General features: G+C 72.3%; 51 protein-coding genes and 5 pseudogenes (1 of these 56 cut by a window edge). 26 read left to right on the forward strand and 30 right to left on the reverse strand.

Translation table 11 applies throughout. From position 1 onward, the window contains the following. The first annotated feature begins 69 nt into the window (after window positions 1-69). On the forward strand, window positions 70-1,767 hold the full coding sequence (locus tag ACFYXA_RS10115) for a purine-cytosine permease family protein (protein WP_389030446.1): 1,698 nt from the start codon (window positions 70-72) through the stop codon (window positions 1,765-1,767). A gap of 232 nt (window positions 1,768-1,999) precedes the next feature. Continuing rightward, complete coding sequence (locus ACFYXA_RS10120; protein ID WP_389030449.1) at window positions 2,000-2,395, forward strand: hypothetical protein; 396 nt, start codon at window positions 2,000-2,002, stop codon at window positions 2,393-2,395. Between the two features lie 159 nt (window positions 2,396-2,554). Here ACFYXA_RS10120 and ACFYXA_RS10125 read toward each other — a convergent pair whose 3' ends face one another. The 4 genes from ACFYXA_RS10125 to ACFYXA_RS10140 all read right to left on the reverse strand — a co-directional run bounded on the left by ACFYXA_RS10125 (window position 2,555) and on the right by ACFYXA_RS10140 (window position 6,372). Further along, on the reverse strand, window positions 2,555-3,676 hold the full coding sequence (locus ACFYXA_RS10125; RefSeq protein ID WP_389030452.1) for a PP2C family protein-serine/threonine phosphatase: 1,122 nt from the start codon (window positions 3,674-3,676) through the stop codon (window positions 2,555-2,557). 80 nt (window positions 3,677-3,756) lie between these two features. Further along, complete coding sequence (locus ACFYXA_RS10130; RefSeq protein WP_352247344.1) at window positions 3,757-3,966, reverse strand: hypothetical protein; 210 nt, start codon at window positions 3,964-3,966, stop codon at window positions 3,757-3,759. 725 nt (window positions 3,967-4,691) lie between these two features. Continuing rightward, the gene (locus ACFYXA_RS10135; protein ID WP_389030456.1) at window positions 4,692-5,105 is read right to left on the reverse strand and encodes a peptidoglycan-binding protein; all 414 of its coding nucleotides are present in this window, start codon (window positions 5,103-5,105) and stop codon (window positions 4,692-4,694) included. Between the two features lie 1,150 nt (window positions 5,106-6,255). Next, the gene (locus tag ACFYXA_RS10140; protein ID WP_389030459.1) at window positions 6,256-6,372 is read right to left on the reverse strand and encodes a GMC oxidoreductase; all 117 of its coding nucleotides are present in this window, start codon (window positions 6,370-6,372) and stop codon (window positions 6,256-6,258) included. Window positions 6,373-6,409: 37 nt separating this feature from the next. Between ACFYXA_RS10140 and ACFYXA_RS10145 the strand changes: the two genes are divergently transcribed. Beyond that, a complete protein-coding gene (locus tag ACFYXA_RS10145) occupies window positions 6,410-6,604 on the forward strand; it encodes a hypothetical protein (RefSeq protein WP_389030462.1) in 195 nt (64 codons plus the stop codon). A gap of 293 nt (window positions 6,605-6,897) precedes the next feature. Further along, window positions 6,898-7,434: pseudogene (locus ACFYXA_RS10150) on the forward strand (transposase family protein); the annotation flags it as partial. Between the two features lie 66 nt (window positions 7,435-7,500). Here ACFYXA_RS10150 and ACFYXA_RS10155 read toward each other — a convergent pair. Further along, window positions 7,501-8,499 carry a zinc-binding dehydrogenase gene (locus ACFYXA_RS10155; RefSeq protein WP_352247342.1) on the reverse strand — a complete coding sequence of 333 codons (999 nt, stop codon included), beginning with the start codon at window positions 8,497-8,499 and terminating at the stop codon, window positions 7,501-7,503. Between the two features lie 108 nt (window positions 8,500-8,607). Between ACFYXA_RS10155 and ACFYXA_RS10160 the strand changes: the two genes are divergently transcribed. Further along, window positions 8,608-9,186: a CGNR zinc finger domain-containing protein gene (locus ACFYXA_RS10160; RefSeq protein WP_389030465.1), complete on the forward strand. Its 579-nt coding sequence runs from the start codon at window positions 8,608-8,610 to the stop codon at window positions 9,184-9,186. On the opposite strand, the pseudogene ACFYXA_RS10165 reads toward ACFYXA_RS10160, so the two are convergent. Next, window positions 9,146-9,472, reverse strand: a pseudogene (locus tag ACFYXA_RS10165) (transposase); the annotation flags it as partial. The gene ACFYXA_RS10160 and the pseudogene ACFYXA_RS10165 sit on opposite strands and share 41 nt — an antisense overlap. Window positions 9,473-9,635: 163 nt before the next feature. On the opposite strand from ACFYXA_RS10165, the gene ACFYXA_RS10170 reads away from it, so the two are divergent. After that, window positions 9,636-10,040, forward strand: a complete 405-nt coding sequence (locus ACFYXA_RS10170; protein ID WP_389030468.1) for a type II toxin-antitoxin system PemK/MazF family toxin — start codon at window positions 9,636-9,638, stop codon at window positions 10,038-10,040. A 497-nt stretch (window positions 10,041-10,537) separates the two neighbouring features. Here the strand turns inward: ACFYXA_RS10170 and ACFYXA_RS10175 are convergent. Beyond that, window positions 10,538-11,017, reverse strand: a pseudogene (locus tag ACFYXA_RS10175) (restriction endonuclease); the annotation flags it as partial. A gap of 459 nt (window positions 11,018-11,476) precedes the next feature. Between ACFYXA_RS10175 and ACFYXA_RS10180 the strand changes: the two are divergent. Then, entirely contained in the window at window positions 11,477-12,868 is a 1,392-nt protein-coding gene (locus ACFYXA_RS10180) for an MFS transporter (RefSeq protein WP_389030471.1), read from the forward strand. 67 nt (window positions 12,869-12,935) lie between these two features. Here ACFYXA_RS10180 and ACFYXA_RS10185 read toward each other — a convergent pair whose 3' ends face one another. The 6 genes from ACFYXA_RS10185 to ACFYXA_RS10210 all read right to left on the reverse strand — a co-directional run bounded on the left by ACFYXA_RS10185 (window position 12,936) and on the right by ACFYXA_RS10210 (window position 19,537). Beyond that, the gene (locus ACFYXA_RS10185) at window positions 12,936-14,948 is read right to left on the reverse strand and encodes a helix-turn-helix domain-containing protein (RefSeq protein WP_389030474.1); all 2,013 of its coding nucleotides are present in this window, start codon (window positions 14,946-14,948) and stop codon (window positions 12,936-12,938) included. A gap of 77 nt (window positions 14,949-15,025) precedes the next feature. Continuing rightward, complete coding sequence (locus ACFYXA_RS10190; protein WP_389030477.1) at window positions 15,026-15,826, reverse strand: 3-hydroxybutyrate dehydrogenase; 801 nt, start codon at window positions 15,824-15,826, stop codon at window positions 15,026-15,028. Window positions 15,827-15,880: 54 nt separating this feature from the next. Further along, window positions 15,881-16,360 carry an NUDIX domain-containing protein gene (locus ACFYXA_RS10195; RefSeq protein ID WP_351089023.1) on the reverse strand — a complete coding sequence of 160 codons (480 nt, stop codon included), beginning with the start codon at window positions 16,358-16,360 and terminating at the stop codon, window positions 15,881-15,883. 67 nt (window positions 16,361-16,427) lie between these two features. After that, on the reverse strand, window positions 16,428-18,035 hold the full coding sequence (lnt, locus tag ACFYXA_RS10200) for an apolipoprotein N-acyltransferase (RefSeq protein ID WP_389030481.1): 1,608 nt from the start codon (window positions 18,033-18,035) through the stop codon (window positions 16,428-16,430). Between the two features lie 70 nt (window positions 18,036-18,105). Further along, a complete protein-coding gene (locus ACFYXA_RS10205) occupies window positions 18,106-18,654 on the reverse strand; it encodes a hypothetical protein (protein WP_389030484.1) in 549 nt (182 codons plus the stop codon). 97 nt (window positions 18,655-18,751) lie between these two features. Further along, window positions 18,752-19,537, reverse strand: a complete 786-nt coding sequence (locus tag ACFYXA_RS10210) for a glutamate racemase (protein ID WP_389030487.1) — start codon at window positions 19,535-19,537, stop codon at window positions 18,752-18,754. Between the two features lie 16 nt (window positions 19,538-19,553). Here ACFYXA_RS10210 and ACFYXA_RS10215 point away from each other — a divergent pair, with 16 nt between their 5' ends. Beyond that, on the forward strand, window positions 19,554-20,771 hold the full coding sequence (locus ACFYXA_RS10215; RefSeq protein WP_389030490.1) for a glycosyltransferase: 1,218 nt from the start codon (window positions 19,554-19,556) through the stop codon (window positions 20,769-20,771). A gap of 19 nt (window positions 20,772-20,790) precedes the next feature. On the opposite strand, the gene ACFYXA_RS10220 is transcribed toward ACFYXA_RS10215, so the two are convergent. After that, window positions 20,791-22,122 (reverse strand): TerD family protein, encoded by a 1,332-nt coding sequence (locus ACFYXA_RS10220; RefSeq protein WP_352247435.1) that lies wholly within the window; start codon window positions 22,120-22,122, stop codon window positions 20,791-20,793. A gap of 306 nt (window positions 22,123-22,428) precedes the next feature. Between ACFYXA_RS10220 and ACFYXA_RS10225 the strand changes: the two genes are divergently transcribed. The 4 genes from ACFYXA_RS10225 to ACFYXA_RS10240 all read left to right on the forward strand — a co-directional run bounded on the left by ACFYXA_RS10225 (window position 22,429) and on the right by ACFYXA_RS10240 (window position 27,168). Then, a complete protein-coding gene (locus tag ACFYXA_RS10225) occupies window positions 22,429-22,866 on the forward strand; it encodes a DUF6643 family protein (protein ID WP_352247331.1) in 438 nt (145 codons plus the stop codon). Between the two features lie 95 nt (window positions 22,867-22,961). Continuing rightward, window positions 22,962-23,786 carry an MOSC domain-containing protein gene (locus ACFYXA_RS10230; RefSeq protein WP_389030493.1) on the forward strand — a complete coding sequence of 275 codons (825 nt, stop codon included), beginning with the start codon at window positions 22,962-22,964 and terminating at the stop codon, window positions 23,784-23,786. A 178-nt stretch (window positions 23,787-23,964) separates the two neighbouring features. Beyond that, window positions 23,965-24,570, forward strand: a complete 606-nt coding sequence (locus ACFYXA_RS10235; RefSeq protein WP_389030496.1) for a hypothetical protein — start codon at window positions 23,965-23,967, stop codon at window positions 24,568-24,570. A 156-nt stretch (window positions 24,571-24,726) separates the two neighbouring features. Beyond that, complete coding sequence (locus ACFYXA_RS10240) at window positions 24,727-27,168, forward strand: right-handed parallel beta-helix repeat-containing protein (RefSeq protein ID WP_389031676.1); 2,442 nt, start codon at window positions 24,727-24,729, stop codon at window positions 27,166-27,168. Window positions 27,169-27,196: 28 nt separating this feature from the next. Here the strand turns inward: ACFYXA_RS10240 and ACFYXA_RS10245 are convergent, their stop codons facing one another. Further along, the gene (locus ACFYXA_RS10245) at window positions 27,197-29,566 is read right to left on the reverse strand and encodes a hypothetical protein (RefSeq protein WP_389030499.1); all 2,370 of its coding nucleotides are present in this window, start codon (window positions 29,564-29,566) and stop codon (window positions 27,197-27,199) included. 299 nt (window positions 29,567-29,865) lie between these two features. Here ACFYXA_RS10245 and ACFYXA_RS10250 point away from each other — a divergent pair, with 299 nt between their 5' ends. Continuing rightward, complete coding sequence (locus ACFYXA_RS10250) at window positions 29,866-30,696, forward strand: DeoR/GlpR family DNA-binding transcription regulator (protein ID WP_130440475.1); 831 nt, start codon at window positions 29,866-29,868, stop codon at window positions 30,694-30,696. A gap of 53 nt (window positions 30,697-30,749) precedes the next feature. Continuing rightward, window positions 30,750-31,226, forward strand: coding sequence for an SRPBCC family protein (locus ACFYXA_RS10255; protein WP_389030503.1), 477 nt, complete (start codon window positions 30,750-30,752; stop codon window positions 31,224-31,226). A 60-nt stretch (window positions 31,227-31,286) separates the two neighbouring features. Here ACFYXA_RS10255 and ACFYXA_RS10260 read toward each other — a convergent pair whose 3' ends face one another. Beyond that, window positions 31,287-32,411, reverse strand: coding sequence for a PLP-dependent cysteine synthase family protein (locus tag ACFYXA_RS10260; protein ID WP_352246978.1), 1,125 nt, complete (start codon window positions 32,409-32,411; stop codon window positions 31,287-31,289). 345 nt (window positions 32,412-32,756) lie between these two features. Here ACFYXA_RS10260 and ACFYXA_RS10265 point away from each other — a divergent pair, with 345 nt between their 5' ends. Further along, window positions 32,757-33,080, forward strand: coding sequence for a hypothetical protein (locus ACFYXA_RS10265; RefSeq protein ID WP_389030507.1), 324 nt, complete (start codon window positions 32,757-32,759; stop codon window positions 33,078-33,080). A gap of 206 nt (window positions 33,081-33,286) precedes the next feature. Then, entirely contained in the window at window positions 33,287-33,808 is a 522-nt protein-coding gene (locus ACFYXA_RS10270; protein WP_389030510.1) for an ATP-binding protein, read from the forward strand. Between the two features lie 328 nt (window positions 33,809-34,136). Here ACFYXA_RS10270 and ACFYXA_RS10275 read toward each other — a convergent pair. The 3 genes and pseudogenes from ACFYXA_RS10275 to ACFYXA_RS10285 all read right to left on the reverse strand — a co-directional run. Then, a pseudogene (locus ACFYXA_RS10275) lies at window positions 34,137-34,359 on the reverse strand (hypothetical protein); the annotation flags it as partial. A gap of 9 nt (window positions 34,360-34,368) precedes the next feature. Further along, window positions 34,369-35,643, reverse strand: a complete 1,275-nt coding sequence (locus ACFYXA_RS10280) for an ROK family protein (RefSeq protein ID WP_389030513.1) — start codon at window positions 35,641-35,643, stop codon at window positions 34,369-34,371. 28 nt (window positions 35,644-35,671) lie between these two features. Continuing rightward, window positions 35,672-36,334: an alpha-ketoglutarate-dependent dioxygenase AlkB family protein gene (locus ACFYXA_RS10285; protein ID WP_389030516.1), complete on the reverse strand. Its 663-nt coding sequence runs from the start codon at window positions 36,332-36,334 to the stop codon at window positions 35,672-35,674. 129 nt (window positions 36,335-36,463) lie between these two features. On the opposite strand from ACFYXA_RS10285, the gene ACFYXA_RS10290 reads away from it, so the two are divergent. After that, entirely contained in the window at window positions 36,464-37,645 is a 1,182-nt protein-coding gene (locus ACFYXA_RS10290; RefSeq protein WP_389030519.1) for a methyltransferase, read from the forward strand. 157 nt (window positions 37,646-37,802) lie between these two features. On the opposite strand, the pseudogene ACFYXA_RS10295 reads toward ACFYXA_RS10290, so the two are convergent. Then, window positions 37,803-37,994, reverse strand: a pseudogene (locus tag ACFYXA_RS10295) (transposase); the annotation flags it as partial. 33 nt (window positions 37,995-38,027) lie between these two features. Continuing rightward, window positions 38,028-38,417 carry a RidA family protein gene (locus tag ACFYXA_RS10300; protein WP_352246983.1) on the reverse strand — a complete coding sequence of 130 codons (390 nt, stop codon included), beginning with the start codon at window positions 38,415-38,417 and terminating at the stop codon, window positions 38,028-38,030. Window positions 38,418-38,489: 72 nt separating this feature from the next. On the opposite strand from ACFYXA_RS10300, the gene ACFYXA_RS10305 reads away from it, so the two are divergent. Continuing rightward, window positions 38,490-39,398, forward strand: coding sequence for a LysR family transcriptional regulator (locus ACFYXA_RS10305; protein ID WP_352246984.1), 909 nt, complete (start codon window positions 38,490-38,492; stop codon window positions 39,396-39,398). Between the two features lie 339 nt (window positions 39,399-39,737). Here the strand turns inward: ACFYXA_RS10305 and ACFYXA_RS10310 are convergent, their stop codons facing one another. Continuing rightward, on the reverse strand, window positions 39,738-40,556 hold the full coding sequence (locus tag ACFYXA_RS10310; RefSeq protein WP_389030524.1) for an SAM-dependent methyltransferase: 819 nt from the start codon (window positions 40,554-40,556) through the stop codon (window positions 39,738-39,740). 143 nt (window positions 40,557-40,699) lie between these two features. Then, window positions 40,700-41,098, reverse strand: coding sequence for a MarR family winged helix-turn-helix transcriptional regulator (locus tag ACFYXA_RS10315; RefSeq protein WP_389030527.1), 399 nt, complete (start codon window positions 41,096-41,098; stop codon window positions 40,700-40,702). 86 nt (window positions 41,099-41,184) lie between these two features. On the opposite strand from ACFYXA_RS10315, the gene ACFYXA_RS10320 reads away from it, so the two are divergent. Next, the gene (locus tag ACFYXA_RS10320; RefSeq protein WP_389030530.1) at window positions 41,185-42,699 is read left to right on the forward strand and encodes an MFS transporter; all 1,515 of its coding nucleotides are present in this window, start codon (window positions 41,185-41,187) and stop codon (window positions 42,697-42,699) included. A 69-nt stretch (window positions 42,700-42,768) separates the two neighbouring features. Then, a complete protein-coding gene (locus ACFYXA_RS10325) occupies window positions 42,769-43,071 on the forward strand; it encodes a DUF6332 family protein (RefSeq protein ID WP_389030533.1) in 303 nt (100 codons plus the stop codon). 102 nt (window positions 43,072-43,173) lie between these two features. Here the strand turns inward: ACFYXA_RS10325 and ACFYXA_RS10330 are convergent, their stop codons facing one another. Beyond that, window positions 43,174-43,866, reverse strand: a complete 693-nt coding sequence (locus ACFYXA_RS10330; RefSeq protein WP_389030536.1) for a TetR/AcrR family transcriptional regulator — start codon at window positions 43,864-43,866, stop codon at window positions 43,174-43,176. Between the two features lie 182 nt (window positions 43,867-44,048). Here ACFYXA_RS10330 and ACFYXA_RS10335 point away from each other — a divergent pair, with 182 nt between their 5' ends. Then, complete coding sequence (locus tag ACFYXA_RS10335) at window positions 44,049-44,504, forward strand: nitroreductase/quinone reductase family protein (protein WP_389030539.1); 456 nt, start codon at window positions 44,049-44,051, stop codon at window positions 44,502-44,504. Window positions 44,505-44,547: 43 nt separating this feature from the next. Here ACFYXA_RS10335 and ACFYXA_RS10340 read toward each other — a convergent pair whose 3' ends face one another. Then, on the reverse strand, window positions 44,548-45,837 hold the full coding sequence (locus tag ACFYXA_RS10340; protein WP_389030542.1) for a geranylgeranyl reductase family protein: 1,290 nt from the start codon (window positions 45,835-45,837) through the stop codon (window positions 44,548-44,550). Window positions 45,838-45,971: 134 nt separating this feature from the next. Between ACFYXA_RS10340 and ACFYXA_RS10345 the strand changes: the two genes are divergently transcribed. Then, window positions 45,972-47,327, forward strand: a complete 1,356-nt coding sequence (locus ACFYXA_RS10345) for a dipeptidase (RefSeq protein WP_351088983.1) — start codon at window positions 45,972-45,974, stop codon at window positions 47,325-47,327. 65 nt (window positions 47,328-47,392) lie between these two features. Further along, window positions 47,393-48,109, forward strand: coding sequence for an MBL fold metallo-hydrolase (locus ACFYXA_RS10350; protein ID WP_389030547.1), 717 nt, complete (start codon window positions 47,393-47,395; stop codon window positions 48,107-48,109). A 40-nt stretch (window positions 48,110-48,149) separates the two neighbouring features. On the opposite strand, the gene ACFYXA_RS10355 is transcribed toward ACFYXA_RS10350, so the two are convergent. From ACFYXA_RS10355 to ACFYXA_RS10365, 3 genes are all read right to left on the reverse strand, one after another. Further along, entirely contained in the window at window positions 48,150-49,193 is a 1,044-nt protein-coding gene (locus tag ACFYXA_RS10355; protein WP_352246993.1) for an NUDIX domain-containing protein, read from the reverse strand. A gap of 141 nt (window positions 49,194-49,334) precedes the next feature. Then, the gene (locus ACFYXA_RS10360; RefSeq protein WP_352246994.1) at window positions 49,335-49,523 is read right to left on the reverse strand and encodes a hypothetical protein; all 189 of its coding nucleotides are present in this window, start codon (window positions 49,521-49,523) and stop codon (window positions 49,335-49,337) included. Window positions 49,524-49,608: 85 nt separating this feature from the next. Next, complete coding sequence (locus ACFYXA_RS10365; protein ID WP_389030552.1) at window positions 49,609-50,559, reverse strand: ROK family protein; 951 nt, start codon at window positions 50,557-50,559, stop codon at window positions 49,609-49,611. A gap of 152 nt (window positions 50,560-50,711) precedes the next feature. Between ACFYXA_RS10365 and ACFYXA_RS10370 the strand changes: the two genes are divergently transcribed. Both ACFYXA_RS10370 and ACFYXA_RS10375 read left to right on the forward strand, forming a co-directional pair. Next, window positions 50,712-51,788, forward strand: a complete 1,077-nt coding sequence (locus ACFYXA_RS10370) for a LacI family DNA-binding transcriptional regulator (RefSeq protein ID WP_389030555.1) — start codon at window positions 50,712-50,714, stop codon at window positions 51,786-51,788. A 127-nt stretch (window positions 51,789-51,915) separates the two neighbouring features. Continuing rightward, window positions 51,916-52,305, forward strand: coding sequence for a VOC family protein (locus tag ACFYXA_RS10375; RefSeq protein ID WP_352246998.1), 390 nt, complete (start codon window positions 51,916-51,918; stop codon window positions 52,303-52,305). A 76-nt stretch (window positions 52,306-52,381) separates the two neighbouring features. Here ACFYXA_RS10375 and ACFYXA_RS10380 read toward each other — a convergent pair whose 3' ends face one another. Beyond that, window positions 52,382-53,680 (reverse strand): DUF6986 family protein, encoded by a 1,299-nt coding sequence (locus ACFYXA_RS10380; RefSeq protein ID WP_389030559.1) that lies wholly within the window; start codon window positions 53,678-53,680, stop codon window positions 52,382-52,384. A 173-nt stretch (window positions 53,681-53,853) separates the two neighbouring features. Between ACFYXA_RS10380 and ACFYXA_RS10385 the strand changes: the two genes are divergently transcribed. Next, window positions 53,854-54,795, forward strand: a complete 942-nt coding sequence (locus ACFYXA_RS10385; RefSeq protein WP_389030562.1) for an endonuclease/exonuclease/phosphatase family protein — start codon at window positions 53,854-53,856, stop codon at window positions 54,793-54,795. 99 nt (window positions 54,796-54,894) lie between these two features. Here the strand turns inward: ACFYXA_RS10385 and ACFYXA_RS10390 are convergent, their stop codons facing one another. Further along, window positions 54,895-55,084, reverse strand: the 3' end of a protein-coding gene (locus tag ACFYXA_RS10390; RefSeq protein WP_351088966.1) for an electron transfer flavoprotein subunit alpha/FixB family protein. It continues 773 nt past the right edge of the window; the window shows 190 of its 963 coding nt (coding positions 774-963); its start codon lies beyond the right edge, outside the window — the gene reads right to left on this strand; it ends in the stop codon at window positions 54,895-54,897.

The raw sequence follows: 55,084 nt of genomic DNA on the forward strand, positions 1-55,084 counted from the left end.
GGCGTGACTCTTCCGTGAAATCACCCGGGGTCGCCCGGGTCGTCCCCAGTACTGGGAAGAGGGAATGTCGTGACGGAGATCGTCGACAAGGAAGCACCGCCGACGAGTACAGGCGGACGGACGTACAACAACTGGGCGCAGAACGACACGTTGGAGGACTACTCGCTGCGCTACGCGCCGAAGTCCTTCCGCCGCTGGACCCCCTACGTGGTGGCCACCACGGCACTCGGCGGCATCGCCTACCTCGCCGACTTCGCCATCGGCGGCTCGATCGCCATCTCCAACGGCTTCTCCAGCGCCATGGTCGCGATCCTGGCCGCGGCGGTGGTCATCTTCCTGACCGGCATCCCGATCTCGTACTACTCGGCGAAGTACTCCATCGACATGGACCTGCTGACCCGGGGCGCCGGCTTCGGCTACCTCGGATCCACGCTCACCTCCGTCATCTACGCCAGTTTCACCTTCATCTTCTTCGCCCTCGAAGGCTCGATCATGGCCCAGGCCCTGGAGCTGGGCCTGCACATCCCGCTCGCCGTCGGCTATCTCATCTGCTCGCTGGTCATCCTGCCACTGGTCATCTACGGCATGACGGCCCTGTCTAAGATGCAGGTGTGGACGCAGCCAATCTGGCTGGTGCTGATGGTCGCGCCGTTCGTGTCCATCGCCATCCAGGAGCCGGACAAGTTCTCGCAGTTCACGCACTTCGCCGGCGACTCCCCCACCGGCTCCGGCATCAGCATGCTCGGCGTCGGCGCGGGCGCCGGCGTGGCCCTGTCACTGATCGCCCAGATCGGCGAGCAGGTCGACTACCTGCGCTTCATGCCCGACAAGACACCCGAGAACAGCAAGAAGTGGTGGGGCGCCGTCCTCTCGGCCGGCCCGGGCTGGGTGGTGCTCGGCGCGGCCAAGCAGATCGGCGGGGCCTTCCTCGCCTTCTACATCGCCGGCAGCGTCGGCCTGTCCAAGGCCAACGAGCCCATCCAGCAGTACGTTCACGGCTTCAAGACCTTCGCCGCACCCGTCGCCCTGGGCCTGGCCACGTTCTTCGTGATCCTCTCCCAGATAAAGATCAACTCGACGAACGCGTACTCCGGTTCGCTGTCCTGGTCGAACTTCTTCTCCCGCCTCACCCACCGCCACCCCGGCCGCGTCGTCTACATCTTCCTCAACGTCGGCATCGCACTGGCCCTGATGGAGGGCGGCGTCTTCGGCTTCCTCAACACCGTCCTCGGCTTCTACTCCAACGTCGCCATCGCCTGGATCGGCGCGGTCGTCGCCGACCTCGTCATCAACAAGCCGATGAAGCTCAGCCCCTCGTACATCGAGTTCAAGCGCGCCCACCTGTACAACTTCAACCCGGTCGGCTTCGGCTCGATGCTCATCGCCTCCGCCGTCTCCATCGCCGCCTACTTCCAGGCCTTCGGCGCCTACGGCAAGGCGTACTCCCCCTTCATCGCCCTGTTCCTCGCAATGGTCCTCTCACCGCTGTTCGCGGTGATCACCAAGGGCAAGTACTACATCGCCCGCGTCGACGACCTCGAGGAGCCACTGCTCGGGGCGGACGGCCTGCCCTCCGCGGCCATGCTGACCTGCGCCGTGTGCACGACCGACTTCGAACGGCCGGACATGGCTAACTGCCACTTCCACGCCGGGGCGATCTGCTCCCTGTGCTGCAGCCTGGAGAAGGACTGCCACGACTCCTGCAAGAGCGGCTCCGGCACTGGACCGGTCGCCCTCGCCATGCCCACCGTGCGGTCCGTGAACTGACTTACCATCACCTTCCCGTGTCCCGTTTGGCTCCGGCTCGCGTTATTGATGTGGGCCGGAGCCGACATCGTCAGTCGGTCAGGTCTGCTCGTTGGCTGGTGCTGGACAGGCAGGACACGAACGACGCCGTCGCTGCCGGCGGACTGCCGCAGCTGCTGGTTCTCGGCCTCCACGACGTGCACCACCCGCACCAGTTGCTGAAAGTCTGCAGGCAGTTGGTCGTGCTCGGCGCGTGCATCCGGACCAGGGCGTAGAGCAGGTCTTCAGCCCGGTGTGCTCGTGGGTGAGTTTGTTGCGCTTGAGGTCGGCTTCCTGGTCGAGTGACTTGATGGTCAGCTGGCCGTCGGAGCGCAGCGGCGTCCCCACCAGGAGCCGGATCATCGCGTCGGCGACCGCCTCGATCTCGCGGCATCGCTGGGCCGCTGCGGCGGCGGCCATTGCGAGCGTGTTCTACGACTTTCATCTGGAGTGCGGCACAGGGCCGTTGGTCAATCCGTTCCCTTTGGTGGCCCAGCGGGGGCGGCAGCGTGCTCATGCACATCGCCATCCGCTGGAGCCGTGGCGAAACGAACGGATGGGCTTCGCGAAACCGGGCTCGCACCGGGACCGGGCGATGGTCGCCTTGTAGGTCTCGACCGGGGTGCGGGGCGCTGAGCTGCTGGAGGTGCGCCGGCAGGACGTCGACTTCGGGCAGCAGCTGGTCATCACTGCCGGGGCTGACGGGTCTGAGCCGGGTCAACGATGAGCGGGTCTGGTGATCACGCAGCCGACGCGTATGGCCGGGAAGTCAGACGGCCGAGCGGCGGACGGCCACTGCGGCCGCGTCGTCGTCGAGGTGGCCGCAGACGTGGGCCAGCAGGTCGTCCTGGAGATGGCGCAGGAGGTCCTCCGGGTCGTCCTTGGTCCACTCCGTCAGCCGTTCGGCGAGGGGGTAGAAGACCCCGTCGGCATCGCGGGCCTCGATGACGCCGTCGGTGTAGAGCAGCAGGAGGTCACCGACCTCGAACGGGAAGGTCTGGACGTCGTAGGCGGCGATGCCGAAGGCCCCGCCGAACCCGATCGGGAGGTGGCTCACCTCGGCGGTGAGCGGGATGAGGTGATGGTCGCGCAGGAGGAGCGGCGGTGGGTGGCCGCAGGTGATGAGGTGGACGACCGGTTCGTGGTCGGGGATGTCGAGCAGGGTGGCGGTGGCGAAGTCCTCGTTGGTGTCGTGCTCCGCCGGTGGACGCCACTGGCTGGTGTCCCAGCGGAACGCGGCGTCCAGGTGGACGGCGAGACGGGGGAGGGTGGCCTGCCGGTGGGCGGCCGCGCGGAAGGCGCCGAGGAGCAGGGCCGCGTTGTTGATCGCGGCGAGGCCGTTGCCGCGTACGTCGCCGAGGAGGAGGCGGGTGCTGTGGTGGTCGGTCCGGGCTGCCGCGTACAGATCGCCGCCCAGCTCGGCCTCCTGCTCGGCGGGGAGGTAGAGGCCGGCGATCCGCAGCGGGCCGGCGTGTGTGGGCAGCGGTTGCAGAAGCACGCTCTGTGCCGCCTCGGCGACCGACCGGACGCGGTCCAGCTGTTGCTCGCGCCGGTCCCGCACCACGCAGACGGTGGCGCAGACTATGGAGACGATGACCAGAGCGGCGATCTGGGCCTGGATGTTGGCCGTGACCAGGACGCCTCTGAGCACGCCGATCAGCGCCTGAGCAGCCACGGCGAGAGCGCCCATCAGTGCCGTCAGACGGGCGCCGGCGAACGCCACCGTGATCGCGGGTGCCGCCACCAGCAGGGGGCCGAGGTGGATGTCCGGCGGGGACAGCACGTCCACCACACAGACCGTGACGATCAGCAGCAGCGGGATCACGGCCAGCGCGGGTGAGTGACCCGGCTGCCAGGAACTCGGCACGTCCGGCCGTGCGCGAAGGGCCATGCCCCAAGCGTCCCACCTGCCTCCGCATGGCGAGAGGTGCGGCTGCAGAAGTCGTGTCTGTGTGAGAGGGAAGCCGCTCATCAGGAGCCGTCCGTATCGGGCTGCCGCTCCACCTGCACCAGATTGGAGTGGGCCAGGAACTCTCCCTGGACGAGCCCCGACTCACGGGGAGGTAGGCGTCGGTCACTTCCCGCGTTCGCGCCGATCGTGTCCGTGATGCGGGCCGTGGTCGTCTCGTTCGGTCTGCCGGTCAGGGCGAAGGTCGCCACGATCAGGATCATCGACGGCATGTCGTCCTTGCGACGTCGTATCCGGCCCGTCGGGCGTGCTCCCGCAGCCAACGGGCAAAGGCGCTGTCTTGTGCTGAGCGGGGGCGGGCCGGATGGTCAGCCGGGGAGAGGGATGGTCAGACCTTCCACCGGACCGGAGAGGGCCGACTTGATCTTGCGGGTGAAGTCGTCGACCAGGACCTCGCTCTCGCCGCGCTCGACGCCGTCCAGAACGGTGCGGGCGAGGTCGGCGGCGGAGATCTTCGGGACGGGGAGAGCCGCAGAGGATCGTCACGGATCCCGGCCCCAACACCTTCCCCCGGGCGTCTGAAGGGCGTCAGCGATCACAGCGCGCAGCGCGTGCTCGAGGTGGGTCGCCGGACAGCCCGTCAGGGCCAAGACGCCGCGGGATCACAGGGCGGCGAGCCGTGCCGCGGGCGAGGTCTTCCTGAACGGCTTTGGCGGCCGGCGCGCGCGTGGTCCAGCCAGACACCCGGGAGCGCACCTTGACGGGGACGGGAGCCTCAGAGATCGTTCCCATTCCGAACCTCGTGTGTGACTTTTACGTTCCCCACCGGGCCGGGGACCAAGTACCTCGCGTCCTCCGCGCCGACGCGGGGGTATTCCGTCGGATGGGTCTCCGTGCCGCACAGGCCGTGGTCATCGCGCCGACGCAGAACTGCTCCATGAGGTGACTTCCAGCAGCCCGTGCAGTCGTCGCAGCGTCTGGCATGTGACTGGGGCGCCTATTTCGTCCGCAGCATGAGGGCGTGTCGAGTGTTGTCCCCGTAGACGCCGGTCTCGTCTCCAGATATGCCGTAGGCATTCTGGAATCGGGCCACTGCCTGACGGACCTCCGTGTCGTAACGGCCGTTGATGGCCCCGCCGTCATAGATGTGAGGGATCTGGAGCAGACGTACCTGCAACTCGTAAACACCGTGGCCGGTGTCGCCTGGGCGCAGCAACCCGGTGCCCGGGATCTCGGGAAGCGAGGCGTTGCCGGGAGCCGGCCGGGTCGGTTGCCCGGTCGGTGGGGACGGGGCTGCAGGTGCCGGATTCTCAGGCAATGGCCGGTCCGGCTGCTCCAAGGACGCAGGCGGCTTCGCCGGTGCGGAGCCGCCGTTGCCGAGCAGCGAAGAGGCAAGGACCAATCCGCTCACGGCGCCCAGCCCGAAGACTCCGGCGAGCCGGCTGTGTCGCCGGTCGGTGAAGCGGCGATGTCCTTGGCTTCCCCTGGTCTCAGGGGGGCGGGCCGGTTCTGGCCGCAGCGGCGTCCGGGAGGGCGGGGCAACGAGGCGGTTCGGCTGCGCGGCCTGCGATTGGTGGGGGGAGTCCTGAGTTGAGTCGGTCCATCGGCGCGCACGATCCTGCAGAGCGACTGGGGGCGGCGGGAAAGCTGCCGACAGTTCGGCCGGTGCCGGGCCCCCGCCGCGCGCAGTGGGTGGCTGTCCTGCCTCCCGTGGCGCGGCGGCCCCTGGGGGCGTGACCGCCTCCTGCGGCACACCGCGTGACCACAGCGGCTCGACCACGGCGTTCCCGACGCCTGGCCGGTCCCAAGCGGGTTGGGGCGGGTCGGCAGACGGTGGGAGGCCTTCCGGACGGACCGGAACCAGCTCAGGCCGGGATCCCAGGCCCTGCGTCCCCGGCTGCGTCGGTGGCAGGGACGGGGCGGGACGGGTAGGGCTGCCGTATCCGGCTGTTGCGCTGGGGTGGTCCAAGGACGGTAACGGGCTTCCGAACCCTTGCTGCTCCTCCGTCGCGTAGAGATCGGCGCGAGCGGCATCCAGGGCGTTCAGAACTGCCTGAAATGAATCCTGGATCTCTTGCGCGGGCTCGCGCCCCCAGTTGAGGGCCCGTGGCGGTTCGGCCTCGTCGAATCCCATCGGTAGTCCTCCTCGACCAACCAGGTCCGGGGTGGGGCGCCACCACGGCCCGCGTAGCGCTCCGTGGAATGCGTGCCGGCCACTCCAGTGATCTGCTGAACTGGCCTGTCGCGCGGGAGATCGGGTCGATGTCGTCAGTTGGTGAGCCGGACCGCAGACGTGTGCCTACGGTTTCCTTGTCAAGCGATACGCACTCGGCGTGGGGTTGTCTCAATCCTTTGGCGGGCGACAGCCGCATCTCTCGGCTTCGAGGCGTCCGAGCCGCCAGGACCTGGGCCGGCTTGACGAAAGAGAGGAAGTCGTCGGCCATGGCCGCAGATTGCGACCGCTCGCCCACGGCACCCCTGCCGCACCGACCGTTTTTTGAGGCGCCTTGTCCGGGCGGTCGGGCCGGCCCAGCGAGCCCTGCTCCTGTCCTGTTTGGAGATCAAAGACCGCGGATCATGTCCGCGCCCTTCTCCGCGATCATGATCGTCGGGGCGTTGGTGTCGCCCCGCACCACGGTGGGCATCACCGAGGCGTCCACCACTCGCAGGCCGCTCACGCCGTGCACCCTGAGCCGGGAGTCCACGACGGGACCGATGGAGCAACTGCTCGCCGGGGGGGTAAAGAGTCTGCAACTCGCGCCGGGCGAAGTCGAGCAGGCCGGCGTCGTCCGTGGAGCGCGGCACGCGGAAGTGGGCACGCCGATGCTTGGCCAGGCGGGGCTGAGCGGCGATGTCGAGCAACATCCGCAGTGCCCGGATCGGGTCGACGACCATCGTGCAGGGAGCTGACGGCCTGCACCAGGGCGCGGGGGTCCAGACCCCGCAGCACCGTAAGGCCGCAGTCCCCCATTGGTGAGACGGGCCAGGCGCGCGCAGCAGCGGTGGTCGCGTCCAAGAACCAAGAAGCCAGTGGCTCGGGCCCGTTCGGCGTCGAGGGGAAGTGTTCTCGGCAGGCTGGGCCACTCGGTCGGCTCCTGCCCCAAGTGCGGGGAGGTCCCTGCCGGTGCCAGCTGTCCGGCCTCACTATCCCGTCCGGAGCATCCCCGCGGGCGCGGGGTCGGCGATCCCCCCGCGGCTCAGCCACCGCGGTCATCGGTCTGCTCGCCGAGCAGGCGCCGGGCCTGCTCGGGACGCTGCGCGCGCACGACCCGGACTTCGTCCTCTCGGACGGCACGCTCGCAGAGTGCGACCGCGTTGGCCACGGCAGGGCCACTACTCCTCGAAACACAAGCGGCACGGGGTAAGCGTGCAGGTCGTCACGGATCCGGCCGGCGAGATTCTGTGGCTGTCGCCGGCATGGCCTGGCCGGACCCGCGATCTGACGGCCGCCCGCATCCACCAGATCCTCCGGATCTGCGCGCGCCAAGGCGTCCGGATCCTCGCCGACACGGCCTACATCGGTGCGGGCGACTGGGTCACCACCGCCAACGCCGCCCGCCCAACGGTGAACTCACCTCACGGAGCGGATCGAGAACCGGGCCCCGTCCGCGGCCCGGGCACCCGTCGAACGAGGCATCGCACGGCTGAAGTCCTGGGTCATCTTCCGCAGATCCCGCATCAGCCCCAACCGCATGAGCGTCGTCATCAAGGCCGTCCTCACCCTGGAGAGGCAACGCTGAAAACGCTCAGTGGCGTTCGTCGACGGGCCATCTGTCCGCCTTACTCGACAATCTCTACGCCTGAGGTCAGGCCTCCCCTACGGCGAGGACGATCTTGCCGCGGTTGTCCCGCCGTTCCAGCCGCTCGTGGGCGGCCCGGGCCTCCTCGAGGGGCAGCACCGTCTCGACCGGCACCCGGTACGTCCTGTCCGCGACGCGCTCGGCCAGTTCCCGCAGGTCGGCTCGCGGGTCGTAGCCGTGGATCTGCAGGTTGGTGAGCTGGAAGCCGAGGATCGAGGCGTTCTTCGGGTAGAAGTCGCGGGTGTCGACGGTGCTGGGCTCCAGCGCGACATTGGCCAGCGCCACCACCCGGCCGCCGTGCGCCACCTCGCGCAGGCTGCGGGCGAAGGCACTGCCGCCCACGGCGTCCAGGACGACGTCCGCGCCGCGCCCGCCGGTGATCCGCAGCACTTCCTCGACCTCGGCGTCACCGGGGTACGCGGAGGTGTCGACGGTGGCGTACGCGCCGAACTCCCCGGCCCACGCCGCCTTCTCCGGCGAGCCGGCGAGCGCGACGACCCGGGCGCCGGCCTCGGCGGCGATCTGCACGGCCGCACTGCCCACCCCGCTCGCGGCGGCCTTCACCACGACCGTGTCCCCCTTGCCCGCCCCGGCGAGGTGCCGCAGGCAGTACCAGGCCGACAGCCATGCGATCGGCAGCGCGGCCGCGGTCGTCAGGTCCACCCCGTCGGGCAAGGCCACCACCTGCCCGACGGGCACGGCGGCCAACTCGGCGTAGAAGCCGGGAGCGGCGCCCGCGTCGAGGGCCACCACGCGCTGCCCGACCTCCAGCCCGGTCACTCCGTCCCCCACCGCGGCGACTGTCCCCGCCGCCTCCGCGCCCGGAATCAGCGGCGGTCGCCCGGCCCGGTGGTAGACCCCTGACCTGACCAGGGCGTCCGCCCGGTTCACGCCCGCCGCGGCGATCCGTACGAGCACCTGCCCGGGCCCCGCCACGGGGTCGGGCACCTCGACCGGCACCAGCACCTCGGGCCCGCCGAACTCGTCGATCCGCACCGCACGCATACCCCACCCGCTTCCTGCCGCAGCCGCCGGGGCGACTGACACCGGTTCATGTGGTGTCACCTTGCGACACCACATGAACCGGTGTCAAGACGGGTTAGGATCGTTCGCATGACAAGCGCGTCCGACCCGGTGCTCGCCTTCCCCTTCGTCGGGGGCCGCCCCTGCCTGGACTTCGTCGCCACGCTCGGCAGGCGGCACGCCACTCCGGTCGAGCGGATCCCCGACGCCGCCGCGCTGGCCCACTGGTTTCACGAGGCCGGCCTCACGCCGGACGAGGGCCCCGTACAGGTCACCGCCGGCGACCTGACCGAGGCCCGGGTGCTGCGCGAGGCGCTCCACCGCGTCCTGCGTTCGGCGATGGCCGACGACGATCCGGACCCGGCCGACGTGGCGCTGGTCAACGAGAGCGCGGCCCGCCCTGACCTGGCCCCCCAGCTGGGCGAACGTCGCTGGACGGCCCGGCATCCGGCGCGTGCCGCGCTGACGACGGTGGCCCGGGACGCAGTCCTGCTGGTGCGCGGCCCCCTGCTGGAGCGGGTCAAGAAGTGCGAGAACCGCGACTGCTCCCTGCTCTTCCTGGACGACTCCCAGGCCCGCCGCCGCCGTTGGTGTTCCATGGAACGCTGCGGCAACCTCGCCAAGATCGCTGGTTACCGGTCCCGCAGCCGGACGGGCGCCACCCCGTGAGGCCCGCTTGTGGACGGTGTTCGCCGGTCAAGTCGACCACCAGAACCGCCTGGTCGTCCCGCAGATGCTCCACCACGCAGGCCCGGACGTCGTCGCGAACCTGGTCGGCGTCCCACTTGGCCCGCCCGAGCAGGTACTGCATGCCGTCCGGGGTGCTCTCTCCGGCCCACTCTGCGATGGTCCAACAGTTTTTGCATGGCAGGTCCGACAGCAGCCCGAGCACCAACCGCCCGAACCGACGTCGGGGTTCGACCCGTGCGAACCGGCCCACGATCTGGGCCGTCAGGCCCTCGAACGTCTCCTGCCAGCGGGCAGGGTCTACGCTGCGACCTGCGGCCGCCTAACGATCTTCAGTCTTCACACGCCCGTGATCAACGGTGGCCGCGCCCGTCTCCACAGCGCGTCAGGGTCGCGCAGCGTCTGTCTGCCGTCATGTGTCTGGAGGACTTGTGCAGCGTGGCGAAGTCTGGTGGGTCCAGTTCGACGAGCGGAGGTTGGTCGTACTGCTGTCGGGAGACGACACGTCCGGGATCCGGGTGATGCAGGTCGTCGCTCCGGCGGGCGTCGACATCAGTGGTCTGGGCATCGAAGTGACGGTCGGCGCCGGTGAAGGACTGCCGTTCGAAGGCGTGCTGCGGCTGGCGTTCGCGCGTCCGGGCTTCACCCCGTGCACGTGGCTGACCACTGTGTCCCGGGACGACCTGATAGAGCGGGCGGCCGTCCTGTCCCCCGTGAAGCTCAGCGAGATTGACGACGCCCTCCGGCTCGCTGAACAAGCGCAGGAGCGGACCCCGGCCACGACCGCGAAGCTCAGCGAGACAAGGGATGCCCTGCGTCTCGGTGAACTCGGGTAGACGGAGAAGGAGCCGACACCCGCGACGGCATGGGTGATCTACTGGGCGGGATCTCCTGGGACGGACTCAGCTCCGTGTGCGCTGGCGTCAGTGTGTCGTGCTTTGGATGCCGAGGACGTCGTAGCGGTGCTCGCCGTGGGCCAATCGTTTCAATTCCGGGTGGAGATCGCATCGCCAGAGGGAGCGGCGAACGTGTCGTCAGCGTCGGCGTACGTGCTGACGCCGAACAGGAATGACAGGATTCTGCCGAGCAGGAGCAGCATGGGAAGTCCGACGACCACGAAGAGTCCGGTCCCCACGGGTGATCGGCTATCAGCCCCCACAGATCTACGGTGATCCACTGGCCGACGTCCTCGGTGAGACACTCCCAGAGCGTCTTGCCGACGGCCAGCGCGATGACCGCATACAGCAGGTACTTCAGCAGCGGGTCGAGCGACCCGTCCTCGTCGAACACCACACCTCCAGACGTCTTGGGCAGCGATCACGCTCTTTGCCAGTCATGCCGCACGCCTGAACCGGCTCGGGCGGGAGCGCGCGGACAGTCCGAGAAGCTCGTGCAGAGCGGCACCGTCCTCGGCCCAGCGCCGTAGCTTCTCCCGGTCGATCCAGTGGACGCCGTGCCGGTCGCCCCATGCCATGGCATCGCGGGTGAAGGCTCCATTGGTGACGACGACAGCGTGATCGGCTCTGTGGACCGGCCCGGCCGTCCCCTTCACCGCGTACATCACAGCTGAGCCCACTTTCCCGCCGACGCGGGTGTGCTTGGCCTGCACCACGATCCGGCCGCGCTGCGGATGGTCACCGATGACGTCGGCGGCCTGGTCGCCGCCGCCACCCACTCTGCGGGCCGGCCAGCCGTCGCGGACCAGCAGATCCCGCAGGGCGTACTCGAAGCGACGGTCGTCCATGGTGTCGAACTCCGCGAGCGCGATCCGCAGAGTGGCCAGCCGCTCCTTCTCCCGGCGCCGCATCGTGGTTCTGCGATCACGCCCCGGGGGCGTCACAGGGTCTGGAGGCACTGATCAACCTCCGCAGAGCCGAGCGGTAAAGCCGGGTCGGTCTATCAGTCAGGTCGCCTACCGCGCCACGGTCCTGAGCCGGTCAGCACCGAGATGTCCCAGTTCAACGGAGCGTAGTCAGCACCAAGTCAGCACGGGACAGGTGAAGACGGGTGATGACGTGGGCCTTTAGTCAGCACCAAACCAGCACGGGAGTCAGCATCGCGCCGTCAAATCACCCCTAACTGTGCGTCCCGGACGGCACTCGTCTTGACCACCTTCGGAGCCCCGGACCCGCCCTTCCGTGAGCCGGCATGGTGGCCGCGCGCATAGCCGACCCTCGAAGTATGGTGTCCCACCACATGTGCGCTTGACCTGCGTGTTTCTACCGTGTGCCGACACGTACCCGTCCCCACCGCACACGAGGAAGTGGCGCACATGGCCTCCGGAACCACCGCTCCCCCACCCCCCGCCAACCTCAAGCGCATCGTCACCGCCAGCCTCATCGGCACCACCATCGAGTGGTACGACTTCTTCCTGTACGGTTCCGCCGCCGCGCTCGTTTTCAACAAGCTGTTCTTTCCGGACTCCGATCCGCTCGTCGGCACGCTGCTCTCCTTCCTCACCTACGCCGTCGGGTTCGCGGCGCGGCCGCTCGGGGCGTTGGTGTTCGGGCACTTCGGAGACCGGCTCGGGCGCAAGAAGCTGCTGGTGCTGAGTCTGCTGCTGATGGGCGGGGCGACCTTCGCGATCGGCCTGCTGCCCACCCACGCGAGCGTCGGGACCGCCGCGCCGGTGCTGCTGACCCTGCTGCGGCTGGTGCAGGGCTTCGCGCTCGGCGGTGAGTGGGGCGGGGCCGTGCTGCTGGTGTCGGAGCACGGCGACGCGCGGCGGCGCGGGTTCTGGGCCTCCTGGCCGCAGACCGGTGCGCCGGCCGGGCAGCTGCTCGCGACCGGCGTGCTGTCCCTGCTCACCGCCGTGCTGTCGGACGCCGCCTTCGTCAGCTGGGGCTGGCGGATCCCGTTCCTGCTCTCCGGTGTGCTGGTGATCGTAGGACTGTGGATTCGTCTGTCCGTCGACGAATCCCCCGTCTTCCGGCAGGCGTTGGCACAGGCCGAGGCCCGCAAGGCCACGCAGGCGGCGGCCGACGCCGAGAAGCTGCCGCTCGTGTCGGTGCTGCGTCATCACTGGCGTGACGTGCTGGTGGCGATGGGCGCGCGCATGGCGGAGAACATCTCCTACTACGTCATCACCGCGTTCATCCTCGTGTACGCGACGACCTCGGCCGGCGTCTCCAAGCAGACCGCCCTGAACGCCGTCCTCATCGCCTCCGCCGTGCACTTCGCGGTGATCCCGGCCTGGGGCGCGCTGTCGGACCGGATCGGGCGGCGTCCCGTGTACCTGGTCGGCGCGGTGGGCGTCGGACTGTGGATGTTCCCCTTCTTCACGCTCGTCGACACGGGCCGCTTCGGCAGCCTCGTCCTCGCCGTGACCGTCGGTCTGGTGCTGCACGGGGCCATGTACGCGCCCCAGGCCGCCTTCTTCTCGGAGATGTTCGCGACCCGGATGCGCTACTCCGGGGCTTCCATCGGCGCCCAGTTCGCCTCCGTGGCCGCCGGCGCGCCGGCGCCTCTGATCGCCACCGCGCTGCTGGCCGACTACGACAGCTCCACACCGATCGCCCTGTATGTGATCGCGGCTGTTCTGCTGACGGTGGTCGCCGTGGCCTCGGCCAAGGAGACCCGACTCCGCGACCTGGCCGACGTCGGCCCCTCCGCCGGGGCGGAGGAGAGCGAGGAGGCTCCCGCAGCGAAGGTCCGCGCCGTTTGAGCGTGGAGCCGGTGACTCGGCTTCCCTCGCCCTGTCGACCTCCGTGCGCCGCCCGCGCGCACGGGGGTCAGCGGCGTGCGGGATTGGCCAACGCGTGGAGTCTGAGGGCCAGTTGTATCTCCAGGGTACGGGCCGGGCTCTGCCAGTCGTCTCCCAGGAGCCGTCCCACGCGTTCCAGGCGCTGGGCCACCGTGTTGACGTGGACGTGGAGCCGGTCCTTGGTGCGGGCCGGGCTCATGCCGCAGGCGAAGTAGGCGTCGAGGGTGCGGACGAGGTCGGTGCCGCGCCGTTCGTCGTAGTCGACGACCTTGCCGATGGTGCGGTCGACGAAGCCCGTCACATCCCGGTCGCCGGCGAGCAGCAGCCCCAGGAAGCCGAAGTCCTCGGCGGCCGCCCCGTCTCCCGAGCGGCCCAGCAGGCGCAATGCCTGAAGGCAGCGGCGGCTCTCCTCGTACCCGGCGCCGATGGCGTCCGGATGGGCGGTGAGGTCGCGCACGGGTGCGGAGGCGCCGACGGTGACCGCTTCGTGGACGGCGGTGCCGAGGTGACGCGCGGTGCGGCGGGCCAGCTCGGTCGCGGTGTCGCCCGGTTCCAGGGGCAGCAGCAGGACGGTGCCTCCGTCGCGGGCGGCGGCCAGGCCCTGTCGGGTGGCGGCGAGGTGGGAGGCGGCGGACCACAGGCGGCGGCGGGCGGCCGCCTCCTGGTCGGCGTCGGGCACGGCGGTGTCCAGGCGCGCCGCGAGGACGACATGGGTGGCGTCGAGGTCGGCGCGCAGCCGGGCGGCGCGGTCGCGCAGCAGGCGGGGATCGCGGTCGCGGGCGTCGAGCAGGTCGTCCAGCAGTTCGCCCCGGACGCGTTGTTCCGCCTCGGCGGCGGAGCGCCGGGCGAGCAGCAGCAGTGACGTGACCATCGCGGCGCGTTCCAGGGTGCGCTGGTCGACGGGGTCGAGTTCGGGGTGGCCGCGCAGGACGAGCGCACCGAGCAGTTCGCCGCCCGCGGCGACGGCCGCGATCCAGTCGTCCTCGTGCCGTACGGCGTGGCCTTCGGTGCGGGACGCCTCCACAGCCGCGGCCGGCGCGGTTTCGGTGAACTCGACTTCCCCGTCCAGGACTTGGGAGACGGCGGCAGCCACGTCATGGACGCCGCCACCGCGCAGCACGAGTTCGGCGAGCCGGTCGTGGACATCGGAGGCCCGCTCGATGACCGCGCTGCGATCCTGGATGATCTCGTTGGCCCGCTCCAGCCGGGCCAGGGCGGAGCGGGTCTCCATGAGCAGGTTGGCGGTGTCCAGTGCGGCGGCGGCGAGCGCGGCGAAGGAGCCGAGCAGGGCGATCTGCTCCCGTTCGAAGACCCGCGCGCGCCGGTCGGCGGCGAACAGCACCCCGATGACGTTCGCGCCGAGGGTCAACGGCACGCCGAGGATGGCGACCAGTCCCTCGTCGTGCACGCCGGCGTCGATGGTCGTCGTGTGCCGGAAGCGGTCGTCCCGGAAGTAGTCGTCGGTGACGTAGGGGCGGGCCGTCTGGGCCACGAGGCCGCCGAGCCCCTCGCCCATGCCGAGGCGCAGTTGCTGGAACCGGGCGGCCACCGAGCCCTCGGTGACCCTCATGTAGGTGTCGCCGCGCGCGGGATCGTTGAGGCTGAGGTAGGCGACGTCCGTGCCCAGCAGCGAGCGGGCCCGCTGCACGATCGCCTGGAGGACGGCGTCGACGTCGCGCAGGCCGGCCAGGTCGTGGGCGGTCTCGAACAGCGCCGACAGTTCCGCCTCCCGCCGGCGGCGGCCCTCCAACTCGGCACGCACCCGCAGCGCGAGCCGCTTGGCGTGTTCGAGGGCCGCGACCCGGTCGGCGTGGTGCCCCTCGGCGCGCGCCAGGAGCACCGGCCGCTCGTAGGCCTCGGCGGCCGCGCCCCGGGCGAGCAGTTCGAGGAACGGCGCCTCGACGCACTCGGGGGCGCCGGCGGCGCCGGAGATGCCGGGCGCGGCAGCTTCCGGCTCGGCGCCGGTCGCCGACTCGGCGTCGACGGCCGGCTCGGCGTCGGTGACGGAGCGCTGGATCGGCTCCACGTGATCGCGGGACATGTGCACAGGATTGCTCATGAACGGGCGGGCTCGTCAGGCCTGTGGATAACTTCGGGATCCGCTCGCGGCCGGCTCGCTCAGTGCGCGGTCCAGCCGCCGTCGAGGACGACGGACGCGCCGGTCATGAAGGACGCCTGGGGTCCGCACAGGTAGGCGACGGCCTCGGCGACCTCCTCCGGCTCGATGAGCCGCTTGACGGCGCTGTCCCGCAGCAGCACCTCCGTGAGCACGCGCTCCTCGGGCAGTCCGTGGGTGCGTGCCTGGTCGGCGAGCTGCTTCTCCACCAGCGGGGTGCGCACGTAGGCCGGGTTCACGCAGTTGGAGGTGACCCCGTGGGGCGCGCCTTCGAGGGCGGCCGTCTTGGACAGGCCCTCCAGTCCGTGCTTGGCCGCGACATAGGCGGACTTGTAGGCGGAGGCGCGCAGCCCGTGGACCGAGGAGACGTTGACGATGCGCCCCCAGCCCTGCCCGTACATGTGGGGCAGCGCGCCGCGGATGAGGCGGAACGGCGCCTCCAGCATCACGGTGAGCATCGTGTGGAAGACGTCGGGCGGAAACTCCTCCAGCGGCCGCACCAGCTGAAGCCCGGCGTTGTTGACCAGGACGTCGGTTCCGGCGGCGGCCCGTTCGGCCGCGTCGAGGTCGGTGAGGTCCAGGACGTGGGGTTCGACCGCGCCGGGCAGGCCGTCGGCGCTGCCTACGAGGTCCTTCAGGCCGGCGGCGTCCAGGTCGACCGCCCGCACCTCGGCCCCGGCGGCCGCGAGGCGGAGCGCGCAGGCACGGCCGATGCCGCCGGCGGCGCCGGTGACGAGGGCGGTGCGACCGCCGAGGTCGAGCGGGGTGGCGTGGGGGGCCGGAGGGGCGCTGCGAGCGGTCATGCCCTGACCCTAGGCAGCGCCTATCCCCCGCCCCATATGGTCAGAAGCCATACTTCACTGGGAACCCATGGTGTCGAACCATGTAGGTGCGTCGGTCAGCGCCTGCTTGATCCGCAGCAGGGCGAATTGGTTCAGCTCCGGCAGGGCGTCCACCGCGAACCACCCCACCTCCAGCGACTCGTCGTCGTTGACGCGGGCCTCGCCGCCCACCGCACGGCAGCGGAACGTGATGTCCATGTACTGGCAGACGTCGCCGTTGGCGTACGTGACCGGCTCCAGTGCCTGGACGAGGACGACCCGCTCGACGACGCAGTCCACCGCGGTCTCCTCCCGGACCTCCCGCACGGCGCAGACCGCGGGCTGCTCCCCCGGGTCGGGGATGCCGCCGATCACCGCCCACTTGAGGGTGTCGGAGCGGCGGCCGAGCAGCACGCGTCCCTCGTCGTCGAAGACGACCGCCGTGACGCCGGGGAGCCACAGCAGTTGGTTCCCGGCGGACGCCCGGAGCGTACGGATGAAGTCAGGAGTAGCCATGGCCCGACCCTAACGGGCGGCCGTGACGCCGCCCGGCCGCTCAGGGGAGCGGGCGACCGGCGTACGGCTACACGCCACCGGCGCGCCGCCCGCGCACCGCGGCGCCGATCGCCCAGGCCAGGCCGCCCGCCGCGACGAGCACCAGGGCGATCTCCGGGAGGATGCCCAGCCGCGTCGCCGGCGTCTCGGAGGTGCGCAGCGGCACCTTCTGCACCAGGGAGTCGGCCACGAACATGCCGGTCTTCTGGGTGATCGTCCCGTCCGGCATGATGATCGCGCTGACGCCGCTGGTCACCGGCACGGTGACGGTCCTGCTGTGCTCGACGGCGCGCACCCGGGACATGGCGAGCTGCTGGTAGGTCATCTCGCTGCGGTCGAACGTGGCGTTGTTGCTGGGGACCGAGATCAGCTGGGCGCCGTCGGCGACCTCGGAGCGCACGGCCCAGTCGAAGGCGGCCTCGTAGCAGGTGACCAGGCCCACCTTGGCCTCGCCCATGTCGAACACGCCCGGCCGGGTGCCCCGGCTGAAGTCCCGGCGGACCATCGACGTCCATTCGCCGTTGATCGCCCCGATCAGCGAGCGCAGCGGCAGGTACTCGCCGAACGGCTGGATCTGCCGCTTGTCGTACGTCTGCGTGGGGCCCTTCACCGGGTCCCAGAGGATCTGCTCGTTGTAGATCTTGCCGTCGCGTTCGACGACTCCGCCGACCGAGATGGGCGCGTCGATCGCCGTCGCCGCCCGCGCGATGACGGCGGCGGCGTCCGGGTTGGCGAAGGGGTCGATGTCGGAGGAGTTCTCCGGCCACAGTACGAAGTCCGGCCGGGGCGCCTTGCCGGCCTTGACCTCTGCGGCCAGCCGCTCCGTCTCGCGCGCGTGGTAGTCGAGCACGGCCCGCCGCTGGGCGTTGAACTCCAGACCGAGGCGGGGGACGTTGCCCTGGATGACGGCGACCGTGGCGGTACCGTCCTGAGCGGTGTCGCTGACCAGCGGGCGGGCTGCCACGGCGGCCACCACCGGCACGGCCAGGCTGAGCAGGGCCACGGCGGCCGCGGCCCTGCGCACCTCGCGCGTGCGGCGCCATTCGAGACTCACGCGGATCGCTTCGTACAGCCCGAAGCCGCACAGGACGACGGCGAAGCCGAGCACCGGGGTGCCGCCGACCGCCGCCAGCGGGAGGAAGACGCCGTCCGCCTGCCCGAACGCGATCTTGCCCCAGGGGAAGCCGCGGAAGGGCACACGCGCGCGTGCCGCCTCGCCGGCGATCCACACCGCCGCCGCCCACACCGGCCAGGCCGGAAGCTTGGACACGGCGGCGATGCCGACGCCGGCCAGCGCGACGAAGACCGCCTCGATGATCACCAGGGCGAGCCAGGGCCCGGGGCCGACCTCGACGCCCGTCCACACCAGCAGCGGCAGCAGGAAGCCGAGGCCGAAGAGGTAGCCGAGGCCGAGGGCCGCCTTCCAGCGGCGCCCGCGCACCGCCCAGCCGAACCCGGCGAAGGCCGGCAGGGCCAGCCACCACAGGGTGCGGGGCGGGAAGCTGACGTAGAGCAGGACGCCGGAGAGCGCCGCTACGACGGCGGGGACGAGGCGCAGGAGCCGAGCACGGAGCGGCGGCGCGGTCGCGGGCTCCACCTGGTCCGGTCGGCCCACGGAAGTTGCGGTGACGGTCACTCCGGGAGTGTACGGCGAGTGAGCTTTTGGCCGACAGCACGGTCCACGGCAGGGCAGCGCACCCCTGACGTCAGTGCGCCGCCCCCGGCGTGCTGCCCTGCCGCAGCCGGGCCCTGATCGCCTGGACGGCGGATTCGGCGTCGTCCACGGTGATCGTGAAGGTGTGCCCGTCCCACAGTCGCAGCACCACGCCCTCCCCGCGGCGCACGACGACGGCGGTGCCCTTCTCCGGACGCCAGCGGTAGCCCCAGCCGCCCCAGTGGCGCGGGGTGACGTGCGGCTCGAAGTCCGCTCCGGCGACGTGGGACAGCGGGATACGCCGACGCGGCAGCCCGATGTGACCGCAGCGCACTTCCAAGGACTCCTTGTCGAGCTTCAGATCGACATGGACGAAGGCCAGGGTCCCGAAGAGGACCAGGAGCCCGGCGGCGATGCAGCCGACGACGGACATGACGAGCGGCGCGGCCCCTGAGGTCCACGCAGAGTCGATCGCCAGTTCGATGCCGAGCGCCATACAGGCGGCCCCGGTGAGCGCGAGCAGCCACTGGAAACGGTTGGTGGCCCGCCCGTGCCAGACAGGGGCATGCGGGGCCTTCTCGTCCTGGGGGTGGTCCCTCATAGGGACGAGGTTACTCAGGTTTCGCTCCGCCGGTACTCCGTAGCGCAGGGTCACTGCGCCGGCCGGACGACCCCGCGGAGCGCACCGCGAGCCGCCGTCAGCGCGCGGGGCTGACCTCCTGCAGGAGCCGGCCCTCGGCGTACGACAGCGCGGGCGCGGGAAGCGTGCCCTCCTGGCCGCTGAGCAGAACCGTCACCGTGCCGAGGGTCTCGCTCTCGGGGTGCAGGCCGGCGCCCACGCGGCGCAGGGCCTGCGCGGCCACGGCGCCGGCCGAGCCGTGCAGCACGAGCGGCGGGCGGCCGGGACGCTGCACGGCGGCGCGGATGCGTTCGGCGACCAGTTCGTAGTGGGTGCAGCCCAGGACGACGGTCGTGACGTCCTCGGGCGTCAGCGCGGCGGCCGCGGCGACGGCGGCGCCGATCGCCGTCTCGTCCGCCTGCTCGACGGCCTCGGCCAGGCCCCAGCAGGGCACCTCGGCGACGGGCACGCCGTCGGCGAAGTCCCGGATGAGATTGCGCTGATACGGGCTGCCGGTCGTGGCGGGCGTGGCCCAGATGGCGACGGGCCCGCCGCCGGCCGCGGCCGGCTTGATCGCGGGGACCGTGCCGATCACCGGGATCTCCGGTTCGAGACGGGCCCGCAGGGCGGGCAGGGCGTGCACGGTCGCCGTGTTGCAGCCGACGATGAGCGCGTCGGGCCGGCGGGCCGCGGCGGCCTCCGCGACGGCCACCGCGCGCGCGGTGAGGTCCTCGGGCGTGCGCGGCCCCCAGGGCATGCCCTCCGGGTCGAGGGAGAGCACGAGATCGGCGTCGGGTCGCAGGCGCCGTACCGCGGCGGTGGCCGCCAACAGCCCGATTCCGGAGTCCATGAGCGCGATCTTCACCCGGCCACCATAGACGATGTGCTCTTGCGGCCCCCCTGCGGTGGGGCAGACTGCGGCCGTGAGCGCCATCGTGTGGATCGCCGCCGTCTCCCTGCTCGTCTGGCTGTGGCTGCTCTGCTGCCAGGGCTTCTTCTGGCGTACGGACGTCCGGCTGCCCCCGCGCGGGACGCCCGCGGACTGGCCGGACGTGGGCGTCGTCGTCCCCGCCCGCGACGAGGCGGCGGTGCTGCCCGCGAGCCTGCCCTCCCTGTTGGCGCAGGACTATCCCGGCCGTGCGGAGGTCTTCCTCGTCGACGACGGCAGCTCGGACGGCACCGGGGAGCTGGCGCGTGAACTGGCGCGGCGGCACGGCGGGCTGCCGCTGACGGTGTGCTCGCCGGGTGAGCCGCCGGCCGGCTGGACCGGCAAGCTGTGGGCCGTGCGCCACGGCATCGCTCTCGCACGCGCGCGTGGGCCCGAGTACCTCCTGCTGACGGACGCTGACATCGCGCACGCGCCCGACAGTCTGCGCGAGCTGGTGGCGGCGGCACGCGCGGGCGGCTTCGACCTCGTCTCCCAGATGGCGAGGCTGCGGGTGGAGAGCCGTTGGGAGCGGCTGGTCGTGCCGGCGTTCGTCTACTTCTTCGCGCAGCTGTACCCGTTCCGCAGGGTCGGCCGGCGCGGGGCGCGGACGGCGGCCGCGGCGGGCGGCTGCGTCCTGCTGCGCACCGAGGCGGCGCAGCGGGCCCGGGTTCCGGACGCCGTCCGGCACGCGGTCATCGACGACGTGGCGCTCGCGCGCGCCGTGAAGAGGTCGGGCGGGCACATCTGGCTCGGTCTCGCCGACAAGGTGGACAGCGTGCGCCCGTACCCGGGGCTGCGCGAGCTGTGGCGGATGGTGTCGCGCAGCGCCTACGCGCAACTGCGCCACAGTCCGCTGCTGCTGGCGGGCACGGTGCCGGGCCTGGCCCTGGTGTACCTGGCGCCGCCGCTCGCCGTCGCGGCGGGGCTGGTGCTCGGCCTCCCGGCCGCGGCGGTGTGCGGCGCGCTCGCGTGGCTGGTGATGGCGGGGACGTACGCGCCGATGCTGCGCTACTACCGCCTGCCGCTGTGGCCGGCTCCGCTGCTGCCGTTCACCGCCGCGCTGTATCTGCTGATGACGGTGGACTCCGCGGTGCAGCACCACCGCGGGCGCGGTGCGGCCTGGAAGGGCCGCACCTACGCCCGCCCGGACCCGCTGCCCGACGAGGGTTAGGGCCTGTGCGGGTCGGCGTCTACTTGCGGCCGGGGGTCCAGTTCATGCCCCAGCCGTAGGCGTGGTCGACCGTGCGCTGGGGGCTCACCCCGCGCTGCGGCACCAGGTAGCGGGCCTCGCGCTGGACGACGAGGTCGCCGCCGGTGTGGGTGATGAGCGCGAGCGCGCACACGGTGGAGGGGACGGTGCACTCGTCGAGGGAGAAGTCGATCGGGGCGCCGTGCTGCGGGTGGAGGGTGACGGTGGCGTGCAGGTCGGCGAAGGAGCGGGCGCCCTCGTAGATGGTGACGAAGACGAGGATGCGCTTGAAGTCGTCGCGGTGGTCGAGGTTGATGGTGAGGTTCTCGCCGCTCGCCAGCGCACCGGTGCGGTCGTCGCCGTCCAGGTGGATGTACGGCGGCTGGTGCAGGGCGCCGAAGGCGTTGCCGAGGGCCTGGACGACTCCCTTGCGGCCGTCGGCGAGTTCGAACAGGGCGCACAGGTCGAGGTCGAGGTCGTTGTGGAGCGCGACGGCGCGTCCGCGTTTGCTGCCCCACCCGGAGAACTGCTTGCGGACCTCCCAGTTGAGGTTCACGCGCATGGCGCCCGAGGTTGCGCCCTGCTTGGTCAGCGACACCGAGGGCGCGCTCTTGGTGAGCGTCACCTTGGTCAGGCGGACCGGCGGGGCGGCGGGCGGTGCGGGCGGCGGCGCAGGCGCGGTCCGGTGGCCGGGCGGGGGCACGGTCGCGGGGAAGGCGGGCGGCGTCGGCGGGAGCGGCGGTGCGGGGGCGGCCTGGGGCGTCGACGGGGGCGCGGGGTGGGCGGGTTGACGCACCGGGGGCGCCGGCGTGTGCTGCGGTTCGTCGACGGCGATGCCGAAGTCGGTGGCCAGGCCCTCCAGTCCGCTGCCGTAGCCCTGTCCGACGGCGCGGAACTTCCAGGCGCCCTGGCGTCGGTAGAACTCCCCGAGGACGAACGCCGTCTCGACGGTCGCTCCCGTGCTGTCGAAGCGGGCGACGACGGTGTTCCCGGCGTCGCGCACCTCGACGTAGAGGCCGGGCACCTGCCCGAACGCGCCGCCGTCGGCCGAAGCGGCCAGGACGACGGTCTCGATCGCGGGCTCCACGCGCGCGAGGTCGACGAGCAGTGTGTCGGTGACCTGGCCCCCGGCGTCGCGCTTGCCCTCGTGGCGGACCGCTCCCGAGGAGTGCGTCGGCTGGTTGTAGAACACGAAGTCGCTGTCGGAGCGGACCTTTCCGCCGACCAGCAGCAGCGCCGAGGCGTCGGCGTCGGGCACCCCGGGCCCGGACCGCCAGCCGACCTCCACTCTCAGTGCCGCCGTGGGCACGGGAGTGTTGGAACCCTTCGCCATGGACATGTCCGCTCCCCCATCACCTGTGACCGGACCGGCCCGGCACACCGCTCGGGCGCCCGCCGGCTTGCTTGTCGAGTCAACTTATTCGTCCCGTCAGTGAACTCCCCTCCACGGCGCGTGAACAGACCCCGCCCGACCGGGGGTAACCGCCCCGGATCTCGGCCTTTACACGATTCAAGCGGCGTTTGCCGCCCCTTTTCACCGACTTCGCTCGCATTGGGGAGCCAGAGGTACCCCCGACACGGAAAACAACCCTCTTATCGGTCTCCCCAACCAGCACATCGTGGGCTTAACTTATGTGCCATGACCTCCCCCCGCTCCACCTATGGCGGCGGCTACTACTCCGCCTCCTTCCCGGACACCCCGATCTATGACTCGCTCGTGGCCGAGCGGGGCACCCCGCAGATCGCCCCGATCCGGGTCCCCGCCGCGTACGACATGAGCGGCAGCAGCCTGCCCGCACTGCCGTCGGCGCTGCCCGCCCTTCCGTCGGCCCCGTCGCAGCCGTCCTACGGCTACCCGCAGATGCAGCAGCCCGCCCCGCTGCAGCAGGCGCCCGCGGCCTACATCCCACCGCAGGCCTCCGCCCCGCGCGGCTACCCCGGCCCGCAGGCGCAGCAGCAGCCGCGTCCGGCCGGCCCCGTCGCGGGTTACGAGGCGATGCGCCCCGCGGCTCCCCGGCCCGCGGCGCAGCAGTACCAGGATCCGTACAACAACCAGCAGCAGTACCGCGGCTACTGAGCCGACCCGCGTTCCCCCGGACTCACCCTCCCCGGCATATGCGTCATGCGCCTCTCACCTCACCCGGCGCCGGCATCACCTGGCAGGATGAGCGCATGGGGAACGCGGAACTGCTGTCGATTCACATCCATCCGGTCAAGGCGTTCCGGAGCGTGTCGCTCCGGGAGGCCGTCGTGGAGCCCTGGGGGCTGGCCGGAGACCGACGCTGGGCGCTGATCGACGACGGGGGAAAGGTCGTCACGCAACGCCAGCAGCCGCGCCTCGCACAGGCCGCCGCCGAGCTGTTGCCCGGCGGCGGCCTCCGGCTGTCCGCGCCCGGCCTCGAGCCGCTGACCGTCGAGGTGCCCGAGCCTCTGGCGACGGTCTCCATGGAGATCTTCAGCGACAAGGTGGAGGCCGTCGTCGCCGACGAGGCCGCTCACGCGTGGTGCAGCGCGTACCTGGGCGCCGACGTGCGCCTGGTGCACATGGACGACCCCGCGACACGCCGCCCGGTGGATCCGGAGCACGCGCTGCCCGGCGAGACCGTCTCCTTCGCCGACGGCTATCCGCTGCTGGTCACCGCCGGCGCGTCCCTCGACGCCCTCAACGCCCTGATCGCCGCGGGTACGCACGCGGCTGAGGGGCCGTTGCCGATGGACCGCTTCCGGCCCAACCTGGTCGTGGCGGGCACCGAGCCATGGGCCGAGGACGGCTGGTCGCGGGTCTCCGTCGGCGAGGTCGACTTCCGGGTGGCCAAAATGTGCGGCCGGTGCGTGGTGACCACGACCGACCAGAGCACTTCCGACCGGGGCAAGGAGCCCCTGCACAGCCTGGGCCGGCACCGCCGCATCGACGGCAAGCTGATGTTCGGTCAGAACCTGGTGCCGGTGTCGGGCGGCACGATCCGGGTCGGCGACCCCGTCCGCGTCACCGGCTAGCGGCGGCCGAAGACCGCCCTTCCGGGGGGAACCTCCGCGCACCCTCGGTCCGTTGTGTCTTTCGTGAGCAGTTCACGAGAGGTCCCGGTTCCGGGTGATTTCGCTCTCTCTTGGCCCCGAAGGGCGCGTGAACGGCTCCACGGGGAGTTATCACGGAGCGGGAAGGGGGTGGGGCACCGTGCGAGCGATCGGTGGAATCTGGCGCTGGCGGCGCAATCCGCTGCGGCGCACGACGGACCTGGTCGAGGCCTGGGTCGCCCTGTCGGCGCTGCTCCTGGTGCTCCTCGTCGCTCCCTTAGTGGGCGCGGTCGCCGGCGCGGTTGCCCAGAGCGCGTTGCAGCAGGCGGTGCGCGACCAGCGCGACTCACGCCACGAGGTGACGGCCGTCGTGGTGCGCACGCTGGGCGGTTCGCCGTTCGAGGCCGACCCGGACACCGGCACCGGACGCGACACGCGCACCCGTGTGTTCGCCGACTGGAAAGCCCCGGACGGCACCGCCGCGCACGGCGCCGTCATGTCCGGTCTGCAGACCCCCCATCGGGGCGACCGGTTCTCCGTATGGACCGACGTGCACGGCCGGCTGGTGGCCCGTCCGATGGACACCGCCACGGCGACGACACACGCGGTGCTCGCGGGAATCGGCGCGGCCTTCGCCGCCGCCGCCTTCGTCGAGGGCGGACGGAGAATGATCCTCTGGCGCATGGTCCGCCGCAGGTACGCGCGTTGGGACCAGGCATGGGAGCGCGTGGGCCCGGACTGGGGCCGGACCGGTACCGGCAGCTGACGGCCTTCCCTCACTTGTCAACCGAGCGCCTCCGCGCACGCTACGGTGGACCGGCCGAGCCACTCGGCATCAACCCGCGCGCGAGGGAGCCGGAGGGGCATGCCGCCCGCCGGCGAACGAGCCATGACTACCACGAGGTGGGGGCACAGCAACGCCATGGCACAGGGCACGGTCCAGGTGACGCACACCGGCACATCGAGGTGGCGGCGCCGCACGGGTGAGTACGCATCGCTCGCCGCCGCCCTGGAGGCCGCGGCCGAGGGCGACGTGCTCACCGTCGCTCCCGGCACCTACCGGGAGAACCTCGTCGTCCAGCGGGCGGTGACACTGCGCGGCCCCGAGGGCGCCTCCGGTTCCGTGCGGATCGCGCCCCTGGACGGGGTGCCGCTGACGGTGCGCGCCTCGGCGGTGGTGCAGGACCTGCACGTGGAGGGCCAGGACGCGGCCGCGCCCGCCGTGCTCGTCGAGGAGGGCACGCCCGAACTGCTGGACCTGCGGATCGTGACGCGGTCCGCGGCCGGCGTCGAGGTGCGCGGCGGTGCCCGCCCCACGGTCCGGCGGTGCACCGTCGACAACCCGGCGGGCATCGGCATCGCCGTGGTCGACGGCGGCGGCGGAGTGTTCGAGGAGTGCGAGGTGGTCTCGGCCGGGCAGGCGGGCGTCGCGGTGCGCGGCGGCGGCCACCCCCGGCTGGAGCGCTGCCGGGTGCACCGCACCTCCGGCGCCGGGCTCAGCGTGACCGGCGAGAACTCCGCGCTGGAAGCGGTCGGCTGCGAGGTGTACGAGGTCCGGGGCAGCGGCGTGCACATCACCGCGCGCGCCACCGCGCACCTGACCGACTGCGACGTCCACCGCACGACCGCCGACGGCGTCACGCTCGACACGGACGCCGTGGTGACCCTGGCGGACTGCCGGATCCACGAGATCCCGGAGAACGCGATCGACCTGCGTTCGCGGTCCGTGCTGACGCTGACGCGCACGACGGTGCGTCAGTTCGGGCGCAACGGGCTCTCGGTGTGGGACCCGGGCACGCGGGTGGACGCCAACCAGTGCGAGATCTTCGACAGCACCGGCGACTATCCGGCCGTCTGGGTCAGCGACGGCGCCACGGTGGTCCTGGACTCCTGCCGGGTCCACGACGTGCCGGACGCGCTGTTCGTCCTCGACCGCGGCTCGCGCGCGGACGTCGTCGACACCGACCTGACGCAGGTGCGCAACACGGCGGTGTCGGTGAGCGACGGCGCCACCGCCCAGCTCGACGACTGCCGGATCCGGGACGCGGCGACCGGCGCCTGGTTCCGCGACCACGGCAGCGGCGGCACCCTGAACGGCTGCACGGTCGAGGGCACCCAGACGGGAGTGATCGTCACCAAGGGCGCCGACCCCGTCGTCGAGCGCTGTGTGGTGGGCTCACCCTCGGAGGCCGGGTTCTATGTGTCCGCCGGGGGGCGTGGCAGCTTCCTGAACTGCCGCGTCACCGACAGCGGGGGCTACGGCTTCCATGTGATAGACGGTTGCCGCACCACCCTGCGCAAGTGCCGCACCGAGCGCTGCGCGCGCGGCGGTTTCGAGTTCGCGGACAGCGGCGCGGACGCCGCGTCCGGCGCGGGCCCCGTGGTGGAGGACTGCACGAGCGACGAGAGCGCGGCCCTGCGCCCGCCGTCGGCGACGCGGGAGACGGCCGTCCAGACCGCGGACCGCTCGTCGGGTCTCCTCGGTGCGATGCCCGAGCAACGTGCCGCCGAGCCGCACCCCGCTGCAGGCGCCGTCGAGACGGAGAACACCGTGCGGGACTCGAAGGACGTGCTCGGCGAACTGGACGCGCTGGTGGGCCTGGAGAGCGTCAAGCGCGAGGTGCGGGCGCTGATCGACATGATCGAGGTCGGCCGGCGCCGGCAGCGGGCGGGGCTGAAGGCGGCCTCCGTCAAGCGGCACCTGGTGTTCACCGGCTCCCCCGGCACCGGGAAGACCACGGTCGCCCGCCTGTACGGCGAGATCCTCGCCTCGCTGGACGTGCTGGAGAAGGGCCATCTCGTCGAGGTGTCCCGCGTCGACCTGGTCGGTGAGCACATCGGCTCCACCGCGATCCGCACCCAGGAGGCGTTCGAACGGGCCCGCGGCGGCGTGCTGTTCATCGACGAGGCGTACGCGCTCTCCCCCGAGGACGCCGGGCGGGACTTCGGCAAGGAGGCCATCGACACGCTGGTGAAGCTGATGGAGGACCACCGGGACGCCGTGGTGGTGATCGTCGCGGGGTACACGGCCGAGATGGAGCGGTTCCTGTCGGTCAACCCCGGTGTCGCGTCCCGTTTCTCGCGGACCATCACCTTCGGCGACTACGGTCCCGGGGAGCTGCTGCGGATCGTGGAGCAGCAGGCCGAGGAGCACGAGTACCGGCTCGCGCCGGGTGCCGCCGAGGCGCTGCTGACGTACTTCACGGCGATCCCGAAAGGTCCCGCCTTCGGCAACGGACGCACGGCCCGCCAGACGTTCGAAGCACTGGTGGAGCGGCACGCGAGCCGGGTCGCCCAGGTGCCGGACCCGAGCACGGACGATCTGACGCTGCTGTACGCGGAGGACCTCCCGCCGTCGCGGTAGGAGCTTCCGGCGTCGAGTCGGCGCGCCTTCAGGCCTCCGCCGCGGCCGAGGCCTGCGGCTCTTCCGGCCGGGGGCGCTGCGGGGGCATCTCCGGCCGCAGACGGCCGAGGAGCCGTTCTCGTTCCAGGGCGAAGGCCGGGTCCGCCTGGTAGTCGGAGTGGCCCAGGATCGGGGCGGGCAGGGGGTGCCGCGCCGTGCGGCCGTAGGCGAGCGGGTCGGCCAGGGGCGGGTGGTCCACCTGGGGGCCGCAGTCGTCGCCGGACAGCCGTACGGGCCCGCCGATGGGGTCGGTGAGCCGGTAGAGGTTGCGCCAGCAGGCGATCTCCTCGTGCAGGGCGGTCAGCGCGGCCGGGCCGAAGTGGGCGGGGAACCACCGGCCGTAGAGACGCTCGATCGGGGAGCCGTAGGTGAGCAGCGCGACCCGTCGGCGGTCGGCGGGCTGCAGCTGCCAGGCCGCCGCGGCGGCGAGGACGCTGCCTTGGGAGTGGCCGGAGATGACCAGTCGGCCGCCGGTGACGCGGGTCCAGGTGGCCATGCGCCAGGTCAGGTCGGGCACGGCGCGTTCGGCGTAGCAGGGCGGGGCGAAGGGGTGGGCGGCGCGCGGCCAGAAGGTGCCGACGTCCCAGAGGATGCCGATGGTGCGGCGGGCGGAGGCGTCCTTGTAGGCGCGTCTGCCCCAGGTGACGAACAGCAGGAAGCCGAGCCCTATCAGCCAGGAGCCGAGCGCCTGCCCGGTCTCGGCGGCGCCCCGCACCAAGGGGTGGGCGGACACGGCGGCCCGCTGGGGGGTCGTGCCGGTGGTGAACGCGCCGACCAGGGCCCCCGCGCCCAGCAGCAGGGTGGTGGCGGCGGTGACGGCGACGAGGAGCGGGCCCCGGTCGGTGAGCGTGGCCATCGCGCGGGCGCGGGCGATCCGCCGGGTGCGGGCGGGATCGCCGGGTCCGGTGTCGTACTCGCGGGCCACCGCGGCTTGCTCGACGCGGGTGAGCAGCCAGACGCGGCGGCCGAGCAGGGCGCACAGCGCGAGCTGTACGAGGATCAGCGCGGGGATGACGGACGCCTGCCAGGTCAGCAGGACGGGCGGGCCGGCGAGGGAGGTGCCCGTGCCGTCCAGCCAGTCCGAGACGCGCTGGGAGACCCCGCCGGACATGACGCCGCCCAGGGCGCAGGCGAGTGTGGCGACGGCGGGCCCGCCGAGGCCCCGCAGCGCGGTGCGCCCTTCGGGGTCGCCGGTGGAGCCGCGGTGCAGCGCGGCGGCGACGACGGCGAGGGAGATCACCAGGGCGCCCTGAGTGAGGGCGATGCCGCCGAAGGTCAGGTCGCCGGGCAGCCGTCCGGACGACGTCCAGCCGGGGCGCTCCCAGCCGGCGTAGACGAGGGTGAGGACGAGCAGGGTGAGGGCGGCCAGCGGCAGGCGTCGTACGAGGTGGGCGTCGAGCCGGCGGTCGAGGCGGTGTTCGCTGCGGCCGCGGCGGCACACCACCCAGACCGTGGCGAGGGCGCCGGTGGCGAGGGCTGTCTCCAGGAGCCGGCCGAGGATGTCGAGGAGGACGGGGCCGCCCGGCCGGGCGTCGTGGCGGGCGGCCGCGGCGCCGACGGCGGCGGCGACGGTGAGCAGGCCGGCCGCGGTGTGCGCCGCGCGCAGCCGGGCGACCAGGCGGCGGCCGTACCAGAAGCCGGGGCGGCCGAGGGCGGTGTGGCCGAGCGCGTCCTCGGGTTCGGGCCGGGCGTTCAGAGGTTCCTGAGACTCGTAGGCCCGCCAGGTGCGGTGGGAGAGGTACCACAGCAGGCCGGTGAGGGCGGCCGGGACCAGGGCGGCGAGGGCGAGGCGGCGGCCGGGCAGGGTCCACCAGCCGCCGTCGCGGACCGATGGGGACAAGAAGCCCAGCCAGGTGTGCCGCTCGGCGCAGGCGGCCGTGCCGGCGCACTGCCAGGCCGTCAGGTCGAGGGCGACCTCGCAGGCCGCGGCGACGAGCAGCACCGTCAAGCTGAGCCCGGCGAGCCGCACGAGCAGTCCGTAGCAGCGGACGGTACGCGTGCGTGCGGGTGCGGCGGGTCGCATCCAGTGGGCGAGGTTGACGACCATGAAGGGCAGCAGCAGGAGCCACAGGGCGCGGGTGCCGTTGCCGGAGGTGAGGTTGCACCAGACGTACGCCTCGGGGACCGGCCGGTCCCGGGGGCCGCCGGTCGCGGAGACGGTCCCCTGCCCGCCCCTGTGGTCGGCGTCGACGTCGGCGGCTCGCCGGAACACGGCGGCGGTGTCGTCACCGGTGATCCGCACCGTGCGCGGATCGTTCAGCATCTTCTCGGGCGTCGCCCCGCCCACGCCGTGGACCAGGAGTTCCAGGGCGGCCGTGGCCTCCCCGCCGGTCAGAGTTCGTTCCTGTGCACGTTCCACCGTTGTGCCACTTCCCCCGTGACGCGCTGTCGACCTGCGTGCGGGCACCAGGATCGCCGCTGGACGGTCCGAACACACCGGTTGTGACCGAATTTCCCCCGATCCGTGTGACGGACGGAATCGACGCGTGTCGAATCCGTGACATGACCGCGTCGACAGGCGGTGGCGCGACCGGTGCCCGCCCGTGCGAGGATGGGACGCCCGCGTCCCGCCGACCGGCAGAACGCCCACGTCGGCGCAGGTGCGCGAGGCGTGTCGGACGGAGTGGGTCGGCTTGAGTCGAGAGGACCGGAGCGTACGTGAGTGAGAATCAGAACCTCCTCGCGGAGCAGCGCCGCACACTGATCCTGGACGAGGTCCGGCGCCGGGGCGGCGTCCGCGTCAACGAACTGACCCGCAAGCTCGGCGTGTCGGACATGACGGTACGCCGTGACCTCGACGCGCTGGCCCGGCAGGGCATGCTGGAGAAGGTGCACGGCGGGGCGGTGCCGGTCGTGGAGGCGAGCACGCACGAGCCGGGTTTCGAGGCCAAGTCGGGGCTGGAGCTGACCGCCAAGGAGGACATCGCGCGGGCGGCCGCGGAGCTGGTCGCGCCGGGCAGCGCGATCGCCCTGTCGGGCGGCACCACGACGTACGCGCTGGCGCACCGCCTGGTCGACGTGCCCGACCTGACGGTGGTCACCAACTCGGTGCGGGTGGCCGATGTGTTCCACGTGGCGCAGCGCACCTCGGGCCCCCGGCAGGGCGCGGCCACGGTGGTGCTGACGGGCGGGGTGCGCACGCCCTCCGACTCGCTGGTGGGCCCGGTGGCCGACCAGGCGATCGCGGCGCTCCACTTCGACGTGCTGTTCCTCGGCGTGCACGGGATATCGGCGGAGGCCGGCCTGTCGACGCCGAACCTGGCGGAAGCCGAGACCAACCGGCGGCTGGTGCAGTCGGCGCGCCGGGTCGTGGTGGTGGCCGACCACACCAAGTGGGGCGTGGTGGGCCTGAGTTCGTTCGCGTCGCTGGATCAGGTCGACACGCTGGTGACGGACGCGGGACTGCCGGGCGCGGCCCGCGCGGAGGTGTCCGAGCATCTGCGGCGGCTGGTGGTGGCGGGCGAGGCCGACGAGGACGCAGACATCTGACCCGGCACTGGCTAGGGTGACGCACCCGTTCGTCGTGCTGGGAGGTGGTGTGCGTGGCTCACCGGTTGCGGCCCGAAGGTCTGGGCTTCCTGACGGCGGCGCCCGTGCGGCTGGTCTTCGCACGGGAGGTCGCCGCTCCCCCTGAGCGGGTCTTCCGCGCGCTCGCCGAGGACGTGCCCGGCTGGGCCGCCTGGTTCCCGGCGGTGGCGTCCGCGCGGCCGCTGGACGGCGGCGCGGGGCGCGACGTACGGCTCCGGGGCGGGACGCGTTTCCGGGAGACCGTGCTGGCGGCGACGGAGCCCGAGGTGTACGCCTACCGGGTCGACGTCACCAACGCGCCGGGGGCCCGGGCGCTGGTCGAGGAGTGGCGGCTCGCGCCGGCGGGTGCGGGCACGCGCGTGTGCTGGACGTTCGCGGCGGACGGCACGGCGGCCTTCCGGGGCGTGCTGCGGCTGGCCCGGCCGGGGATGGGGCGGACGTTCCGGGACGCGGTGACGCGACTGGACCGGCGGCTCAGGGAGCTGCCGTAGGCGGGCGGCAGGGGGCGGACGAGGGCGGGTGCGGCTAGGGGCACACGGTGAGGTGCGGCCTCATTCCGGCCACACGCCCGTCGCCAGCAGCGTGTCGATCGCCTGCGTGTACGGGGTGATGTCCAGGCCCTGGTCGGCGAGCCAGGCGTCGGAGTAGTACTTGTCGAGGTAGCGGTCGCCGGGGTCGCACAGCAGGGTGACCACGCTGCCCTGCCGCCCCTCGGCCACCATCTCGGCGACGATCTTCAGCGCGCTCCACAGCCCGGTGCCGGTGGAACCGCCCGCCTTGCGCCCGATGCCCCGCTCCAGGGCGCGCACGGCGGCGACGCTGGCCGCGTCGGGCACCTTCATCATCCGGTCGACGGCGCCGGGCACGAAGCTCGGCTCCATCCGGGGCCGGCCGATGCCCTCGATGCGGGAGCCGCAGTCGCAGGTGACGTCCGGATCGCCGGTGGTCCAGCCCTCGAAGAAGCAGGAGTTCTCCGGGTCGGCGACGCACACGCGCGTGTCGTGCTGCATGTAGTGGACGTAGCGCGCGATGGTCGCCGAGGTGCCGCCGGTGCCGGCCGTGGCGACGATCCACGCCGGCTCCGGGAACCGCTCCAACTCCAGCTGCCGGAAGATGGATTCGGCGATGTTGTTGTTGCCGCGCCAGTCCGTGGCCCGTTCGGCGTAGGTGAATTGGTCCATGTAGTGGCCGCCGGTGTCCTCCGCAAGGCGGGCCGACTCCTCGTACATGGTGCGCGGGTCGTCGACGAAGTGGCAGCGGCCGCCGTGGAACTCGATCAGGCGGATCTTCTCGGCGCTCGTCGTGCGGGGCATGACGGCGATGAAGGGGACGCCGATCAGCTTGGCGAAGTACGCCTCGGACACCGCCGTCGAGCCGCTGGACGCCTCGATCACCGGGCGGTCCGGCCGGATCCAGCCATTGCACAGGCCGTACAGGAACAGGGAGCGGGCCAGGCGGTGTTTGAGGCTGCCGGTGGGGTGGGTCGACTCGTCCTTGAGGTACAGGTCGATGCCCCAGTGCTCGGGGAGCGGGAAGCGCAGGAGGTGGGTGTCGGCCGAGCGGTTGGCGTCGGCCTGGACCTTGCGGACGGCTTCTTTCAGCCAGGTGCGGTAGAAGGCGTCACTGCGGTCGACGTCGAGGGTGGCGCCGGTCCTGGTCTGCTGGGGGGTGGTCACGGCGGGCTCCTTCGTACGTCGCGTCGGCGGGCGGCAGACGCTTGCCGACACCTCGATCATAAACATCTGTCACACCACTTCCCACCTGCATAAACGCGTCTTTGGGGGGCTCAAAGGCGGCCCTGGGTGCGCGGGGCGCGCGGGTGGGGGCGCATTCGCGCGAGTGCTCCGGACGTCCGGCGTCCGCGTGTCGCGTGCACTGGTGCTCGACGCCGTGCGGGGGCAGACTGCACGGCGTCGGGACAGAGTCCCGGACGGGGGCGCACACTGGACCACGACACGAGCCGGTTCCCGGCCCACGGGGGGGGGAGCGCGGGCCGGCTCACCCACGCGCAAGGGGGCGGGATGGCGGAGCCGGAGTTCAGGGCGACGGGCGTGCGGATCGGGAAGCGGCTGCGCTCGCTCACCCGGGCCGGTCAGGTCCGGATCAGCGACGGAAGGCTGGAGCTGCTGACCAGTTACGGCAGCGAGATCGACAGCGCGCCGGTGCAGGCGGTCCGCGCCTCCCGGCCGTGGTTCGCACCGGACGACCGGGCACTGGCCGACCTCAACGGCAACCGGTACTTGTTGACGCTGGGTGAGCACGACCCGGCGCCGGGCGAGCCGGGGCCGCCCGCGGCGCGCCGGTTCATCGAGGCGGTGCGCAAGGCGGCGGGACGCGGGGACTGAGCCGGCCGAGCGGGGTGACGGGACGGCGAGTTGCGGTCCTCGATCCCCTGCGTCACGCTGTTCTCACGTCACTCTGGGTTTACCGGCGATAACGCTGCGAACCAGCCCGCCGGCCACGACAGCAGGCGGCCGCCTCGTGCAGACGCGCTGCTCCGATCGATCCGAACTCCGTGTTCTTCCGGACCTCATGTCGGGGAGTCGCAGCCGTGATCAGCAACCCAAGCAGGCACTGCACGGTGGAGCTTCAAGCCCTGCCGTCGCGGATCGGCCAGGTCCGCAGAATCGTATCGGCACAGTTGCGCTACTGGCATCTGGACCCGTTGATAGACCGGGCCTCGCTCGGTGTGACGGAGTTGTTGACCAACGTCCACCTGCACGCGCAGCCCGACAAGACGTGCACGGTGGAGATGGAGCTCCTGCTCGACCGGCTCACCGTCTCCGTCCACGACCGCGACCCCCGGCTCCCGGTGCTGGAGACCGCCGACGCGTTCGCCACCTGCGGGCGCGGGCTCGCGATGGTGGCGGCGGTCAGCGAGAGCTGGGGCGCCAAGCCGGACGGCGATTCCGGCAAGGTCGTCTGGTTCACGCTGCCTGCCCCGCTGCCGGTGCCCGAGCGGCTGGCGCGGCCGACCCGGCGACTGGCCGCGGACCGACTGTTCCCCGAGGTGGTGGGGGTCGACGACCGCAGGCCGGCGCACGCTCCGGCGCGATCGGCGGCGGTCGGCTGAACCCCGCGCGCCCCGCCGCCTGAGGGGGCCCGGGGTGTGCACGGGCGCCTTCGGGTGAGCGCGCGGGGGTCGTGTCAGCGTTTCGGCGGGAGTCGGCTCAGCGCCCGGAGTCGGCTCAGCGTTTCGCCCGGGCGTCCGCTCAGCGTTTCGGCCGGGCGTCGGCTCGGCGTTTCGGCCGGGTGTCCCCTCAGCGTTTCGGCCGGGCGTCGGCTCGGCGTTTCGGCCGGGTGTCCTCTCAGCGTTTCGGCCGGGCGTCGGCTCGGCGTTTCGGCCGGGTGTCCTCTCAGCGTTTCGGCCGGGCGTCGGCTCAGCGTCTCCGGGAGCCCGCTCAGCGCTTCTCGTCGAAGCCGGCGAAATACGCCGCGGCCATGTCCTCGTCGGCGTGACGCCGTGCGGCGGCCCGCTCCAGCCGGGCGGCGCTCGGGGCCGCCACGCCGAGCCGGACGCCGTTGCCGCGGCCGTCCTCGACGATCAGCTGGACGTTCTTGGCCGGCCTCGACGATCAGCCGGACATCCTTGGCGGCAGTGACCACCCCGAACCGGGCGGGCGTGTCATGACGTCACCTTCCCGCCGCCGCACCGGCGTTTCCGGTTCCTCCCGCGAGTGCCCTCAGCGGGTCGTCCAGCACGGGCTGCCAGGCCAGTTCCGCCGCGCCGACCAGACTGTTGTGGTCGAGCGAACAGCCGAGGATGGGGACTCCGCCGTTGCGGCCCCACAGTCCGCGGTCGGCGACGACCGCGTGGAGGCGTTCGGAGTCGGCATCCAGGAGGGTTCGGTGCAGCCCGCCCAGGATGATGCGGTCGGGGTTGAGGATGTTGACCAGCCCGGCGAGGCCCAGGCCGAGCCGGTCGACGAGCGCCTCGACAGCGGTGCGCACGGTGGGGTCCGCGTACTCCTCGCGGATGAGTTCGTTGGCCTGCTGGAGCAGGGAGCCCTCGGGTCCGGGATCGCGGCCTGCGGCCGTCAGCAGGGCCAGCGGGTCGGCCTCCACGTCCAGGCAGCCACGGCTGCCGCAGTGGCAGGGGCGGCCCTCGGGGTTGACGGTGAGGTGACCCACTTCGAGGGCCAGGCCCGAACTGCCCGTGTGCAGACGGCCGTCCAGCACCAGCGCCCCGCCGACGCCACGGTGGCCGGTGGCCACGCACAGCAGGTCACGCGCGCCGCGCCCGGCACCGTGCCGGTGTTCGGCGAGGGCGGCGAGGTTGACGTCGTTCGCGGCGAACGCCGGCCCGCTCACCCCGGCGGCCCGGACCCGTTCGGCGAACACCTCCCGCACCGGCGCGCCCGCCGGCCAGGCGAGGTGGAGGGGGTTCAGGGCCAGGCCCTCGGGTTCGGTGACCGCCGACGGCACGGCCAGCCCGGCACCCACACAGTGCCGGCCCGTCCGCCGCAGCAGGTCGGCGCCGGCGTCCACGGCGGCGCCCAGCACCTTGGCCGGGTCGGCGTCGACGGCCTCGCAGCTGGGGGTCGTCGCGACGATACGGCCGCCCAGGCCGACCAGCGCCGCGCGGAAACCGTCGGCGTGCACCTGCGCGGCGAGGACCACGGGGCCCTCGTCGGCCAGGGCGAGCCGGTGCGAGGGGCGGCCCTGGGAGCCGGCGGCGGCGCCGGGGCGGGCGTCGACCCGGATCAGGCCGAGCGCCTCCAGCTCCGCGGCCACCGCGCCGGCAGTGGCGCGAGTGACGCCGAGTTCGGCGGTGAGCACCGCGCGGGTCGGCGCCCGCCCGGTGTGCACGAGCTCCAGCGCGGGTCCGAGCGCACCGCGCCCCCGGTCCAGCCGCGCCCTCGACGTGGTCCCTTCCCCCGCGTGCCGGGGGTCCGCGTTGCCGGTCATGACGGCGATCCTCCCATGATCCGCTCCGTCAGCCGCCGTCCGGGAAGCCGCTGACCCGCAGGGTCACGTTCAGCCGCCCGTCCAGCCCCAGAGCGGCGGGGCCCGTCCCCGGGTACACCCTCGGCACGCCGTGGTACGCGACCCGGGACTCCCCTCCGAAGACGAACAGGTCGCCGCTGCGCAGCTCGACGTCGGTGTAGGGGCGGGACCGCGTCGCGGTGTTGCCGAAGCGGAACACGCAGGTGTCGCCGAGACTGAGGGACACCACCGGCGCGTGCGAGGTCTCGTCGGCGTCGCGGTGCATGCCCATGCGGGCGTCGCCGGCGTAGAAGTTGATCAGCGCGATGTCGTACTCCTCCGTCCCGGCCGGTTCCGGCCCCAGCGCGTCGGTCAGCGCGCGCCGACCCAGGTCGCCGAGCCAGGCCGGGAAAGGCTTCACCGGGGCGCCGTCGCCGTCGACGACCGTGCGCGCGTAGGCGTACGGGTACCAGTGCCAGCCCAGGCAGACCTGGCGGGCGGTCATGGCGCCGCCGCCGGGTGTGCGCACCGTGCGCAGTCCGGCGGGCGGACGCGCCCACTCCCGGCAGGCGTCGAGCAGCTCGCGCTGGCCGGCGGGGCCGAGCCAGTCGGGCACGTGCACCGCGCCCGGCGCGATCAGTGCCCGCTCCCGGGGAAACAGCTCCGCGTCCATTACTCCATCCTCCCCCACCGGCCCTGACCTGCGGCTCGCGCGCGGTCCGGACGGGCATGGTGCCTCGCGCGCGACCCGGACGGGCATGGTGCAAGGATCCCTTAGCCTTGACGCACGATGGACGACCGTATGACGACTCCCTGGGGCGAGCTCACGCTGGCCCGCCACCCCGAGGACCCGCGCGACCGGCTGCGTGCCTGGGACGCCGCCGACGCGTATCTGCTCCGGCATCTCGCCGAGCAGGACGTGCCGGCGGACGGGACGGTCGTGGTGCTCGGCGACCGCTGGGGCGCGCTCGTCACGGCGCTCGCGGCGCACGGGCCCACGGGGCCCGCCGGAGCGCCGGGCCCGGCTCCGCGGGCGACGCAGATCACCGACTCGTGGCTGGGGCAGGAGGCCACCCGGGCGAATCTCGCCCGCAACGGCGTCGCGCCCGGCACGGTCCGGCTGCTCACCACGCAGGATCCGGTGCCCGCCCGCGTCGACGTGCTGCTGGTGCGGGTGCCCAAGAGTCTCGCGCTCCTGGAGGACCAACTGCTGCGCCTCGCGCCCTCGGTGCACGCGGGGACGGTCGTCGTCGGCGCCGGCATGGTGAAGGAGATCCACACCTCTACGCTCCAGTTGTTCGAGCGGATCCTCGGCCCCACCCGGACCTCGCTCGCCCGGCAGAAGGCCCGGCTGATCTTCTGCACGCCGGACGCCTCGCCGGAGCGGCAACTCCCGTCCAACCCCTGGCCGTACCACTACGACCTGCCCGACGGCATCGGTGCGCTTTCCGGCCGTCCGGTGGTCAACCACGCGGGCGTGTTCTGCGCCGACCGGCTCGACATCGGCACCCGGTTCTTCCTGCGCCATCTGCCCCGGCCGCAGGGAGAGCGGCGGGTCGTCGACCTGGGTTGCGGCAACGGCATCGTGGGCACGGCGGTCGCGCTGGCCGACCCGCGCGCCGAAGTGCTCTTCACGGACGAGTCGTTCCAGGCCGTGGCCTCGGCGGAGGCGACGTACAAGGCCAACGGCGCGCCCGGACGGGCCGAGTTCAGGGTCGGGGACGGGCTGGCGGGGGTGGCGGACGGCAGCGTGGACCTCGTGCTGAACAATCCGCCGTTCCACTCCCACCAGGCCACGAGCGACGCGACGGCGTGGCGGATGTTCACCGGGGCGCGGCGCGCGCTGCGGCCGGGCGGCGAGCTGTGGGTGGTGGGCAACCGTCACCTGGGCTATCACGTCAAGCTGCGGCGGCTGTTCGGCAACAGTGAACTGGTCGCGGGTGACCCGAAGTTCGTGGTGCTGAAGGCCGTCAAGCGAGGTTGAGCCGGGGCGCCGGAAGGTCCGAGGCGCTGCGCACGCGGCCTGTCGAGGCGGCCGGCTGCCTCTCCGCTGGGCGCCCGCCCCCACCGCGCGGTGCGGGACCTGCCGAAGTCTGCCACCTGGTCACGAACTGACCGAGCCGCACGGGATCCTGTACCGGAACGGTCTTCCACGGCCCGTACTGTGAAGGCAGGTCACGCCAGGGGAGGCCGGTCCGCAGACGATAGGGGATGCCGTTGATCACCGTGCGGTGGTCGCTCCACCGGCCGCCCGGCCGTCCGCTGCTGGGCAGCAGCGGCTCCAGCCGATTCCACTCATGATGTGTCAGATCACCCCGCCCGCCGCCGGGCACGACGCCCCCTTTACCTGAGCCCAGATCGGGCTGCTACGCGGTGGCCCTCCGTGCGTACACCTCTATCTCGATCTTCATGCGGGGGTCTGAGAGGCCGCACATGAGCATCGTGGCGGCCGGCCGGACGCCGCCGAAGCAGCGGCGCAGGACCGGCCAGCAGGACTCGAAGTCTTCGCGGTCGGGCAGCAAGTAACGCACCCGCACCACGTCGGCGAAGGCGCACTTCGCCTCGGCCAGCGCGGCCTCGATGTTGCGCAGGCACTGCTCGGCCTGCACCACCACGTCCTCGGAGATCGTCATGGTGGTGTAGTCGAAGCCGGTCGTCCCGGACACATGCACCCAGTCACCGTCGACCACGGCACGGGCATAGCCGATCTCCTCCTCAAAGGTCGAGCCGCTGAGGATCGCGCGTCGCTCCGTCATGCCCAGAACGCTAAGCGACCAGCACAGATACGTCTAATACAGCTGTAGTCATAGCCTGATATCTCTAGGCGTATGGAGCGTCCCGAACTTCCCCTCCCACAGCTGCACGCCTTCGTCGTACTCGCCGAGGAACTCCACTTCGGCCACGCGGCCGCCCGCCTGGGCATCGCCCAGCCGCCGCTGAGCCAGCAGATCCGCCGACTGGAAGACAAGGTCGGTCACGCGCTGTTCACCCGCCAACCGGGACGCGTCACGCTCACCCCGGCCGGCCGCGAACTGCTGCCCGCCGCGCGGCGGGCTCTCACCGACCTTGCGGACGGTCTGGCCACAGCCAGGGCCGTGGGCAGTGGCCGGGCCGGCCGTCTACGGATCGGTTTTGCCGCCTCCCTCGCCCTGACCATCCTGCCTGGCCTGCTGCGCACCTTCCGGCAGCGGTTCCCCGGTGTGCACCTGGACATCCATGAGATGACCACCGCGCCGCAGATCGCCGCCCTGCACGACAAGACCATCGACATCGGCCTGCTGCGTGAGCCCCCCGCCGGCGAGGCAGAGCTCGGGTTCAGGACGGTACTCAGCGAGCCCTTCGTGGCCGTCCTGCCGGCCGCCCACCCTTTGGCAGCCCAACGGACCGTGCAGCTTGCACAGCTGGCGGACTCGCCCTTCGTGCTGCTGCCCCGTGCGGTCGGCCCACAGCTGCACGACCAGATCACCGGGCTGTGCACCGCAGCAGGCTTCACACCGCAGGTAGCCCAGCACGCGGTGGAGTGGCAAACCGTGTGCGCGCTCGTGGAAACCGGTCTGGGCGTCTCCCTGGCCCCGGCGAGCATCCGACGCATGCGCCTCAAAGGCGTCGCCTTCCGCAGGATCGAGCCCAGCACCGCTCGCACGAGAGTCGCCGTCGCCTGGCGCAAGAACGACCAAAGCCCTCCGGTTACGCACCTGCTGGCAACCCTCAGCCAAGATCCGCCGGACAGGCCATAGGCACGGGCGGCGGCTGACAACCAGGAACGACGCCCAGCCGTTCGGATCCGCCGGGGAGGACCGGCACCCGAGTGGGGCGGATGCCGGTCCGTTCAGGGGCCGTGGGGGCGGCGCCCACGGGCGGTTCGCCGTCCATGAGGCGTGCTCCCCGAGCCCCCGGTCGCCGGACGGGGGTCCACGGTCGGGGGTCCGAGGGGGCGGGCCGTGCAATGTGCGGGGCGTCAACTGTCGTCGCTGTCAGGCTGTTTCGCCAGACCGGCGCAGCGAGGAATCGACGGACGGCCGGGGTGCGCAAGCTCCGCACCCCGGCCGTCGGCCGCCCTGACTTCTCTTCGTCTCCTACTTCTTGCGTGCCACCCCGCAGTAAGCGTCCACGGCGACGGCCGAGTTGGCCGGATCACCCGCGTCCGGACGCCACTCGGGAACTCGGACGACACCCGGTTCGACCAGGTCGAGTCCTTCGAAGAACCCGGCGATCTCGTCGACGCCGCGTACGTAGTACGGCACCGCGCCGCTGGCGTTGTAGGCGTCGGACGCGGCGATCATGCCTTCGCTGGTCGCGGTGCTGTCGCTGATGACCAGGTAGCTGCCCGACGGCAGGCCGGCCATGAGCCGGCGCACGAGGTCGCGGGCCTGCTCGTGGTCGGCGACATGGCCGAGGGTGTTGAGGATCATCAGGGCTACCGGACGGCTGAGGTCGAGGGTGCTGCGGGCGGCCTCTGTGACCTTCTCGGGCTGGTGGAGGTCGGCGTCGAGATAGGCCGTGCGGCCCTCGGGGGTGCTGGTGAGCAGGGCGTTCGCGTGGGCGAGGACGATGGGGTCGTTGTCGACGTAGACGATGCGGGCGTCCGGGGCGGCCCGCTGGGCGACCTCGTGGGTGTTGTCGGCGGTCGGCAGGCCGGTGCCGACGTCCAGGAACTGCCGGATGCCCTGATCGACGGCCAGATGACGCACCGCACGGCCGAGGAAGTGGCGGCTGGTGACGGCCACGTCGACGAGGCCGGGGAAGATCTCCTTGATGTGGTCGCCGATCTCCCGGTCGACCTCGTAGTTGTCCTTGCCGCCCACGAAGTAGTTCCAGAACCGGGCCGAGTGGGGCTTGGACGTGTCGATCCGGGCGGGGGCGCCGGCGGTGGTCTGGGGGGCGGGTTCCGGCACGGCGAGGCCTCCTGCGCGCTCAGGGTGGTGATCGGAAACCCCAACCTAAGTCAACTCGCCCTGGGGAAAGGCACGTCAGAGCGCCCGAGGGCAGCGCACCGCGCCGTTTCGGCCATCCTGGGACCACCGGAGGGGACGGGCCGTCAGTCCGACAACATCCGTGTCAGCACGGCACGTTGGACCGGCAGCACCTCGTCGTGCAGTGCGCGCCCCTTGCCGGTGAGGGCCACCCGTACGCCCCTGCGGTCCTCGGCGCACATCCCGCGCTCGACGAGGCCGTCCTTCTCCAGCCGGGCGATCAGCCGCGACAGCGCACTCTGACTGAGGTGGACCCGGTCGGCGATCTCCTGGACACGGAAGGCGCAGGCTCCGCCCGGGTCGGTCGCGGCGCTCGCGGCGAGGACGTCGAGCACCTCGAAGTCACTGCCGCACAGGCCGTGTTGGTGCAGGGCCCGGTCCAGCTCGCACTGGGTGCGGGCGTGCAGCGACAGGATGTCCCGCCACTCTTCCACGAGCGCCTGCTCGGCCTTCTTCCCCACCATGGGCCGCACCGTAGCAGAGAAGGGGTTTGATTGCATCCGAATTAAATGCGTTTGCATTCGATGCAGATGCATGTAGTGTCTGCGGCATGTCCTCTCCGCTCCCCTCCCCCGCACCCCGCCTCCCGGAGGTCCGCTGGACGCCGCGCCTGTGGGGAACCCTGCTGGTGCTCTGCGCCGCGATGTTCCTCGACGCGCTGGACGTGTCGATGGTCGGCGTCGCCCTGCCGTCCATCGGCGCCGACCTCGGGCTGTCCACCTCGACACTGCAATGGATCGTCAGCGGCTACATCCTGGGCTACGGCGGTCTGCTCCTCCTCGGCGGCCGCACCGCTGACCTGCTGGGCCGCCGTCAGGTCTTCCTGGTCGCCCTCGGCGTCTTCGCGCTCGCCTCACTGCTCGGCGGACTGGTGGACTCCGGCCCGCTGCTGATCGCCAGCCGGTTCATCAAGGGGCTCAGCGCGGCCTTCACCGCCCCCGCCGGTCTGTCGATCATCACCACGACGTTCCCGGAGGGCCCGCTGCGCAACCGCGCGCTCTCCATCTACACCACCTGCGCCGCCACCGGCTTCTCCATGGGCCTGGTCCTCTCCGGCCTGCTGACCGAGGCCAGCTGGCGCCTCACCATGCTGCTTCCCGCGCCGATCGCCCTGATCGCCCTGGTCGCCGGCCTGAAACTGCTGCCGCGCAGCGCTCGCGAGCGGGGTCACGACGGCTACGACGTCCCCGGCGCCGTCCTCGGCACCGCGTCGATGCTCCTGCTGGTGTTCACCGTGGTCCAGGCGCCGGAGGCCGGGTGGGCGTCCGCCCGGACTCTGCTGTCCTTCCTCGCCGTCGCCGTGCTGCTGAGCGTCTTCGTCCTCGTCGAGCGGCGCTCGCCCAGCCCGCTGATCCGGCTCGGCGTGCTGCGTTCGGGCAGCCAGGTTCGCGCCCAGCTCGGCGCGATGACGTTCTTCGGCTCTTACGTCGGTTTCCAGTTCCTGGCCACTCTTTACATGCAGACGCTGCTGGACTGGTCGGCGCTGCACACGGCGCTCGCGTTCCTGCCGGCGGGCGCTCTGGTCGCGCTCTCCTCGACCAAGGTCGGCTCGGTCGTGGACCGCTTCGGCACCCCGCGGCTGATCACGGCCGGGTTCGCGCTCATGGTCGTCGGCTACGCGCTGTTCCTGCGCGTCGACCTGGACCCGGTGTACGCGGCCGTGATCCTGCCGAGCATGCTGCTCATCGGCGCGGCCTGCGCCCTGGTCTTCCCCTCGCTCAACATCCAGGCCACCAACGGCGTCGAGGACCGGGAGCAGGGCATGGTCTCCGGCCTGCTGAACACCTCTGTGCAGGTGGGCGGGGCGATCTTCCTCGCCGTGGTGACGGCGGTGGTCACCGCCGGCGCCCCCGCCGATCCCACCCCGCAGGCCGTGCTGGACAGTTACCGCCCCGGCCTGACGGTGGTCACCGCCATCGCCGCCCTGGGTCTCCTGATCAGCCTGACCGGCCTGCGCACCCGCCGCCCCGGTCCGACGGTGCCGGTCGCACGGTCCTCGAGCGATGTCGTCGTCGAGTCCACGGTGCGGAAGCCGGAAGCGGAGCGGGTGCCGGTCCACGACTAGGAAGACGCCTCCAGCGTGTGCCCGGCGGGGCGGTTGTTCCGCCGGGCGCACGCCTGTGAGACTTGCGGGATGAGCGAGTACGGGGGACGACGCCGGCAGGCGCGGCGGGACGCGGTCACCGTCGAGATCGGGTACGCGCTGTTCAGCGCGGCGTTCGCGGCAGCAGTGATCTTCGGGGCGGTCGTCGGCCCGGCTCTGCTGTTCCGACTCCCGTCCGGCATCGAGGTGTTGCTCATCCGTACGGGGTACGTGCTCGCGCCCCTGGTGTTCGCGGCGCGCGTGGTGAGCGTGCTCGTCGGCTTCCGCCCCGACGCCTCACGGCCGAGCGGCGCCCACCCCGACTCGCGCTGCGGCGCCCACCCCGACGCGTAGACGCGGCCCGTTCAGCCGGGGTCTTCGCGGGGCGCCGCGTCAGCGCCGCTCGACCGCTGCGGCAGTCGCGCCCACCTCAACTGCCCCCGTTGCCGGGGCGGTTCAGCCCAGTCCCACGCCATGGGCCAGACGGGTGGCCGCGTGGCGGAAGAACGGCTCGCGGTCCTCGACCACCCGGTGGAACTGCCCGAACAGTTCGAATCCCACCAGGCCGTACAGCTGCGCCCAGGCCGCGACCAGCGCGGCGACCGTCTCCGGGGGCAGGTCGGGTGCGAGGTCGGCGGCCATACGGTCGGCCTCGGTGCGCAACTCGTCGGGGAGCGGCGGAAGTTCGGTTCCGCCGGCGCTCAGGCGGGCGTCGCGCAGGATGCCGATGAAGAGGAGGCCTACGCGGGAGGCGGCGGGGATGGTCGTGTCGGGTGCGCTGTAGCCGGGCACCGGCGACCCGTAGATCAGCGCGTACTCGTGGGGATGCGCCAACGCCCAGCCGCGCACCCCCTCGCAGACCGCCACCCAGCGCCGGAGGGGGCCGGCGTCCGCGACGGCGGCGTGCGCGGTCTCGGCGCTCTCGCCGAGGGAGTCGTAGGCGTCGATGATGAGCGCGGTGAGCAGGTCGTCGCGGCTGGGGAAGTACCGGTACAGCGCGGAGGAGACCATGCCGAGCGCGCGGGCCACGGCACGCAGGGAGAGCTTGGCGGCGCCTTCGGCCGCGAGCTGCCGACGGGCCTCGTCCTTGATGGCGGCGGTGACTTCGATGCGGGCGCGGGCGCGCGCGCCTTGAGTGGTGCTGCTCATGGGGGCAGTGTCGCACGACGGGCGGAGCACCGCACACATTCGAGAGCGGCGATCCGCAGCGAGATTGCCGCACACAAAAGAGAGCACTGCTCTTGCTTTGGAGCATCCATCCGGTGCAGACTCCTCGCAAGGGAAACGAGAGCACCGCTCTCGGAACCGCTCACTCACCGCTGGGGGCCATCATGTCGACGCCGTACTACATCCAGAGCAGCAGGCTCAACACCCGCTTTAACAACGTCGTCGGCTGGCTGGCCCGGCACGGCGTGAGCCTCGCCGGCACGGCCGAGATGTCCGTGCGGGGCCGCAAGAGCGGCAGGATGCAGCGTATCCCCGTCAACCCGCACACATACGAGGGCGCGCGGTACCTGGTCTCGGCGCGGGGTCACTCCCAGTGGGTGCGCAACATGCGCGCGGCCGGGGGCGGCGAGCTGCGTGTGGGGCGCAAGGTGCACACGTTCTCCGCGGTGGAGCTTCCCGACGAGGAGAAGCTCCCGGTCCTGCGGACCTACCTGGAGAAGTGGGGCTGGGAGGTCAACCAGTACTTCGACGGGGTGACCGCCAAGTCCACCGACGCCGAGATCACCGCCGCGGCGGGCGACCACCCGGTGTTCCGGATCACGGTCGACGACCGTCCCTGACTGGGCCCGACGTCCCCCGTGAGCTGCCTCCCGGCGCCCCGCCTCAGTCCTCCCGGGACCGGCCCTCCCCGGACTGGCCTTCCAGAGACCGGGCCTCGCGGGGCTCCTGCGTCCCGCCGGCCCCCACCCACCGGTCCATGACGTTCAGCGCGCGCTGGGCCATCGGATGCGAGCGCACCAGCTCGCCCAGCGTGGTCCGGCCGCGGGTGATGTCCGTGAACGCCCGCCAGGCCGGGCGCACGCCGGTCAGCGCCGCGTGGAAGAGGCCGGGCCGGCGTTCGAAGGCGGCGAGCATCCGCTTGCCGACGCTCATCTCCACGCCGAGGCCCGCCTTGACGGCGAACGCGTAGTTCAGGGCCTGACGGCGGGTGTCCACCGCGTCGTGCGCCTCCGCGATGCGGACCGCCCACTCGCCGGCCAACCGGCCCGAGCGCAGCGCGAAGGAGATGCCCTCACGGGTCCACGGCTCCAGCAGGCCCGCGGCGTCGCCGCAGACCAGCACGCGCCCTCGGGAGAGCGGGGAGTCGTCGGCGCGGCAGCGGGTCAAGTGGCCGGAGGAGATGCTCGGTTCGAAGCCGGCGAGGCCCAGCCGGCCGATGAAGTCCTCCAAGTAGCGCTTGGTGGCCGCGCCTTCACCGCGCGCGGAGATCACGCCGACGGTCAGCGTGTCGCCCTTGGGGAACACCCAGCCGTAACTGCCGGGCATCGGGCCCCAGTCGATGAGGACCCGCCCCTTCCAGTCCTCGGCGACGGTCTCCGGCACCGGGATCTCCGCTTCGAGGCCCAGGTCCACCTGGTCGAGCTTCACGCCGACGTGCGCTCCTATGCGGCTGGCGCTGCCGTCCGCGCCGACGACCGCGCGCGCCAGGAGCGTCTCGCCGCCCTGGAGGACGACCGCGACCGTGCGCCGGTCCGGCACCGACGAGCCGTGCTGCTCGACGCGCTGCACGGTGACGCCGGTGCGCAGCTCGGCGCCCGCCTTCTGGGCGTGTTCGACGAGCTGCTGGTCGAACTCGGGCCGGTTGATCAGCCCGAACAGCATCTGCCGGGAGCGTCGGGTGCGGGCGAAGCGCCCGTTGTGGGAGAAGGTCACCGCGTGCACCCGGTCGCGGAAGGGCAGCTCGAAGCCCGGTGGCAGCGCGTCGCGCGAAGGTCCGATGATGCCGCCGCCGCACGTCTTGTAGCGGGGCAGCTCCGCCTTCTCCAGCAACAGCACGCGCCGCCCCGTGACCGCCGCCGCGTAGGCGGCCGAAGCCCCCGCGGGTCCCGCGCCCACCACGACGACGTCCCACACCCGCTGCACGTCGTCCGCCGAAGAGTTCTCGCTGCTCACGATGGTCTACTGCTCCCGATCAAGCCGCTTGCCGCACCTGTCCCACGCATCCTACGGCGGAGATCGCCGCCGTCCGCTGTGGGAGGATCGACGGCACCCGCAGGTACAACGTCGCACCCACGAGGAGCGTGCCCATGTCGTCGAATCCGGTCGCCGAGACCGTCGCCTCTCTGATGCCCCGGGCGAAGGCGGAACTCACCGAACTGGTGGCGTTCAGGTCGGTGGCGGACTTCGACCAGTTCCCACGGAGCGAGAGCGAGGCGGCCGCGAACTGGATAGCGGCGGCGCTGCGTGTCGAGGGCTTCGAGGACGTGGCGCTGCTGGACACGCCGGACGGCACCCAGTCCGTGTACGGCTTCCTGCCCGGCCCCGAGGGCGCGAAGACGGTGCTGCTCTACGCGCACTACGACGTGCAGCCGCCGCTGGACGAGGCCGGCTGGGACACGCCGCCGTTCGAGCTGACCGAGCGGGACGGCCGCTGGTACGGGCGGGGCGCCGCCGACTGCAAGGGCGGCTTCATCATGCATCTGCTCGCGCTGCGCGCCCTCAAGGCGGACGGCGGGGTCCCGGTGAACGTGAAGGTGATCGTCGAGGGTTCCGAGGAGCAGGGCACGGGCGGTCTGGAGCGGTACGCCGAACAGCACCCGGAGCTGCTGGCCGCCGACACGATCGTCATCGGCGACGCGGGTAACTTCCGGGTCGGTCTGCCCACGGTCACCTCCACCCTGCGCGGTATGACCATGATGCGGGTGACGATCGACACACTGGCGGGCAACCTGCACTCCGGCCAGTTCGGCGGGGCCGCCCCCGACGCGCTCGGCGCGCTGATCCGCGTCCTGGACTCGCTGCGCGCCGAGGACGGCTCGACGACCGTCGACGGTCTGACCGACGGCGAGCCGTGGGAGGGGCTGGCGTACGAGGAGGAGCAGTTCCGCCGGGACGCCAAGGTCCTGGACGGCGTCGAGCTGATCGGCTCGGGGACGGTCGCCGACCGCATCTGGGCGCGTCCGGCGGTCACGGTCCTCGGCATCGACTGCCCGCCGGTCGTCGGCGCCACCCCGTCGGTGCAGGCGAGCGCCCGCGCGCTGATCAGCCTGCGGGTGCCGCCGGGCCGGGACGCGGCCGAGGCGACGAAGCTGCTCGAAGCCCACCTGGAGGCGCACACGCCGTGGGGCGCGCGGGTGCGGACGGAGCAGATCGGGCAGGGCCAGCCGTTCAGCGCCGACACGACGAGCCCGGCGTACGCGGCGATGGCCGAGGCGATGGCGGTGGCCTACCCGGGTCAGGAGATGCAGTACGCCGGCCAGGGCGGGTCCATCCCGCTGTGCAACACGCTCGCGGCGCTGTACCCGCAGGCGGAGATCCTCCTCATCGGGCTGAGCGAGCCGGAGGCGCAGATCCACGCGGTCAACGAGAGCGTCTCCCCGGAGGAGCTGGAGCGGCTGTCGGTGGCGGAGGCGTTGTTCCTGCGCACCTACGCGGCGAGCTGATCCGCCCGCTCTGCCCTCGGCAGAAGGCGCTGCCCGCCGGGCGGGGTCCTGCCTAGGGTCGGCTCATGGACATCATCGAGCTGCTGCCCCGTCTGCACCTGCTGCGTTTCCCGGTCGGTCAGGCCTATCTGTGGTGTGACGGTGACGAGTTGACGCTCGTCGACGCCGGGCCGGCCGGCTCCGGCCGGGTGATCGCCGACGCGGTCACGGCCCTGGGGCACTCCCCCGGGGCCGTACGGCGGGTGGTGCTCACCCACTTCCACGAGGACCACGCGGGCGGGGCCGCCGAGTTCGCCGCGCTGTCGGGGGCCGAGGTGCTGGCGCACAGCGCGGACGCGGCCGTCCTGCGCCGCGAAGTCCCGGCTCCGCCGCCGGTGTTGCTGGACTGGGAGCGCCCTCTGCACGCGGCCGCCCTGCGGCTGTTGCCCGAAGGCGACTTCCAACGGCCTTCACAGGTCTCGGAGTTGTCCGACGGCGATGTGCTCGCCTTCGGTGGCGGTGCGCACGTGCTGCACGTCCCCGGGCACACCGACGGCAGTATCGCGCTCCATCTCCCCCATCAGGGCGTGCTGTTCACGGGCGACACGATCGCGGCCTCGCCGGTCGACGGGTCGGTCGTGCCCGGCGTCTTCAACCTCGACGGCTCCCGGGTGCTCGCCGCTCTCCACCGTCTGGCCGCCCTCGACACGCGCACCGCCTGCTTCGGCCACGGCAGCCCGGTGACGGAGAACGCCTCGGACGTCCTCCGTGAGGCGGCGGACAGGTCCGGGGCCATGCGGTGACGTACGTGCGGGGCACGGTGTCCGCCCCGTGCCCGGTCCGTCAGCCGACCGGTGTGCCGGCCTCCAGGTAGAGGGCGGCGCCCCGTTCCCGTGCGCGCAGGGCCCAGCGCAGGCGCTCGTAGCGGACCGGGGGCAGCAGGTGGGCGGCCTCCTCCTCGGTCACGAAGCGCCAGGCGCGCAGTTCGGGGCCGGGCAGCAGCAGGCCCGCGACGGCGGCGGGGTCGAGGGGGCCGCCGTCGAAGAGGAAGCGCAGACCGCCGTATCCGGGGGGCGTGGGCCGTTCCCAGTCGACGACGAGCAGCCGGGGCGCCTCGTCCAATTGGACGCCGGTCTCCTCCCGCACCTCGCGCATTCCGGCGCGTGCGGGCGCCTCCCCCGGTTCCACGACTCCGCCGGGGAACTCCCAGCCGGGCTTGTAGGTGGGGTCGACGAGGAGGACGCGGTCGTGCTCGTCGAAGAGCAGCACGCCGGCGGCCACGGTCTCGCCGGTGGGTTCGGGGGTCTGCACGATCTCGCAGACGGGGACGGTTCCGGCGCCGACGGCCTCCGCGATGCGGAGGGCGGTCTCGTACGGGGTGAGGGCGCTGGTGTCGACAAGGTGGGCGTCGGCGGTGAGCCAGGAGGCGAGGGCGGCTCGGTACGGTTCGATGTGGTCGTACGACCACTGCCGTACGCGCATCTCGCCGTCGGGGAGGTCGGGCGGGACGTCCCGCTCGGCTATCCGCCCGCGCAGGATCGTTTCAGCCGGGGCCAGGAGCACATGCCGGACGGGGATGCGGCGGGCGGCGAGGGCGCCGAAGATCTCGTCGCGGTACTCCTGGCGCAGCAGGGTCATGGGGACGACGAGGGTGCCGCCGAGCTCGCCGAGGAGCGCGGCGGCGGTGTCGATGACGAGTCGGCGCCAGATCGGGAGGTCCTGGAAGTCGCCGGCCTCGGCGAGGCGTTTGGCCGGCAGCAGGTGCGGGAGCGCCGCGCCGATGACCTCGGGGTCGAAGAGCGTGCTGTTCGGGATCAGGTCGATCAGTTCCCGTGCGGCGGTGGTCTTCCCCGCACCGAACGCGCCGTTGATCCAGACGACGGTCACGTGTCCCCCTCTTCGGTCGGCCCCCTGGGGCTTGCCCGCTCCACCCTGCCACGGAAACCGCGTCGCGTTGAGGGCGCGTGACACGGCGACGCCGGTCCCCGCGGGCCGGGGACCGGCGTCACGCCGTCGTGCGGGGGCGGGTCAGTCGCCGAGGGTGCCCTCGTCCACGGCGAGGCTGTCGGCGGCGACGGTGTGGTCGAGGGTGCTGAGGGTGTCGCCGACGTTCAGCCCGTCGAATTCCTCACCGGCCGTGCTGTGCGAGGGGGTGATCGCCGCGACGACGAAGCCGGTGGCGAGTGAGGCGATGGCGAGCATGCTGCGCTTCTTCATGCCCGGAACAACTACGAAGCCGCCCTGAGGTCACGCCTCCGTCTGCGCCGTGGTCAGGCGGCGCACTCCCCTGGCCCCCTGCCCCTCATACCCCCGCCCGGGCCCCCGTCCCGCCGGCCAGTGCCGCCGCCGCGGCGCCGACCAGGCCCGCGTCCGTGCCCATCTGGGCGGGCACCACTTTCAGGCGCTGGACGAAGGAGAGCGTCGCGTAGTCGGCCAGGGCGCGCCGCAGGGGTGTCAGGAGCACGTCGCCCGCCTTGCCGACGCCTCCGCCGATCACCGCGATGTCGATCTCGACGAGGGTGGCGGTGGCGGCGATGCCGGCGGCCAGCGCCCGGGCGGCGCGCTCGAAGGAGGCGGTCGCGACGGGGTCGCCCGCGCGCGCGGCGGCGGCCACCGCGGCCGCCGAGGCGTCCCCGTCCGGGCCGGGCTGCCAGCCGTTCTCCAGGGCCCGGCGTGCGATGTTGGGGCCGCTGGCGATCCGCTCGACGCAGCCGCGCGCGCCGCAGGGGCACGGGTCGCCGTCGAGGTCGACGCTGATGTGGCCGATGTGGCCCGCGTTGCCGGTGGGGCCGGGGTGCAGCCGGCCGTTCAGCACCAGGCCGCCGCCGACACCGGTGGAGACCACCATGCACAGCGCGTCGTCGTGGCCGCGGGCGGCGCCCTGCCAGTGCTCGGCGGCGGTGATCGCCACGCCGTCGCCGATCAGCTCGACGGGGAGGTGGCCGGTCGCGGCCCGGACACGTTCGACGAGGGGGAAGTCGCGCCAGCCGGGCACGTTGACGGGGCTGACGGTGCCGGCGGAGGCGTCCACAGGGCCGGCGCTGCCGATGCCGAGGGCGTGCGCGCGCTCCCACAGGGGCGAGGCCGTCAGGTCGGCGAGCACCTCCTCGACGGCCCGCATCACGGTGTCGCCGTCCTCCTGGGCGGGCGTGGGCCGCTGGGCGCGGGTCAGGATGGCGCCGGTGCGGTCCACCAGCGCTCCCGCGATCTTGGTGCCGCCTATGTCCAGCGCTGCCACGAGGTCGGTGCGCATCAGTCTCGGTTCTCCCCCGTCGACCGTCGGGATCCATGACGAGACAGTCTCCCCGTGCATGACAACGTTGTCCAGGCCCTATGCTCGACGCCACATCGTCATACGATCTCCGAGGCCCTCGTTCGTCCGTGCGAGCCCGGGCCCCTGTAGCCGTGGACAGAAGGACAGGACACCGCATCGTGCCAGAGACGCCCCGCCGCCCTGCCGGCAGCTCGGGAACTCGTTACGGGAACCGTCCCACCATGAAGGACGTCGCGGCGCGGGCCGGGGTCGGACTGAAGACCGTCTCCCGCGTGGTGAACGACGAACCGGGCGTCAGGCCGGAGACGGAGCGGCGCGTCCAGGAGGCGATCGACGCGCTCGGCTTCCGCCGCAACGACAGCGCGCGCGTGCTGCGCAAGGGCCGTACCTCGAGCATCGGGCTCGTGCTGGAGGATCTCGCCGACCCTTTCTACGGCATGCTCAGCCGCGCGGTGGAGGAGGTGGCCCGGGCGCACGGCGCGCTGCTGATCAACGGCTCCAGCGCCGAGGACCCGGAGCGTGAGCAGGAGTTGGCGCTGGCGTTGTGCGCGCGCCGGGTGGACGGGCTGCTGGTCATCCCGGCCGGGGACGACCACCGGTACCTGGAGCCGGAGATCAGGGCGGGAGTGGCGACGGTGTTCGTCGACCGGCCGGCCTGCCGGATCGACGCGGACTGTGTGCTGTCGGACAACTTCGGGGGCGCCCGGGAGGGGGTCGCGCATCTCGTCGCGCACGGGCACCGCCGGATCGGGTTCATCGGCGACATGCCGCGCATCCACACGGCCGCCGAGCGGCTGCGGGGCTACCGGACGGCGATGCGGGAGGCGGGCATTCCGGTGGCGGACGCCTGGACGTCCCTGGGGGTGACGGAGCCGGACCGGGTGCGCCGGGCCGCGCAGGAGATGCTGTCGGGGCCGGAGCCGGTCACGGCGATCTTCTCGGGCAACAACCGGGTGACGGTCACCGTGCTCCGGGTGCTGGCCGGGCGGGAGCGTCCGGTCGCACTGGTCGCCTTCGACGACCTGGAGCTGGCGGATCTGCTGCAGCCGGGCGTCACGGTGGTCGCCCAGGACGCGGCCGCCATCGGCCGCACCGCCGCCGAGCGGCTCTTCCGGCAGCTGGACGGCACCCTCACGGCCCCTGAGCGTGTCGTGCTGCCGACGCGGCTCGTCGCCCGCGGCTCGGGCGAGACGCCGCCGGCCGACTGAGCGGTCGATATGCCGGGCGCGTACACCTGATCCTCCGTTAGGGTGAGCGCACGGCATCGCGTGTCGGTCACCGTCCGGGTGAGGCATGGAGGTGCCCGTGAGTTTGCCTTACGGAGGCATTCCACTCATGTCCGTCAAGCTCGATCACACCATCGTCCACTCCCGTGACAACCGGGAGTCCGCCGAGTTCCTCGCCCACGTCCTGGGACTCGAAGTCGGCACCGAATGGGGCCCGTTCGTCCCCGTCACCACCGCCAACGGCGTCACCCTGGACTTCGCCGCGATCCCCGCGGAGAAGATCGTCATGCAGCACTACGCGTTCCTCCTCTCCGACGAGGAGTTCGACGCGGCGTTCGGCCGGATCAGGCAGGCGGGGATCACGTACTTCGCCGATCCGCACGGCAGGCAGCCGGGCGAGATCAACCACCACCACGGCGGCCGCGGGCTGTACTTCATGGACCCGGCGGGTCACGGGATGGAGATCATCACCACCCCGTACACCTTCCCCGAGCAGTAGTCCGCAGCGGGTGGCCGGCCGGGCGGTGTCGTCCGGCCGGCCTCCCGGCTCAGGGCGGCCGGCCGCGCCCTCCGGCTCAGGACGCCGTGAGGCCGCTCGGGCGCGGTGCGGCGAGCGCCTCCAGTGCGGCCCGCGTGAGCCCCGTCGCGCCCGTCACCTCCTCGGGGTCGAGCGCGCCGCAGTCCAGCCCGCGCAGCAGATGGCCGCTGAGGGCCTTGGCGGTGGCCGGCTCGTCCATGACGTCCCCGGTGCGCCGGTGGGCGTAGCGCGTAAGCCGCTCGGCGGCCTGGGCGAATCCCTCGCGGTAGAAGGCGTAGACGGCGGCGTAGCGGGTCGGGAGGTGGCCCGGGTGCATGTCCCAGCCCTGGTAGTAGGCGCGGGCGAGAGCGCGGCGGGTGAGGCGGTAGTGCAGCCGCCAGGCTTCGTGTACCCGCTCGGTGGGGCCGACCGGCAGGACGTTGGTGGAGCCGTCGCAGACGCGTACGCCGGTGCCGGCCGCGGCGACCTGCATGACCGCCTTGGCGTGGTCGGCGGCCGGGTGGTCGCTCGCCTGGTGGGCGGCGGAGACGCCGAGGCAGGCGCTGTAGTCGAAGGTGCCGTAGTGCAGGCCCGTGGCCCGGCCCTCGGCGGCCTGGATCATGCGGGCGACGGTGGCGGTGCCGTCGGTGGCGAGGATGGCCTGGCTGGTCTCGATCTGGATCTCGAAGCCGAGCCGGCCGGGGGTGAGTCCGTGTGCCTTCTCGAAGGCCTCCAGGAGCCGGACCATGGCGGTGACCTGCTGCGGGTAGGTCACCTTGGGCAGGGTGAGCAGCAGTCCGCCGGGCAGGGGGCCCGCCGCGGTGAGGCCGGTGAGGAAGACGTCGAGGGTGCGGATGCCGCGGTCGCGGACGGCGGCCTCCATGCATTTCATGCGGATGCCGGCACAGGGGGTGGCGGTGCCCCGGGCGTGGGCCTCGGCGATCAGCCGGGCGGCGCGGGCGGCGGCCTCGTCCTCCTCGGCGTCGGGGCGGACGCCGTAGCCGTCCTCGAAGTCGACGCGCAGGTCCTCGACGGGTTCGCGGGCCAGCTTGGCGCGCACGCGCGCGTACACGTCCTCGGCGAGGTCGCGGGGCAGTTCGAGGACGGCGGCGAGGGCGGCGGCGTCGGGGGCGTGTTCGTCGAGGGCGGCGAGGGCCTGGTCGCCCCAGGAGCGGACGGTGCCGGCGGTGAAGGCGTCGCCGGGGACGTAGACGGTGTGGACGGGCTGGCGGGTGCCGGGGTCGCCGGGGTATCGGCGGTCGAGTTCGGCGTCGACGGGTGCGAGGGAGGCGCCGAGGGCCTCGGTGACGGCTGCCGGAAGGCTCGTGGCCACCGTCTCCTGCCGGCCGTGTCCCATTCCGCGACCTCCTCTTTTCCGGTGTACGGAATCAACAATCCGTAGAGTGAAGCTATCCGTGGATCTTCGCGTCGGTCAACACCCTGTTCCGCCCCCCGCTTTCCCCCAGTCACCTGATTCCCCTTCCGCACGGCGGCTCGCACCCGCATCCTGGATCATCAGGGAGGAAGCACATGGCGGACACCGGGGCAATCACGCGTCGCACGGGGCTGAGGACCGTGGCGGCGGCCTTCGCGGTGCCCCTGCTCGGGACGTGCCGCTCCTCCGCGGCCCGCGACCGGCCAGGGGAAGCCGAGGCCGAGGCCGACGACGAGGGTCAGGCGGCGCCCGTGCGGTACCCGCCGCTGGCGGTCATGACGTTCAACCTCCGCTTTCCCAGCGCCAAGGAACCGTACAGCTGGGCGAGCCGTCGTCCGGCGATGCGCGCGCTGTTACGGGGCGCGGCGCCCCACGTCATCGGCACCCAGGAGGGCGAGCCGCCGCAACTGCGCGACATCGAGGCGGACTTGGGGCCGCACTTCGACTGGATCGGCACCGGGCGCGGCGGCGGGGACCAGGAGTCCATGGCCGTCTTCTACGACACGCGACGGCTCACCCCGCTGGAGCACGCCCACTTCTGGCTGTCGGACACGCCGGAGGTGCACGGCTCCAACACCTGGGGCGGCATGCATCCCCGCATGGTCACGTGGGTCCGTTTCCGCGATGTGCGGGCCGGAGGGCGGCAGTTCTGCCTCCTGAACACCCACCTCGATCACAGGAGCCGGTACGCGCGGGAGCGCGGCGCGGCCCTGATCGCCTCCCGGATCGCGGAGTTCGACCCGGCCCTGCCGTTGCTGGTGACCGGCGACTTCAACGTCCCCGCGCACGGTTCCCCGGTGTACGACACGCTGCTGGGCGCCGGTCTCGTCGACACCTGGGACACGGCGCGCGAGCGCGGCGAGGCCTTCGGGACGTTCCACGCGTACCGGCCGCTGCGGCCGGGCGGCCCCCGGATCGACTGGATCCTGGCGACGCCGGGGGTGACGGTCCACCGCAGCTGGGTCGACACGTTCACGCTGGACGGCCGTTACGCGAGCGACCACGTGCCGGTGCTGGCTTCTGTGTCGACGGGGTGAGCGACGGGCGTGGGAGCGGGCCGAGGCCCCCGTGACCGGTGTGCGGTCGCGGGGGCCTCGGGTGGTCCGGCGGGTGCCGGGCGGCGCGTCAGCGGGTGATCAGCCCTTGCGGACCTTGATCGCCTCGGTGAGCTGCGGGACGACCTCGAAGAGGTCGCCGACGACGCCGTAGTCGACCAGGTCGAAGATCGGGGCCTCGGGGTCCTTGTTGACGGCCACGATGGTCTTCGAGGTCTGCATGCCGGCGCGGTGCTGGATCGCGCCGGAGATGCCGTTGGCGATGTACAGC

Source organism: Streptomyces sp. NPDC002566, from assembly GCF_042889585.1.
Taxonomy (GTDB): Bacteria; Actinomycetota; Actinomycetes; order Streptomycetales; family Streptomycetaceae; genus Streptomyces.

Bases quoted from the DNA above. Each gene is read 5' to 3' on its own strand.
- ACFYXA_RS10125 (WP_389030452.1), bottom strand. From the start codon at position 3,676: ATGGCCCTTCGCGCACGGCCGGACGTGCCGAGTTCCTGGCAGCCGGGT.
- ACFYXA_RS10130 (WP_352247344.1), bottom strand. From the start codon at position 3,966: ATGCCGTCGATGATCCTGATCGTGGCGACCTTCGCCCTGACCGGCAGA.
- ACFYXA_RS10145 (WP_389030462.1), top strand. From the start codon at position 6,410: ATGGAGCAACTGCTCGCCGGGGGGGTAAAGAGTCTGCAACTCGCGCCG.
- ACFYXA_RS10155 (WP_352247342.1), bottom strand. From the start codon at position 8,499: ATGCGTGCGGTGCGGATCGACGAGTTCGGCGGGCCCGAGGTGCTGGTG.
- ACFYXA_RS10160 (WP_389030465.1), top strand. From the start codon at position 8,608: ATGACAAGCGCGTCCGACCCGGTGCTCGCCTTCCCCTTCGTCGGGGGC.
- ACFYXA_RS10180 (WP_389030471.1), top strand. From the start codon at position 11,477: ATGGCCTCCGGAACCACCGCTCCCCCACCCCCCGCCAACCTCAAGCGC.
- ACFYXA_RS10185 (WP_389030474.1), bottom strand. From the start codon at position 14,948: ATGTCCCGCGATCACGTGGAGCCGATCCAGCGCTCCGTCACCGACGCC.
- ACFYXA_RS10190 (WP_389030477.1), bottom strand. From the start codon at position 15,826: ATGACCGCTCGCAGCGCCCCTCCGGCCCCCCACGCCACCCCGCTCGAC.
- ACFYXA_RS10195 (WP_351089023.1), bottom strand. From the start codon at position 16,360: ATGGCTACTCCTGACTTCATCCGTACGCTCCGGGCGTCCGCCGGGAAC.
- ACFYXA_RS10205 (WP_389030484.1), bottom strand. From the start codon at position 18,654: ATGAGGGACCACCCCCAGGACGAGAAGGCCCCGCATGCCCCTGTCTGG.
- ACFYXA_RS10215 (WP_389030490.1), top strand. From the start codon at position 19,554: ATGTGCTCTTGCGGCCCCCCTGCGGTGGGGCAGACTGCGGCCGTGAGC.
- ACFYXA_RS10220 (WP_352247435.1), bottom strand. From the start codon at position 22,122: ATGGCGAAGGGTTCCAACACTCCCGTGCCCACGGCGGCACTGAGAGTG.
- ACFYXA_RS10225 (WP_352247331.1), top strand. From the start codon at position 22,429: ATGACCTCCCCCCGCTCCACCTATGGCGGCGGCTACTACTCCGCCTCC.
- ACFYXA_RS10230 (WP_389030493.1), top strand. From the start codon at position 22,962: ATGGGGAACGCGGAACTGCTGTCGATTCACATCCATCCGGTCAAGGCG.
- ACFYXA_RS10240 (WP_389031676.1), top strand. From the start codon at position 24,727: ATGGCACAGGGCACGGTCCAGGTGACGCACACCGGCACATCGAGGTGG.
- ACFYXA_RS10265 (WP_389030507.1), top strand. From the start codon at position 32,757: ATGGCGGAGCCGGAGTTCAGGGCGACGGGCGTGCGGATCGGGAAGCGG.
- ACFYXA_RS10280 (WP_389030513.1), bottom strand. From the start codon at position 35,643: ATGACCGGCAACGCGGACCCCCGGCACGCGGGGGAAGGGACCACGTCG.
- ACFYXA_RS10285 (WP_389030516.1), bottom strand. From the start codon at position 36,334: ATGGACGCGGAGCTGTTTCCCCGGGAGCGGGCACTGATCGCGCCGGGC.
- ACFYXA_RS10290 (WP_389030519.1), top strand. From the start codon at position 36,464: ATGACGACTCCCTGGGGCGAGCTCACGCTGGCCCGCCACCCCGAGGAC.
- ACFYXA_RS10300 (WP_352246983.1), bottom strand. From the start codon at position 38,417: ATGACGGAGCGACGCGCGATCCTCAGCGGCTCGACCTTTGAGGAGGAG.
- ACFYXA_RS10305 (WP_352246984.1), top strand. From the start codon at position 38,490: ATGGAGCGTCCCGAACTTCCCCTCCCACAGCTGCACGCCTTCGTCGTA.
- ACFYXA_RS10315 (WP_389030527.1), bottom strand. From the start codon at position 41,098: ATGGTGGGGAAGAAGGCCGAGCAGGCGCTCGTGGAAGAGTGGCGGGAC.
- ACFYXA_RS10320 (WP_389030530.1), top strand. From the start codon at position 41,185: ATGTCCTCTCCGCTCCCCTCCCCCGCACCCCGCCTCCCGGAGGTCCGC.
- ACFYXA_RS10325 (WP_389030533.1), top strand. From the start codon at position 42,769: ATGAGCGAGTACGGGGGACGACGCCGGCAGGCGCGGCGGGACGCGGTC.
- ACFYXA_RS10330 (WP_389030536.1), bottom strand. From the start codon at position 43,866: ATGAGCAGCACCACTCAAGGCGCGCGCGCCCGCGCCCGCATCGAAGTC.
- ACFYXA_RS10335 (WP_389030539.1), top strand. From the start codon at position 44,049: ATGTCGACGCCGTACTACATCCAGAGCAGCAGGCTCAACACCCGCTTT.
- ACFYXA_RS10345 (WP_351088983.1), top strand. From the start codon at position 45,972: ATGTCGTCGAATCCGGTCGCCGAGACCGTCGCCTCTCTGATGCCCCGG.
- ACFYXA_RS10350 (WP_389030547.1), top strand. From the start codon at position 47,393: ATGGACATCATCGAGCTGCTGCCCCGTCTGCACCTGCTGCGTTTCCCG.
- ACFYXA_RS10360 (WP_352246994.1), bottom strand. From the start codon at position 49,523: ATGAAGAAGCGCAGCATGCTCGCCATCGCCTCACTCGCCACCGGCTTC.
- ACFYXA_RS10365 (WP_389030552.1), bottom strand. From the start codon at position 50,559: ATGCGCACCGACCTCGTGGCAGCGCTGGACATAGGCGGCACCAAGATC.
- ACFYXA_RS10375 (WP_352246998.1), top strand. From the start codon at position 51,916: ATGTCCGTCAAGCTCGATCACACCATCGTCCACTCCCGTGACAACCGG.
- ACFYXA_RS10380 (WP_389030559.1), bottom strand. From the start codon at position 53,680: ATGGGACACGGCCGGCAGGAGACGGTGGCCACGAGCCTTCCGGCAGCC.
- ACFYXA_RS10385 (WP_389030562.1), top strand. From the start codon at position 53,854: ATGGCGGACACCGGGGCAATCACGCGTCGCACGGGGCTGAGGACCGTG.